The sequence below is a fragment of the uncultured Kocuria sp. genome (assembly GCF_947500125.1).
GTDB lineage: Bacteria > Actinomycetota > Actinomycetes > Actinomycetales > Micrococcaceae > Kocuria.
In genome coordinates this window covers 57,672-115,342 of the sequence record NZ_CANMRA010000013.1, presented here as the reverse complement: position 1 = coordinate 115,342, position 57,671 = coordinate 57,672, and the positions used below count along the sequence as shown (strand labels likewise).

Genomic DNA, 57,671 nt, shown 5'->3' with positions numbered 1-57,671 from the left:
GCTGCTGGGCGTGAACCTCGGCCACGTGGGCTTCCTCGCCGAGAGCGAGCGCTCCGACCTCAACGAGTCGGTGGAGGCCATCGTGGACGGGCGCTACACGGTGGAGCAGCGCATGACGATCGACGTGACCGTGTGGCAGGACGAGAAGAAGGTCCTGCACACCTGGGCGCTGAACGAGGCCTCGGTGGAGAAGGGCGACCGCGAGAAGATGGTCGAGGTGGTCATCGAGGTGGACCGCCGGCCGCTGAGCACCTTCGGGTGCGACGGCGTGGTCCTCGCCACCCCGACCGGCTCCACCGCCTACGCGTTCTCCGCGGGCGGGCCCGTGGTGTGGCCCGAGGTCGAGGCACTGCTCATGGTCCCCCTCAGCGCCCACGCCCTGTTCTCCCGGCCCCTGGTCATCTCCCCGAACTCCATGATGGCCGTCGAGGTCCTCACCCGCACCGACGCCCGCGGCGTGCTGTGGTGCGACGGGCGCCGGACCACCGAGCTGCCGCCCGGCTCCCGGATCGAGGTGGTGCGCTCCCCGAAGGCGGTCAACCTGGCGCGGATGCACCGCACCCCCTTCTCGGAGCGGCTGGTGAAGAAGTTCGAGCTGCCGACGAGCGGCTGGCGCGGACCGGTGCCCCCGCACGATGCGGCCGCGGCGCGGACCACGGCCCTGCCCACGGTCCGCAGGGACCAGACCGCCGGCGGGCGCGCGCAGGAGCCGCACAAGTCCACGGTGGGGCACGAGATGCCGCACGAACCGGACGCCCCGTCCCCCCGCACCCGGAACGAGACCGGGGAGGCCGGCTGAATGATCGAGGAGATCCACATCCACGACCTCGGCGTCATCACCGACGCCGTGCTGCCCCTGGGCCCGGGGCTGAGCATCCTCTCCGGTGAGACCGGCGCGGGCAAGACCATGGTGGTCACCGCCCTCGGGATGCTGCTGGGCAACCGCTCCGACGCCGGGGCCGTGCGCTCCGGGGCGCCCAGGGCCGTCGCCGAGGCCGTCGTCCGGGTCCCGGCCGGCCACCCCGCCGCGGCCCTCGTCGAGGACGCCGGCGGGGCGGTCGACGTCGAGACCGTCGGTGACGCCGAGGAGGCCCTCGTCACCGTCGCACGGACCGTGACCGCGGAGGGGCGCAGCCGCGCCCACGTCGGCGGCCGCTCCGCCCCCGTGGGAACGCTCTCCGCGGTGGGCCAGACCCTGGTGGCGGTGCACGGCCAGTCCGACCAGCTGCGGCTCAAGTCCCCGGCCGCCCAGCGCCACGCCCTGGACCAGTACGCGGGGGAGGAGCTGGCCGCGGAGCTGCACCGCTACCGGGAGCGGCTCGCCGAGTACCGCTCCGTGCAGCAGATCCTGCGCGAGGTCACCGAGCACGGCCGCGAACGGGCGCTGGAGGCGCAGAGCCTGCAGGGTGCCCTCGAGGAGATCGACGCCGTGGACCCCCAGCCCGGGGAGGACGAGCGCCTCGACCAGGAGAGCCAGAAGCTGACCAATCTCGAGCAGCTGCGCGCCGCCGCCCTCACGGCCCACGCCGCCCTCAGCGGCGGGGAGTTCGCCGACGGCGACACCCCGGACGCGACCACCCTGGTGGCGGCGGCGCACCGGGCCCTGGAGCAGGAGGCCGGCTCCGACCGCGATCTCGAGGAGCTCTCCGGGCGGGTCGCCGAGCTGGCCGTGCTCGTCAACGACATCGCCGCCGACCTCTCCGGCTACGCCTCGGGGCTCGACGACGAGGGCCCCGCCCGCCTCGCCGAGGTGGAGGCCCGGCGGGCCAAGCTCAAGGCACTGACCCGCAAGTACGGCGCCACCGTGGACGAGGTCCTCGACTGGGCCGGGCGCTCGCGGGCGCGCCTCGACGAGCTCACCGACGATCCCGCCCGGGAGCAGGAGCTCCGGGCCCGCCTCGAGCAGCTGCACGCGGAGCTCAGCGAGCTGGCCGCGCGGATGACCGATCGGCGCCGGGACGCGGCGCACCGGCTCTCCGACGCCGTGAGCTCGGAGCTGACGGCGCTGGCGATGCCCAACGCCTCCCTCGTCATCGAGGTGGAGCCCACGGAGGAGTTCTCCGGCCACGGACGGGACGAGATCTCCTTCCTCCTGAAGCCGCACGCCGCCGCCGCGCCGCGGCCCCTCGGCAAGGGCGCGTCCGGCGGTGAGCTGTCCCGTCTCATGCTCGCCATCGAGGTGGTCCTCGCCGCCGTGGACCCGGTGCCGACCTTCGTCTTCGACGAGGTGGACTCGGGCGTGGGCGGCAAGGCCGCCGTGGAGATCGGCCGCCGGCTGAAGATGCTCGCCCAGCACGTCCAGGTCCTCGTGGTGACGCACCTGCCGCAGGTCGCGGCCTTCGCCGATCAGCACATCCTCGTCACCAAGAGCTCGGACGCCACGGTCAGCGACGTGCGCGTGCTCGACGAGGAGGAGCGCGTGGTGGAGCTCGCCCGCATGCTCGCAGGTCATGAGGACTCCGCGGCGGCGCGCGAGCACGCCCGGGAGCTGGTCCGCGGCGCGGTGCTCTGAGCCGCCTCCGCACGGTGATCCCCAGCACGCAACCGACGTCCTGAGAGGACAAGAATGATAGGGTCGAATTCCGTGGTGAATGCAAACGAAGCCGCCCACGAGGCCGGCGCACAGCAGACCGAAAACCAGCGACCGGGCAAGGTGACCCGCCAGATCTTCGTGACGGGTGGCGTGGCCTCCTCCCTCGGCAAGGGCCTGACCGCCTCGTCCCTCGGGATGCTGCTGCGGGCACGCGGGCTCTCCGTGACGATGCAGAAGCTGGATCCGTACCTCAACGTCGATCCGGGCACCATGAACCCCTTCCAGCACGGCGAGGTCTTCGTGACCGACGACGGGGCGGAGACCGACCTCGACATCGGCCACTACGAGCGCTTCCTGGACGAGAACCTCGACGCCTCGGCGAACGTGACCACCGGCCAGGTGTACTCCACCGTCATCGCCAAGGAGCGGCGGGGCGAGTACCTCGGGGACACCGTCCAGGTCATTCCGCACATCACCGACGAGCTGAAGAACCGCATGCGCCGCCGCGCGCTGGACGAGGACCAGCCGGACATCATCATCACGGAGATCGGCGGCACCGTCGGTGACATCGAGTCCCAGCCGTTCCTCGAGGCCGCACGGCAGGTCCGCCAGGACGTCGGCCGCCGCAACGTGTTCTACCTGCACGTGTCCCTGATCCCGTACATCGGCCCCTCGGGCGAGCTGAAGACCAAGCCGACCCAGCACTCCGTGGCCGCCCTGCGCGGGCTCGGCATCCAGCCGGACGCGCTGGTGCTGCGCTCCGACCGGCAGGTCCCCGACACGATGCTGCGCAAGATCGGCAACGCCTGCGACGTCGACCACGACGCCGTGATCTCGTGCCCGGACGCCCCGAGCATCTACGACATCCCCAAGACCTTGCACTCCCAGGGACTGGACACCTACATCCTCGACTACCTGGGCCTGGACTACCGGGACGCCGACCTGGCGCAGTGGGAGCGCCTGCTCAAGGCCGTGCACGAGCCCGCCCACTTCGTCACGGTGGCCATGGTCGGCAAGTACATCGACCTGCCGGACGCCTACCTGTCGGTCTCCGAGGCCCTGCGCGCCGGCGGTTTCGCCAACGACGCCCGCGTGAAGATCAAGTGGGTGGCCTCGGACCTGTGCGAGACGCCGGAGGGCGCCCAGCGCGAGCTCGGCGACGTCGACGCCATCTGCGTCCCCGGCGGCTTCGGCATCCGCGGCATCGAGGGCAAGCTCGGCACCCTGCGCTTCGCCCGGGAGCACCGCATCCCGACCCTCGGCCTGTGCCTGGGCCTGCAGTGCATGGTCATCGAGTACGCCCGCACGGAGCTGGGGCTGGCCGGTGCCTCCTCGACCGAGTTCGAGCCGGAGACCGAGTACCCGGTCGTGGCGACCATGGACGAGCAGAAGCAGTTCGTCGAGGGCGCCGGTGACCTCGGCGGCACCATGCGGCTGGGCCTCTACGACGCCCAGCTGCGGCCCGGGTCGGTGGTGGCCGGCGCCTACGGCGCCACGGAGGTCAAGGAGCGCCACCGCCACCGCTACGAGGTCAACAACGAGTACCGCGAGCGTCTCGAGGAGGCGGGCCTGGTGGTCTCGGGGACCTCCCCGGGCGGCACCCTCGTGGAGTTCGTGGAGCTGCCCGTCGACGTGCACCCGTACTACGTGGGCACCCAGGCGCACCCCGAGCTCATGTCCCGCCCGACCCGCCCGCACCCGCTGTTCGACGGGCTCGTGAAGGCGGCCCTCGAGCGCCGTGAGGCCGAGGGCCGCTGAGCCCGCGCCCGTCGCCGCACGGGCCGCACGGTGCAGGCGCCGCGTCCTCCCGGGGACCGGCGCCTGCGCCGTCCCGCACCCCGCACCCGCCGTCTCCTCCGCACCTCGCTCGTCGCCTCTGCCGTGGCGCGACGGACGGACCGATCCGAGAAAGGTCTCCCATGGACATCCGCCACCTCGCAGCCGAGGAGCTCTCCGACCAGTACAGCGACCGCCGCACCGTGGCCTCCGAGACGGTCTACGAGGGCTTCATCTGGGACGTCCGGCGCGACGAGTTCGAGCTCGCCCGGGGGGAGGACCCCCTCCGGCGCGACTACATCACCCATCCCGGCGCCGTGTCCGTGCTCGTGCTCAACGACCAGGACGAGGTCTTCCTGATCAACCAGTACCGACGGCCGGTCGGGATGACCATGTGGGAGATCCCCGCGGGCCTGCTGGACGTCGAGGGCGAGGACCCCGCCGCGGCGGCGCAGCGGGAGCTCTTGGAGGAGGCCGATCTGCGCGCCGGGCGCTGGGACGTCCTCGTGGACTTCCACAACAGCCCCGGCTCCTCCTCCGAGGCCAACCGGGTCTTCCTGGCCCGGGACCTCAGCGACGTCCCCGACCACGAGCTCCACGAGCGCGACGGGGAGGAGGCGGAGATCCACGGGGCGTGGGTCCCGCTCGACGGCGCGGTGCGGGCGGTGCTGGAGGGCCGCCTGAACTCGCCCGCGGCGGTGATCGGGATCCTCGCCGCCCACGCCGCCCGGTCGGAGGGCTACCGGTCCCTGCGCCCGGCCGACGCCCCCTGGCCCGGCCACCCCGACCTCCGGTGACCGGACCCCCTGCCGGCGGGACCGCGGGGACCTCGGGGGCCGCGCCCGGGGAGGCACCCCGGGACGCCCTCGGGCGGGCCCTGGAGCGCTACCTGCAGCACCTGGCCGTCGAGCGGGGGCTGGCCGCCAACACGCTGACCGCGTACCGGCGGGACCTGCGCCGCTACGCCGAGCACCTGCGGGAGCGCACGGACCCGCCCGTGACCACCCCGGAGGGCATCACCACGGGACACGTGCGCGACTTCGTCCGGGACCTGTCCGCCGGGTCGGAGGACAGGGCGCCCCTGAGCACCCGCAGCGCCGCCCGCTGCGTCGTCGCCGTCCGGGGCGCCCACCGCTTCTGGGCCCTCGAGGGCCTCACGCGCACGGATCCCGCCGCCCCCGTCCAGCCGCCCACCCCCGGGATGCGCCTGCCCAAGGCCGTTCCGGTCGAGCAGGTCACCGCGCTGCTCGAGTCCACCGGCACCGAGACCCCCCAGCAGCTGCGCGACCGGGCGCTGCTCGAGCTCCTCTACTCGACCGGCGCCCGCATCTCGGAGGCGACCGGCCTCGACGTCGACGACCTCTCCCGGGCCGTGCGCCGCAGCGGTGAACCGGAGGCGGGCGTCGAGGGCATGCCCTTCGTCCGGCTGTTCGGCAAGGGCGGCAAGGAGCGGATGGTCCCGCTCGGCTCCTGGGCCGTGCGCGCCGTGGACGACTGGCTCGTGCGGGGCCGGCCCGCGCTCGCGGCCAAGGGACGAGGCACCCCCGCGCTGTTCCTCAACGCCCGGGGCGGGAGGATCAGCCGCCAGACGGCGTGGACCACGGTGAAGAGCGCGGCGGAGCGGGTGGGCCTGGGCGACCGGATCACCCCGCACACGCTGCGCCACTCCTTCGCGACCCACCTCCTGGAGGGCGGCGCCGATCTGCGGGTCGTCCAGGAGCTGCTCGGCCACGCGTCGGTCAGCACCACTCAGGTCTACACCCTGGTGACGGTCGACTCCCTGCGGGAGGTCTACGCCGCCGCCCACCCCCGCGCCCGGTAGCGGCCGCCCTTCCCGGCGGCTCGTCCCGAACGGGTCACACACCGGCCGGTGCTTTCGGGAAGGCCCGCCGGCGGCCTAGCCTGGACGCACGCCCGGGCGCTCCGCTCGGCGGACGGACGGGGACGTCATGCGCGAGAGCACGCGGGAGACCAAACGGGAGACCATGCGGGACAGCACCCGGGACACCACGCGGGAGACCACTCGGAGGACCGGACGGACGGGCCGGATGCTGCTCGTCCTGCTGTGCGCCCTGGGGCTGGTGCTCCCGGGCCTCGGCACCCCGGCGTTCGGCGCCACGGCGATCCAGGCGGAGCACCAGCGGCTCGGGGGAGCGGACGGCCGGCTCGGCAGGACCCTGGGCCCCGAGCGCTGCGGGCTCGTCCGGGACGGCTGCTACCAGAAGTTCGAGCGCGGGACCATCCACTGGTCCCCGCGGACCGGGGCGCGTCCCACGTGGGGCGCGATCCGTGCGGCGTGGGCCGCGCAGGACCACGAACGGGGGCGGCTGGGCTATCCGGTGGGCCGTGAGGTCTGCGGACTGCGCGACGCCGGCTGCTACCAGGCCTTCGAGGGCGGCGTCGTGCTGTGGTCGCGGCCGAGCGGGGCCCACCCCACCGTCGGCGGCATCCGGGCGGCCTGGCTGCGCCACGGCGCGGAGCACGGTGCCCTCGGCTACCCCGTCTCGGTGGAGTCCTGCGCGGGTAGCGGCTGCCGGCAGTCCTTCCAGCGCGGGTCCATCACCTGGGCACGCGGCGCCGGGACCCAGGTGGCCCGGGAGATCGACCGCGCCGCGTCGGTGTACGTCGTCGTCAACAAGCGCCGCCCCCTGGACCCCGCCGACCACGTGCCCCGCCCCCTCGAGGCCGTGGGCGGGCAGCTCCTGCGGGCGGACGCCGCCGCGGCGTTCCGGCGGATGCAGCGGGACGCCGCGGCGGACGGCGCGCCCCTGACGGCGGTCAGCGGCTACCGCTCCTACGCCACGCAGGACGGTCTCTACCGCCACTACGTGGCGCTCTACGGGCAGGCGCAGGCGGACCTCCTCTCCGCCCGTCCCGGGCACAGCGAGCACCAGACCGGCCTGGTCATGGACATCGGCGACCCGAGCGGGGAGTGCGGTCTGCAGAGCTGCTTCGAGGAGACCCCGGCCGGGGCATGGGCGCGCGAGCACGCCCACGAGCACGGCTTCATCGTGCGGTACCCCCGCGGCCGGACGGCGACCACCGGCTACGCCTACGAGCCGTGGCACCTGCGCTACGTCGGGGTGCACGTGGCCACCGGCATGGTGGACCAGGACATCCCCACGCTCGAGCACTACATGGGGCTGCCCGCGGCGCCCACCTACTGACGGTGGATTTCTCCCGGGCCGAGGCCACCGTGGCGGACCGTGGCGGGCCGGACGGGGCGGGCCCGGGTGCCCGGGCCCGCCCCGTCGGGCGCCGCGCTACAGGTGCCGCTCGTCGGGCCCGTTGTACTCGGACAGCGGGCGGATCAGGGAGTTGGAGGCGACCTGCTCCATGATGTGGGCGGTCCAGCCCGTGATCCGGGCGGCCACGAACAGCGGCGTGAACGTGGGGATGTCGAAGCCCATGAGCCAGTACGTCGGACCCGCCGGGTAGTCGAGGTTGGGCTTGATGCCCTTGGCCTGGTCCATGGACCTCTCGAGCCCGTTGTACAGGCCCAGCAGCTCGCCCCTGCCGTAGTGGTCGATCATCGTGTCCAGGGCCGCCTTCATGGTCGGCACCCGCGAGTCCCCGTGCTTGTACACGCGGTGGCCGAAGCCCATGACCTTCTTCTTCGCCGCCAGGGCCTCGTCCATCCAGGCCTTGGCGCGGGCCTCGGCCTCGGCCTCGGTCTCCTCCTTGCGGATGCCCAGCTCCACGAACGTCTCCATGACGGCCTCGTTGGCCCCGCCGTGCAGCGGGCCCTTGAGCGCGCCGATGGCGGCGGTGACCGCCGAGTGCAGATCCGACAGCGTCGAGGTCACCACCCGGGCCGTGAACGTCGAGGCGTTGAAGGAGTGCTCGGCGTAGAGGATCATCGACACGTTGAACGCCTCGACGACCTTGGGGTCGGCCTCCTCGCCGAAGGCCATCCACAGGAAGTTCGCGGAGTAGTCGAGGTCCTCGCGCGGGGGCACGACGTCCTCGCCGCGGCGGCGGCGCTGGTCGTAGCAGACGACGGCGGGCATGGCCGCGAACAGCTTCTGCGCCTTGGCGAGGTTCGCCTCCGGGGAGGAGTCCTCGGCCTGCGGGTCCTGCGCGCCCAGGACGGACGCCGCGGTGCGGCACACGTCCATGGGGTGGCAGGTGGTCGGCAGGGCGTCGATGATCGCCTTCAGCTCCGGCGTCAGCGCCCGGTGCTCCCGCTCCCGGGCCCGGAACTCCGCCAGCTCCTCGTCCGTGGGCAGCTCACCGTTCCACAGCAGCAGGGCGACCTGCTCGAAGGAGCAGGACGCGGCGAGCTCCTGCACGGGATACCCGCGGTACAGCAGGGAGTTCGTGTCCGGGTTGACCTTGGAAACGGCCGTGTAGTCGGCGACGACGCCGGCCAGCCCCTTGTGGACCTCGCTCTGGGTCTCGGTCATGGTGGTCTCCTTCACGTGGTCGGTGCGGTGGGTGCGGTCAGTGGTGCAGTCCGGGGACCTCGAAGTCGAAGACCCCGGAGTCGAACTGGTTGTACCCGTTGTAGTCCACCAGCTCGTAGAGCCGGGCGCGAGTGAGCATGTCCGGCACGGCCGCCTCCTGCGTGCCGTCGGTGCGGATGGTGTCCAGCACCCGCTCCATGGCGCCCAGGGCGGCGCGCATCAGGGTCACCGGGTAGATGATCATGTTCACCCCCACCTCCTGGAGCTGGTCGGCGGTGAACAGCTGCGACTTCCCGAACTCGGTCATGTTCGCCAGGATCGGCACGTCCACGGCCGCCCGCATCGCCTCGAACTCCGAGAGGTCGGCCATCGCCTCGGGGAAGATCGCGTCCGCGCCGGCGTCCACCAGGGCCCGGGCCCGGTCCGTCGCGGCGTCCAGGCCCTCGACGCCGCGGATGTCGGTGCGCGCCATGATCAGGAAGTTCGGGTCCCGGCGGGCCTCGGCGGCGGCCCGGATCCGCTTGACGGCGGTGGCCAGGTCCACGACGTTCTTGCCGTCCAGGTGGCCGCAGCGCTTGGGGTTGAACTGGTCCTCGATGTGGCACCCGGCCAGGCCGGCGTTCTCGAGCTCCTGCACGGTGCGGGCCACGTTCATGGGCTCCCCGAAGCCGGTGTCGGCGTCCACGAGGCAGGGCAGGTCCGTGACCCGGGCGATCTGCCCGGCCCGCTGCGCGACCTCGGGCAGGGCGGTGAGGCCGATGTCGGGGAAGCCGAGCTCGTTGGCGAGCACGGCCCCGGAGATGTAGACGCCGTCGAAGCCCTGCTCCTGGATCAGTGTCGTGGACAGCGGGGTGTAGGCGCCGGGGAAGCGGACGGTGGACGGGCCGGCCAGCATCTCGCGCAGGGCGATCCGCTTGGCCTCGGGGGTGGTGGTGGAGAACAGCATGCTCAGAAGATTCCCTTCGTGCCGGTGCGCAGTTCCACGGAGGCGGTGACGTTGAGGGCGTCCAGCTCGCCGGCGCCCAGGTCCGGGAGGTTCTCGGCCGCACTGATGAAGCGCTCCAGCTCGTCGTCGGCGACGATCCCGGCGGCCAGCGTCCGCAGCTTGGTGACGTACTGCTCGCGGGCGAACGGGCGGGCGCCCAGCGGGTGGGCGTCGGCGACCGCGATCTCGTCCCGGATCACGGTGCCGTCGGTGAGGGTGATCTCCACCGACCCGCCGAAGGCCTTCTCGCCGATGTCCAGGGAGTGGTAGCGGCGGGTCCACTCGGGGTCCTCGGCGGTGGTGACCTTCTGCCACAGCTCGACGGTGTCCGGGCGTCCGGCGCGCTCCGGGGCGTAGGAGTCCACGTGGTGCCAGGTGCCGTCCTGCAGGGCCACGGTGAAGATGTAGGGGATCGAGTGGTCCAGGGTCTCCCGCGATGCGGTGGGGTCGTACTTCTGCGGGTCGTTGGCCCCGGAGCCGATCACGTAGTGGGTGTGGTGGCTGGTGCGGATCACCACCGAGGTCACGTTGCCGGGGTCCTTCGCCTCGGGGTGCTCGCGGTGCAGCTTGCGGGCCAGGTCGATCCAGGCCTGCGCCTGGTACTCGGCGGAGTGCTCCTTGGTGTAGGTGTCCAGGATCGCGGCCTTGGCCTCGCCGGGGGCGGGCAGCGGCACCTCGTAGGCGGCGCCGGGGCCGTCCAGCAGCCAGGCGATGACCCCGTCCTCGCCCTCGTAGATGGGGGTGGGGGAGGTCTGCCCGCGCATCGCGCGGTCCACGGCCTCCACGGCCATCTTCCCGGCGAAGGCCGGGGCGTGGGCCTTCCAGGTGGAGATCTCGCCCTTGCGGGACTGGCGGGTCGCGGTGGTGGTGTGCAGGCCCTGGCCGATCGCGTGGAAGATCGCCTCCACGGGAAGACCCAGCAGGGTGCCGATCCCGGCGGCCGCGGACGGGCCCAGGTGGGCGACGTGGTCGATCTTGTGGGAGTGCAGGCAGATGGCCTTCACGAGGTCCACCTGCAGCTCGTAGCCGGTGGCGATGCCGCGCACCAGGTCGTGGCCGGTGGAGCCCACGTGCTGGGCGACGGCGAGGATCGGCGGGATGTTGTCCCCGGGGTGGGAGTACTCGGCGGCCAGGAACGTGTCGTGGTAGTCGAGCTCGCGCACTGCCACGCCGTTGGCCCAGGCCGCCCACTCCGGGGAGACCTTGTGCCGCTGCGCGGGGACCCCGTAGAGGGCGGACCCGGTCCCGTGGGGGCCCGGCGCGTGGGCGAGCGCCTGGTCCCGGGCCGAGACGATCGGGTCCCGGTTGAGCGAGGCGATCGCCACCGACGCGTTGTCCAGGACCCGGTTGACGACCATCTCGGTCACCTCCGGGGTGACCTCGACCGGGTCCGCGGCGACCTCGGCCATCTTCCAGGCCAGCTGCTCCTGCCGGGGCAGGTTGTCCTTGGACGGGTGGACGCGCACGTGGTGGAGAACGGTCATGGGATTTCCTCTCGTGGGGACGGACGGCCGCTGACGGCGGCCGAGGTGGTGCCCGCGCTCAGCCGGCGGCCTCGAGCGGGGGAGCGGGCTGGACCCACTCGCGGACAGGGGTGGTCAGGACGGCCTGCAGGGAGTTGGCCAGGTGCACGCGCGTGGCGGCCTCGGCGAGCTCCTCGGAGCCCTCCGCGATGGCGCGGGCGATCTGGGCGTGCTCGGCGGCCGCGCGGGCGAGCCGGTCGGGGTTGGTGCGGGAGAGCTTGCGCACCCGGGCCAGGTGCAGGCGCAGGGAGCGCTGGGCCGAGGTGAGGTACGGATTGGCCGTGGCCTCGTCGATGGCCCGGTCCATGCGCTCCACGAGGTCGTAGTACCCGGCCCGGTCCGTGCCCGGACCGTGGAGCTGGGCCACGACGGCCTCGAGCTCGGCCGCCAGCCCCTGGAACGCGACGGGGTCGCGGCGCCGAGCGGCGAGCCGGGCCGCTCGGCAGTCGAGGGCCTCCCGCAGCTCGAAGAGGGCGCGGACGTCCTCGAGGGAGACCTGGGAGACCACCACGCCGCGGCCCCGGTGCGCCTCCGCGAGACCGTCGGCGGTGAGCCGGCTCAGGGCCTCGCGGATCGGCGTGCGGGAGATGCCGAAGCGTTCCGACTGCTCGACCTCTCCCAGCACCTGGCCCGGGAGCAGCCGCCACTCGACGATGTCCTCCCGCAGAGCCTCGTAGGCGCGGTCGCTGGCTCGCACGGCTCCCTCCTCGCTCTCGCGGACCGCGCCGGGGGGAGTGCGACGCGGAGCCTGGGTGACAGGCATCACAATACACGAGCATTGTATACACAGTTCCGGGGGCATGGCGAGAGGTTCGGGACTGCCCGGGTAGATCCCGCATCAATGTATACAGAACTCTTGTCCCGTGTGACGTGCACCACTAGGGTGTCCGGCAGGACCGCAACCCCCGGGAGGGACCCATGAGCACCGAGCACAGCACACCGCCGCAGGCCGAGGGCTACGCGGAGGTCTACCACCGCAGCGTGCAGGACCCGGAGGGGTTCTGGCTCGACGCCGCCCGTGCCGTGGACTGGGTGCGCGAGCCCACCACGGCCCTCGACGACACCGCCGCCCCGCTCTACCGCTGGTTCCCGGACGGCGAGCTCAACACCTCCTACAACGCCCTCGACCGGCACGTCGAGGCCGGTCACGGCGAGCGCACCGCGCTGGTGTACGACTCCGCGGTGCTCGGGGTCCAGGAGCGCTTCAGCTACGCCCGGCTGCGGGACGAGGTCGCCCTGTTCGCCGGGGCGCTCGCGGCCCGGGGGGTGGGCAAGGGCGACCGGGTGCTCGTCTACCTCCCGATGATCCCGCAGGCGGCCGTGGCGATGCTCGCGTGCGCCCGGCTGGGTGCGGTGCACTCCGTGGTCTTCGGCGGGTTCGCCCCGAAGGAGCTCGCCTCCCGCATCGACGACTCCCGGCCGGTGGTGGTGGTGACCACGACCGGCGGGGTGGAGCCGAAACGGCGGATCGAGTACATCCCGGCGATCGAGGAGGCCCTGCGGATGGCCGAGCACGCGCCCGGGACGGTGCTGGTGCACGATCGCCCGGGGTTCGAGACCACGGTCGAGGACGCCCGGGGCCGGGCCGGGGTCGACGGGCAGCCCGCCGTCGAGTGGCTCGACTGGGCGGAGGCCGTCGAGGGCGCCGAGCCCGCGGCACCCGTCCCGGTCGCGGCCACCGATCCGCTCTACGTCCTGTACACGTCGGGGACCACCGGGACCCCCAAGGGCGTGGTCCGCGACAACGGCGGGCACGCCGTGGCGCTGACGTGGTCCATGCGCAACATCTACGACGTGGGACCCGGCGAGGTGATGTGGACCGCGTCCGACGTCGGCTGGGTGGTGGGCCACTCCTACATCGTCTACGGGCCCCTCCTGGCCGGGGCCACCACCGTGCTCTACGAGGGCAAGCCCGTGGGCACCCCGGACGCCGGCGCGTTCTGGCAGCGCGTCGAGGACCACGGCGTGAAGGTCCTGTTCACGGCCCCCACGGCCCTGCGCGCCATCCGCCGGGCGGACCCCGAGGGCGAGCTGGTGCGCCGGCACGACATCGGCGCCCTGCAGACCCTGTTCGTGGCGGGGGAGCGTCTCGACCCCGAGACGTACCACTGGGCCTCCCGGGTGCTGGGCGTCCCGGTCGTCGACCACTGGTGGCAGACGGAGACGGGGTGGGCCATCTGCGCCAATCCCTTCGGGATCGAGAGGCTGCCCCTCAAGGCCGGCTCGCCGTCCGTGCCGGTGCCGGGCTACCGGGTGGAGATCCTGGACCCCCTGGGCCGGCCGGTCGAGGTGGGCGAGGAGGGCAACATCGCCCTGCGCCTCCCGCTGCCGCCGGGCACGCTGACCACGCTGTGGGGCGACGACCGGCGGTTCGTGGACTCCTACCTCAGCGCGTTCCCCGGCTACTACGCCACGGGCGACTCCGGGCACGTGGACGAGGACGGCTACGTCTACGTCATGGGGCGCACCGACGACGTCATCAACGTCTCCGGGCACCGGCTCTCCACCGGGGCCATGGAACAGGTCCTGGCCTCCCACCCGGCGGTGGCCGAGTGCGCCGTGATCGGGGTGGGGGATCCGCTGAAGGGCCAGCGGCCGTCGGGCTACGTGGTACTCAAGACCGGCGCCGACGTGCCGGAGGACCAGCTCCGGGACGAGCTCGTGGCGCTGGTGCGCCGGCAGATCGGGGCGGTGGCCGACTTCAAGGACGTGGCCGTGGTGGAGGGGCTCCCCAAGACCCGCTCGGGGAAGATCCTGCGCAAGACCATGCGGCAGATGGCCGACGGCGAGGACTACGCCGTGCCCTCGACGATCGAGGACCCCTCCGTGCTGGAGGCCCTCGAGGGGGTGCTGCGCCCGTCGCGCGGACGGTGACGCTCCGGCGCAAGGCGGCGAACCCGCGACGCTCCGCCGGGGCGGCCGCCCCGGCCCCGCGCCGCCGGCCGAGCGGACGCAGTCTGGACCGCGCCGGAACCGGTCGTGCAGGACCGGGCGGTGCCCTCGCTCGGCATCGGCTCGCCGAGGGGGCGGTGATCGTGGCCGGGGACCACCTGCTCCGGCCGCCGACCACGCCGGGCGCCCGTGCTCAGCGACCGGGGGAGACGTCCTGCCCGGCCCACCCGTACTCGAGCTCGGGCCGTCCCGGCGTGCCGTAGCGCGAGCGGCGCTGCACGAGGCCGCGTGCGGCCAGGTGCTCGAGATAGCGCCGCGCGGTGACCCGGGACAGCGTGCTGCGCTCCGCCACCTCCCCGGCGGAGAGCCACCCCCCGCCACGCACCAGCGCGGTGACCGACTCCAGGGTCTGGGGGGACAGGCCCTTCGGGGCGTCCGGCCGGGCGGAGGTCCCCAGGGCCGCGAAGGCGCGGTCCACCTCGGCCTGCCCCATGGTCCCCGCCGCCCCCAGGGCGGAGCGGTAGCGCCGGTAGGCGGCCAGCTTCTCCTCGAACACGGCGTAGGTGAAGGGTTTGATGAGGTAGCCGACGACGCCGAGCGTGCCCGCCGCGCGGACGGTCGCCACGTCCCGGTGCGCCGTGATGACCAGCAGGTCCACGGACTCGCCGCGGGCGCGCAGGGTGCGGGCCACGTCGAGACCGGACATGTCCGGGAGGTTCACGTCCAGGAGCACCAGGTCCACGGGCCGCCCCGCCCGCCGGGCGGCCTGCACGGCCTGGACCGCCGTCCGCCCGGACACGGCGGTGGCGACCGTCTCGAAGCCCGGCGAGCGCTCGACGTACTGGGCGTGCGCGGCCGCGGTGAGCGACTCGTCGTCGACGACGAGCACGCGGACCGGCCCGCTCACGGGACCCGCCCCGCGGTGGTGTCGTGGGGGACCGGGACGGTCACGGTGAACACGGCTCCGCCGTCGTTGCCGTGCTCGATCCGCGCGCCCCACCGGTCCACGACCTCCCGCACCAGGTGCAGGCCGACTCCGCGTCCTTCCGGGCCGGCCGGTTTCGTGCTGACGCCGAGCTCGAAGACCTCGTGGGCGAGCTCCTCGGGGATCCCCATCCCGGTGTCGGCGACGGTGATCACGACCGTGTCCAGGGCCTGGTCGGCGGCGTCGGGCGCGCGCGTGATCTCGACCTCCACGACGGGAGGCACCCGCGCGGCGTTGGCCGCGGCCGCCTCGACGGCGTTGTCGACGAGGTTGCCGACGAGGGTGACGAGGTCCGCGGGGGAGACCGGGATGCGGGGCACCTCCGGGTCCACGACGACCTCCAGCTCCACGCCGCGCTCGTGCGCCGCGGCGGTCTTGCCGACCAGGAGGGCCGCGAGGAACGGGTCGTCGAGGTGGGCGAGGAGGTCCTCGGACAGGACCTGGGTGCGCACCATGTCGGCCGAGGCGAAGCCGAGGGCCTCCTCGTCGCGGCCGAGCTCCAGCAGGGAGACGACCGTGTGCATCCGGTTGGCGTGCTCGTGGGTCTGGGCCCGCAGAGCCCCGGCCAGCGTGGCGGTGGCGCGCAGCTGTCCCGAGAGCCGGGAGATCTCCGTGTGGTCGCGCAGGATCACGATCGTGCCGCGCCCGGCGAGCGCTCCGCGGGCGGGGAGGGTCGAGACGATGAGGGTGCGCTCGGTGACCACGAACCACTGCTCCTGCACGGACGCCCCCGAGAGCAGGACGGCCTCCAGTGCGGAGGGCAGGCCCAGGTCCGCGACCGGGAGGGGCCGGCGCCGAGCGGGTCCCGGCGCCGGCGCCCGGATCCCCAGCAGCTCCCGGGCCCGGGCGTTGAGCACGGGCACGGCTCCGGCCGTGTCCACGAGCAGGAGGCCCTCGGTGGCCTCGTTGAGCACGGCGTCGTGCAGCGAGTGGACCTGGGCGAGCTCCTCCGGGCCCCAGCCGTGGGTGACCCGCCCCAGGTACCGGGCCCCGAGCGCCGCGACCGTCGCGGACGCGGCCAGCAGCAGCAGTCCGACGAGGAGCACCGCCGGCAGCTGGGCGAGCGCCTGCTGCGAGACGGCCTCGAGCAGCACCCCGGTGGCCACGAGCGCCACGACCGTGCCGTCCTCGTCCCGGACCGGGGCGATCGTGCGCACGGAGGGGCCGAGGTTGCCGCGCTCCGTGCTGGTCCAGGTCTCGCCGGCGAGCGCGTGGGAACGGTCGCCGCGGTAGGCCTCGCCGACGGAGGAGGGCCAGGGATGCGTCCAGCGCGTCCCGTCCGGGGCCATGATCGTCACGAAGTCGAGCTCCGTGTCCGCGAGCAGCCGGTCCGTGAGCGGCTGCAGGGCGGAGTGCGGGTCCGGGTCCCCGGCGGCTGCGAGGACGTACGGGTCGTCCGCGAGCGCGGTGGCGAGGACGCGGGTCACGGCCTCGGCGCGCTCCACGACCGCCCCGCGCTCGTGGGCGAAGAGGACCAGGGAGACGGCGAGGGTCACCAGCGCGACGACGACCAGCTGCAGCACGAGGAAGCGCCTGGCCAGGGACATGCCCGCTCCTTCCGCTCCTGGTCGTCCCTCCCGCGGCTGTGGTGGGCGTCACGACCATTATGACCACAACACGACAGGGCCGCGGCCGCCGGTGAGACTCGTCACATCGGCCCGGTCCCGGGCCCCGCGCACCGCACATCCGCACCGCACATCCGCACCGGAGGAGAAGCATGGCCACCGTCGCCACGGACCCCGTCGACCCGCAACCGCCCGTCCAGAAGCCGAAGAAGGACAGGACGCACTACCTCTACGTCTTCGTGATCGTCGCCGTCGTCGCCGGCGCCGTCCTGGGCCTCGTGGCCCCCGAGTTCGCCCAGACCCTCAAGCCGATCGGCACCGCGTTCATCGCCCTCATCAAGATGATGATCGCCCCCATCATCTTCTGCACGATCGTGCTGGGCGTCGGCTCCATCGCCAAGGCGGCGACCGTCGGCAAGGTCGGCGGTCTGGCGCTGGCCTACTTCATGGCGATGTCCACCATGGCGCTGGCCATCGGCCTGCTGGTCGGCAACGTCATCCACCCTGGTGAGGGCCTGAACATCCAGGGTTCGGAGTACGAGGTCACGGACGCCGGCCACGGTGACGGCGAGGGCGGGACCATCGGCTTCCTGCTCGGTATCATCCCCACCACGCTCCTGTCCTCCCTGACCGAGGGCAACATCCTGCAGACCCTGTTCGTGGCCCTGATCGTGGGCTTCGCCCTGCAGCAGATGGGACCGGCCGGCAAGCCCGTGCTCCAGGCCGTCGGCTACGTCCAGGCCCTGGTCTTCCGGATCCTGATCATGGTCATGTGGGTCGCCCCGATCGGCGCGTTCGGCGCCATCGCCGGCGTGGTCGGGGAAACCGGTGTGCAGGCCATCGTCTCGATGGCCACCCTGATGATCGCCTTCTACCTCACCTGCGTCCTGTTCATCGTGGTGGTCCTGGGCGGTCTGCTCAAGGCGGTCACGGGGATCAACATCTTCCGGCTCATGAAGTACCTGGGCCGGGAGTACCTGCTGATCTTCTCGACCTCGTCCTCCGAGGCGGCCCTGCCCCGGCTCATCGCCAAGATGGAGCACGTGGGCGTGTCCAAGCCGGTGGTCGGCGTCACGGTCCCGACCGGCTACTCCTTCAACCTGGACGGCACGGCCATCTACCTGACCATGGCCGCCCTGTTCGTCGCCTCCGCGATGGGCAACCCCCTGGCCCTGGGCGAGCAGATCTCCCTGCTCGTGTTCATGATCATCGCCTCCAAGGGCGCCGCCGGCGTGACCGGCGCCGGCCTCGCGACCCTCGCCGGCGGGCTGCAGTCGCACCGGCCCGACCTGGTCGACGGCGTGGGCATCATCGTGGGCATCGACCGCTTCATGTCCGAGGCCCGCGCGCTGACGAACTTCACCGGCAACGCGGTCGCCACCCTGCTGATCGGCACGTGGACCCGGGAGATCGACCTCGTCCAGGTCGAGCGGGTGCTCTCCGGCCAGGACAGGTTCGACGAGTCCACCATGGCCGCCCACTCGCACGGCACCGCCGAGGACCGTCCCGTGGCCGGAGCCGCCGCCGGGGACCGCCTCGAGGAGTCCGTCGCCGAGAAGGTCGAGGTCGGGGCCGGCGTGCGCTGAGCCCGCCCGTGCCGCGCCCGCGCCCGCCGTGCCCACCCGGGCGCGGCGGGCGCGGGCCGTTCCCGTCCTCCGGCGCACCGCTCGCCGGAATTCGGGGCCGCACGGCGGCGGCGGTACCCTGGTAGCTGATCGAGTCCAGGAAAACCCCAGGTCGGCCCGTCCGGCCCGGGCCGCCCCGTGCCCGGGGCCGGTCCGCCCGAGCGCGACCACGAACGAAAGTGCGGTGCCACGAGTGAGCCAGCAGAGCGACGAGAGGAACCCCGGCACGGGCGAGGCCGGGACGGGAACCGTCGGCCTGACCGGCCGTCCCGCCCGCGACTTCCCCGAGCCGCCCGAGCTCTCCACCCACGGGCCCGCCCGGATCATCGCGATGGTCAACCAGAAGGGCGGAGTGGGCAAGACCACCTCGACCATCAACCTGGGCGCGGCGCTCGCCGAGCTGGGCCGCAAGGTACTGCTGGTCGACTTCGACCCGCAGGGGGCTCTCTCCGCCGGTCTCGGTGCCAACCCCCACGAGCTGGAGCTGACGGTCTACAACGTCATGATGGACCGCTCCGTGGACGTCTGGGACGTGGTGCAGGAGACCGACGTCGAGGGCGTCGACCTGCTCCCCGCCAACATCGACCTCTCCGCGGCCGAGGTGCAGCTCGTCACCGAGGTGGCCCGCGAACAGGTCCTGGCCAGTGCCCTGCGCAAGCTCGAGGAGCACTACGACGTCATCATCATCGACTGCCAGCCCTCGCTGGGGCTGCTGACGGTCAACGCGCTGACCGCGGCCCACGGCGTGGTCATCCCGCTCATCGCCGAGTTCTTCGCCCTGCGCGCCGTGGCGCTGCTCGTGGACTCCATCGAGAAGGTCCAGGACCGGCTCAACCCCCGCCTGCAGATCGACGGCGTGCTCGCCACGATGTTCGACTCCCGGACCCTGCACTCCCGCGAGGTCATGGCCCGGATCGTGGACGCCTTCGGGGACAAGGTCTTCGACACGGTCATCAAGCGCACCGTGAAGTTCCCCGACGCCACGGTGGCCGCCGAGCCCATCCTCTCCTTCGCCACGGCCCACCAGGGCGCCGAGTCCTACCGCCAGCTGGCGCGGGAGCTCATCTCGCGCGGCGGCGCGCCCTGATGCACCCCGAGGAGCCGCCGGGCCCCCCGGGGACCGGCGGCTTCGCGGTGCAGCTGGAGGACTTCGCGGGGCCCTTCGAGGTGCTGCTCTCCCTGATCGCCAAGCACGAGCTGGACATCACCCGGATCGCGCTGGCCACCGTCACGGACGAGTTCCTCCAGTACGTGCGCGCCCTGCACGAGATCGGTTCGACCCGCGCGCTCGACGAGGCCAGCGAGTTCCTCGTGGTCGCCGCGACCCTCCTGGACCTCAAGGCCGCCCGGCTGCTGCCGCGCGGCGAGGTCGAGGACGAGGAGGACGTGGCCCTGCTCGAGGCGCGGGACCTGCTCTTCGCCCGCCTGCTGCAGTACAAGGCGTTCAAGGAGGTGGCCGTCCTGCTCGACGAGCGGATGCGGGCCGAGTCGACCCGCCTGCCCCGATCGGTGCCCCTGGACCCGGAGGTGGCGGCCGTGCTGCCCGAGCTCGACTGGCGCACCACCCCCCAGCAGTTCGCCGAGATCGCCCGCTCCGTCTTCACACCCCGGCCCGGGGCGCCCGCGGAGGTCGGGGTGGACCACCTGCACGGGACCGCCGTGACGGTCCGGGACGAGGCCGAGATCCTCGCCGGGCTGCTCGAGGACGGCGCTCCGCGCTCCTTCCGCGTGCTCGTCGCGGACGCCGGGTCCACCCTCGCGGTGGTCGTGCGGTTCCTGGCGCTGCTCGAGATGTACCGTGACGCGGTGCTCGAGCTCGCCCAGGAGCAGCCGCTGGGGGAGCTGACGGTCCGCTGGACCGGTGCGGGCACCGGCTGGACCGCCGACCGGCTCTCAGAGGACGCCGGGGACGCCGGGGACGCCGCGGACGCCGCGGACCCCGCGGACGGAGGCCCGGCCCCGCACGCTCACCCGTCCCCCGACGCGGCCCGCCTCGTCTCGGGGGCGTCCGCGTGAGCCCCGCGGCCGAGGACGGACCGGACCTCGAGGCGCTGCCCGGCGGTGTGCGGGCCGCCGTCGAGGCGATCCTGATGGTCGCCGACGAGCCCGTCAGCGAGTACGAGATCGCCGCCGCCCTGGTGGTCCCGGTCGCCTCCGTGCAGCGGGTCCTCGACCGGCTCCGCGCGGAGTACGACGGCGTCGGCACGGATCCGGGGTATGATGGGACGTTGGCGCCGCGCGGGTTCGAGCTGCGCAGCACCGGTGCCGGCTGGCGGATCCACTCGCGCAGCGAGTTCGCCCCGGTCGTCTCCGCGTTCGTCGCGGAGGGCCAGACCGCCCGGTTGTCGCAGGCGGCCCTGGAGACCCTGGCCGTCGTGGCCTACCGCCAACCCGTGAGCCGGGGGCGCATCTCCGCGATCCGCGGGGTCAACGTCGACGGCGTCGTCCGCACGCTCGTGCAGCGCGGCCTGATCCGCGAGCTCGAGCGGGACGGCGAGTCCGGCGCCGTGCTCTACGGCACCACCACGTTCTTCCTGGAGAAGATGGGCATCGGCTCGCTCGACGAGCTCCCCGACATCGCCCCTCATCTGCCGGGCATCGACCAGATCGACCACTACGAGGACTGAGACACCACCATGGCCACTTCACGTTCATCATCCGGCCGCCCCGGGCCCGGCGGGCGCCGCGCCCCCGGTTCCCAGGGCGGCCAGAAGCCCCGCACCGGCCAGGGCGGCACATCGTTCCAGGGCAAGAAGGGCGCCCCTGGCCGCGGCCCCGCGAAGGGCGGCGCTCCCCAGGGCGGCCCCGCCAAGGGCGGCACCAAGGGTGGCGCCAAGGGAGGTGCTGCCAAGGGCGGCGCTGCCAAGGGCGGCGCGAAGGGCGGGTCCTCGACGGGCGCCGGCCAGGACCGCGGGCCCCGCCCGTTCGCGTCCTCCGAGAAGAGCTCCCGGCGGATGCCCTCCACCCCGTACCGCCCGCCGCACCGGAAGCGGCGGCCCAAGAACCCGCCCGTGGACCGGCTCGACCAGCACGACCCGGACGGGGTGCGGCTGCAGAAGCTCATGGCCCAGGCCGGCGTGGCCTCGCGGCGCGTGTGCGAGGAGATGATCGAGGCCGGCCGCGTGCAGGTCAACGGGGAGACCGTCACCGAGCTCGGCATCCGGGTGGACCCGGACACCGTCGAGATCCACGTCGACGGCGTCCGCGTGCAGCTCGACGAGAACCTCGTCTACTACGCGTTCAACAAGCCCGAGGGCGTGCTCTCCACCATGGACGACCCCGAGGGCCGGCCGTGCGTGTCCGACTACCTGAACCAGCAGCGCAACGAGCGCGTCTTCCACGTGGGCCGCCTCGACGTGGAGACCGAGGGCCTGCTGCTGCTGACCAACGACGGCGAGCTGACCAACCGGCTCACCCACCCGTCCTACGAGGTGCCCAAGACCTACCTCGTGCAGGTCCGCGGCCCCATGGAGAAGGGCATCGGCGCGGCCATGAAGGCCGGCATCGAGCTCGAGGACGGCATCGCCTCCGTCGACTCCTTCCGGCTCGTGGACTCCACCCCCGGGCACCTGCTCGTGGAGGTCGTCCTGCACTCCGGGCGCAACCGCATCGTGCGCCGGCTCTTCGACGCGGTGGGACACCCCGTCGAGAAGCTCGTGCGCACCGAGGTCGGTCCCATCCGGATCGGGGACCAGCGCCAGGGCACGATCCGCCGGCTCTCCAAGACCGAGGTCGGGCACCTCCTCGCCTCGGTCGGCATGTAAGGAGCACCCGTGACGCAGACCCCCTCCGCGCCGCCGGCCCCCGCGGCGACCACCGGGCCCGTGCTCGTGGTCGGCGCCGGCCTGCTCGGCGCCAGCATCGGGCTGGGCCTGCGCCACCTCGGCGTGGACGTCTGGCTGCAGGACTCCTCACCCACCGCCGAGGCCGTGGCCCAGGACATCGGCGCCGGCCGCTCCTGCCGCGCGGCGGGGGAGGACCGGGTGCCGGAGCCGGCCCTCGTCGTCGTCGCCACCCCGCCCGACGTCACGGCGCAGACCGTGGTCGAGGCGCTGGGACGCCACCCGGACGCCGTGGTCCTCGACATCGCCTCCGTCAAGGAGGCCGTGCTGGAGGACGTGCGTGCCCTGGGCGGGGACCTGACCCGCTACGTGGGCACCCACCCCATGGCCGGTCGCGAGAAGTCCGGGCCCGTGGCAGCCCGCGGCGAGCTGTTCACGTCCATGCCCTGGGTCGTGTGCGACTCGGGCCGCTCCGCGCCCGCGGCGCTCGCCGCGGCGAAGAACCTCGCCGTGGACCTGGGGGCGACCGTCACGTTCATGGACGCCCGCGAGCACGACGCGACCGTGGCGCTGATCTCCCACCTGCCGCAGGTGATGTCCTCCCTGCTGGCCTCCCGCCTGCAGGACACGCCGCTGCACCACCTGTCCCTCGCCGGGCAGGGGCTGCGGGACACCACGCGCATCGCCGCCTCCGACCCCGGCCTGTGGGTGCAGATCCTCTCCGCGAACGCCGGGCCGGTCGTTGCGTCCCTGCACGGCGTGCGCGAGGACCTCGAGCGGCTCATCGCCACCCTCGAGGAGCCGAGAGCCCCCGGCGCGCGGCTGGACATCGCCCAGCTCGTGGCCGAGGGCAACGCCGGCCAGGCCCGCATCCCGGGCAAGCACGGCGGGGCCCCCCGGGCGTTCGCCACCCTCACCGTCCTCGTGGGCGACGTGCCCGGGCAGATCGCCCGCCTGCTCACGGAGATCGGGGAGATCGGGGTCAACCTCGAGGACCTGCGCCTCGAGCACTCCCCGGGCCAGCCCGTGGGCCTCGTCGAGGTCTCGGTGCTGCCCAACCGCCGCAAGGAACTCGTCGAGGCGCTCCAGGAGCGCGGATGGAAGGTCGTGCAGTGAACACCGGAACCAACACCGCCCGCAGCGCAGCGCCCGAGGCCGGCGCCCCGGCCTCGGCAGAACAGCAGCTCGTCGTCGCCATCGACGGGCCCTCCGGCTCCGGCAAGTCCAGCGTGTCCAAGGAGGTGGCCCGCCGCTTCGGCCTCGCCTACCTGGACACGGGCGCGATGTACCGCGCCCTGACGTGGTGGTGCCTCGACCGGGGCGTGGATCTCGCCGACGGCGACGCCGTGGTCGAGGCCGCCCGCGCCTTCCCGCTCGCCCAGGGCACCGATCCCGACCGGGAGCTGGTGTTCGTGGGCGGGACCGACGTGGGCGTCGAGATCCGGGGCGCCCGGGTGACGGACGCCGTCAGCGCCGTGGCCACCAACCCGGCGGCGCGGGCGGTGCTGGTGTCCCGCCAGCAGGAGATCATCGCGGACAGCGGCCGGCGGATCGTGGCCGAGGGCCGGGACATCACCACCGTGGTGGCCCCGGACGCCGACGCCCGGATCCTGCTCACCGCCGACGAGCGGGCCCGGATGGCCCGCCGCGGCCTGCAGATCGGCGGCGTCGAGGACGCCGAGCGGCTGCGGGCCCAGGTCGTGGGCCGGGACGCGAAGGACTCCACGGTCGTGAACTTCACCGAGGCCGCCGACGGCGTCGTGACGATCGACTCCTCCGAGCTCACCGTGGAGCAGACGGTCCAGGCCGTCATCGACGCGGTCGTCCGGGCCGCGGGCCGCTCCGCCTGAATCGTCCCGCCTGAAGCGTCCAGCCTCCCTCCCCTCACCTTTCCGCACCCCGACCGGCCGCACCCGGCCCAGCGAAGGACAGCCATGACCGGCAACCCCGAGAACCCCGCGCACGACACCGCCCACGACCCCTATGAGGCCGAGCTCCTCGGCGGCACCACGGACGACGTCGCCCAGCGGCTCGCGGCCATCGACGACGACGAGGCCGACCAGCGCGCGCAGGCGCTGCGGGCCGGGCTCGAGGACTACGAGCTCGACGAGGAGGACGCCGCGCTGCTCGCCGAGTGGGCGGAGGACGGCGACCAGGCCCCGGTGCGCCGGCCCGCCCCGGTGCTCGCCATCGTGGGCCGGCCCAACGTCGGGAAGTCGACCCTCGTCAACCGCATCCTCGGCCGGCGCGAGGCCGTCGTGGAGGACACCCCGGGCGTGACCCGGGACCGCGTCTCCTATCGGGCCACGTGGAACGGGCGCAACTTCACGCTCGTGGACACCGGCGGCTGGGAGTACGACGCCAAGGGCATCAACGCCCGGGTGGCCGAGCAGGCCGAGATGGCCGTGGAGTTCGCCGACGCCGTGCTGCTGGTGCTCGACGCCACCGTGGGTGTGACCGCCGCGGACGAGGCCATCGTGAAGATGCTGCGCAAGGTCCGGAAGCCGGTGATCCTGGTCGCCAACAAGGTGGACTCCCCGCAGCTCGAGGTCGAGGCCACCTACCTGTGGTCCCTCGGCATGGGGGAGCCGCACCCGGTGTCCGCCCTGCACGGGCGCGGCGCCGCCGACGTCCTCGACGCGGTCATGGACGTGCTCCCCGAGTTCTCCGCCGTCGCCGAGACCGAGCTGACCGGAGGCCCCCGCCGGGTGGCGCTCATCGGGCGCCCGAACGTGGGCAAGTCCTCGCTGCTCAACAAGCTGGCCGGGTCCGAGCGCGTCGTCGTGGACCCCCTGGCCGGGACCACCCGCGACCCGGTGGACGAGCTCATCGAGCTGGGCGGCAAGCCGTGGCGCTTCATCGACACCGCGGGCATCCGCCGCCGCGTGCACATGGCCCAGGGCGCGGACTTCTACGCGTCCCTGCGCACCCAGGCGGCCCTCGAGCGCGCCGAGGTGGCCGTGGTGCTGCTGGCCTCGGACGAGGTGCTCTCCGAGCAGGACGTCCGCATCCTGCAGCTGGCCGTGGACTCCGGGCGCGCCCTCGTGCTCGCCTTCAACAAGTGGGACCTCATGGACGAGGACCGCCGCTACTACCTGGAGCGGGAGATCGACCGCGACCTCGCCCACGTGGCGTGGGCGCCGCGGGTGAACGTCTCGGCCAAGACCGGCTGGCACAAGGACAAGCTGGTCCCCGCCCTGGAAACGGCGCTGGCCTCGTGGGACACCCGCGTCCCCACCGGGCGGCTCAACGCGTTCCTCGGCGAGATCGTGGCCGCCCACCCGCACCCCGTGCGCGGCGGCAAGCAGCCCCGCATCCTCTTCGGCACCCAGGCCTCCTCCCGCCCGCCGCGCTTCGTGCTGTTCACCACGGGCTTCCTGGACCCGGGGTACCGGCGGTTCATCACCCGCCGCCTGCGCGAGACCTTCGGCTTCGAGGGCACTCCCATCGAGGTCTCCATGCGCGTGCGCGAGAAGCGGAGCCGGAAGCGCTGAGGCCCCCGCCGAGATGAATTCCGCCGGAGGTTGCTGTAATGTGATGCGAGTGCTCAGGGCGGCGACGTACTGAGCACTTCGGGCTGTGGCGCAGCTTGGTAGCGCACTTGACTGGGGGTCAAGGGGTCGCAGGTTCAAATCCTGTCAGCCCGACGATTCGAGGCCGGTGGACCGCGGGAACGCGGACCACCGGCCTTCTCTCGTTCTCGGGGGCGGCGCGTCCGGCCCCCGCGCGGTCTACCGCCGGGCCCGAGCGGCCGACTCGCGCAGCCGGTCGAGGTCGAGGTCCGGCCGACCGCCGGCCGTGCCGACCACCTCGGCCGCGGCCGCCGCGGCCCACCAGGCGGCGGACTCCGGGCTCTCCCCGCGCAGCAGCGCGACGGTGAGCGCGGCGACGAACGAGTCGCCCGCCCCGGTGGGGTCCACGCGGTCCTCGCCCAGGTGCGGCAGGACGACGTGCCCGCCCGGCCAGGCGACCACGTCGCCCTCCCCGGTCGCCAGGGCGACGACGCGCGGCCCCTCCGCCAGCAGCGACTGCGCAGCCCGCACCGTACCCGGCACGTCCTGCGGCGCCCAGCCCACCAGCGCCTCGGCCTCGGCGGTGTCGGCGCGCACCACGGCCGCGGTGGCCAGCACCCGCCGGCGCGCCGCTCCGTCCGCCGGGGCGCCGTCGGCCACCACGAGCGCACCCCCCGCCGCGGCCGCCTCGAGGGCCTCCGTCACGGCGGGCGCGGGCTGCTGCAGCTGGACCAGCACGGCGTCCGCGGAGCGCAGCAGGTCCCGGCTCGCGCGCACGTCCTCGGCGTCCAGCAGCATCCGGGCGTCCACGTCCTCCAGCAGCCGGCGGACCCCGCGGGGTCCCACGAGGTCGACGAGCAGCGCGGTCGGGGCGCCGGAGCGGCGCACCACCGCCCCGACGTCGATCCCGTCCTCCGCGGCCTGCGCGAGCACGTCCGCACCGGCGGAATCGGTGCCCACGACCCCCACGAGGTGGACCTCGGCGCCGAGCTGACGACACGCCACCGCCTGGTTCGCGCCCTTGCCGCCGAGCAGCTCCTGCCGATCGAGCACGTCGGCCGCACCGCCCTCCGCCGGGAGCTCCTCGACGCTCAGCACGAGATCCCGTCCCACCTGACCGACCACCACGACACCGGACATCCGGCACTCCTCTCTCCGAGCGGCTCTCCCCGCGAGCATAGGACAGCGTCCCGGCCGCCGGGGCCGACGGGATCCGTGCGGGAGGCGGTGCCGGGTGCGCCGCGGCGCCCTGCATAGACTGCACGGGACGCGCCCGCCCGGGTGCGCGGCCGGAGCGCGAAGGAGCACCGCAGTTGAAGGACCTGTACACCCTGCCCAAGGCGGAGCTGCACCTGCACATCGAGGGCACCCTCGAGCCCGAGCTCGCCTTCGAGCTCGCCGCCAAGAACGGGGTGGAGCTGCCCTACGACTCGGTCGAGGAGCTCCGGCGGCACTACGACTTCGAGGACCTCTCCTCGTTCCTCGGGCTCTACTACGCCACGATGGCCGTGCTGCGCGACGCCTCCGACTTCGAGGCCCTGACCCGGGCCTACCTCGAGCGTGCCGCCGCCCAGGGCCTGCGGCACGTCGACGTCTTCTTCGACCCCCAGGCGCACCTCGTCCGGGGAGTGCCGCTCGAGACGGTGGTCGACGGCATCCGCGCCGCCCTCGACGCCGCCCGCGCCGAGCGCGGCATCACCAGCACGCTGCTGCTGTGCTTCCTGCGGGACCGGCCCGCGGCCGAGGCGGGACAGCTCTTCGACTCCCTCGGGGAGCAGCTGCCGCGCATCGACGGGATCGGCCTCGACTCGGCCGAGGTCGGCCATCCGCCGGCCCTCTTCGAGGCGGTCTACGCGCGGGCGCGGGCGGCCGGACTGCACGTCGTCGCCCACGCGGGGGAGGAAGCCGGTCCCGAGTACGTCCGGGAGGCCCTGGACGTGCTGCGCGTGGAGCGCGTGGACCATGGGATCCAGTGCCTGCGCGACCCCGGGCTCGTGGACCGGCTCGTCGCGGAGCGGGTGCCGCTCACCGTGTGCCCACTGTCCAACGTCCGGCTGCGGGTGGTCGACACGCTCGCCGACCACCCCGTGCTGGACATGCTCGAGCGGGGACTGCTGGTCACGGTCAACTCGGACGACCCGGCCTACTTCGGCGGCTACGTGGGGGACGTCTTCCAGGGTCTGCGCGACACGCTGGGCCTCACCGACGAGCAGGCGGCCGCCCTGGCCCGCAACTCCGTGGACGCGTCCTTCGCCGGCGCGGAGCGCAAGCGGTCGATCCGCGCCGAGATCGCGGCGTGGGAGCGCCCTTGAGCACCCGACACCCGAGGGTCTCCGCACGCCCGGGCCCGGGGTGGGGTCTGTGCCATAATCGAGCCGACCGCACCCGCCGGACCAGGAGTGACCCCATGAGCAACATTCCCGCCGACCTGTCCTACACGGCCGAGCACGAGTGGATCGCGGCCCCCGACGCCGACGGCGCGGTGCGCATCGGGATCACCGACCACGCGCAGAACGAGCTGGGCGACGTGGTGTTCGTCCAGCTGCCCGAGGTGGGGGAGAACGTCGAGGCGGGCGCGGCCGTGGGCGAGATCGAGTCCACGAAGTCGGTGAGCGACATCTTCGCCCCCGTCTCCGGCGAGGTCACCGCGGTCAACGAGGTCCTCGAGGACGAGCCCGGGACCGTGAACTCCGCCCCGTACGCCGAGGGGTGGCTGTTCGAGGTCCGGCCGGCCGGCGACGACTACCGCTCCGGGCTGCTCGACGCCGAGGGATACGCCGCCCAGCTGGACTGAACCGCGCAGGGACGCCGATCGCGCCCGAGCCGGGACGTGTCCCGGCCGCCCATGCGTGTCTCCACCACCCGGTACACTGAACAGCAACCGGGTGGCTCCGGCCGGTCGCCCGGAAACCGCCGGGACAGGAGGTCGCGGGGTCGGGGTCCCACAGGATCCGTCCACCATCACGTCACCAGTCGAGGGAAGAGATGTCCAGAACCCAGAACGGCTCGAACGCACCCCAGGGGGAGCCGGAGACCACGTCGATCCAGATCGTGGCCGAGGTCCTCTCGCACGCAGCGTCCCACAAGCTCTCACCCGAGGAGAGCTCCGCGGTCTCCGCGCTCCCGCCGCGCAGCGCCCTGCTCGTCGCCCACGACAGCGCGGGCACCGGATCACGCTTCCTCCTGGACCGCGACGAGGTCCCCGCCGGCCGCCACCCGTCCTCCGAGATCTTCCTGGACGACGTCACCGTCTCCCGCCGGCACGCCCGGTTCGTCCGGCGCGGCGACACCTTCGAGATCATCGACTCGGGGTCCCTCAACGGCACCTACGTCAACGGCGACCGCGTGGACAGCGTGCAGCTCGACAACGGCGACGAGGTCCAGATCGGCAAGTTCCGGTTCACGTTCTACCGTTCGCTGCGCTCGCAGTCGGACCAGTAGAAGGGAGCCATGACCGACCCCGCGGAGACCGATCCCCACCGGGACGACGTCCAGCACGAGCCCCGGGTGGGCATCAGCGCCGTGCTCAAGGAGCTCGGCGAGGACCACCCCGGCATCACCGCCTCGAAGCTGCGCTTCCTGGAGGACAAGGGCCTGGTCCACCCGGCGCGCACCGCGTCGGGCTACCGCAAGTTCTCGCGTGCCGACGTGGACCGGCTGCGCCGGATCCTGGAGCTCCAGCGGGACCGCTACCTCCCGCTGAAGGTGATCCGGGAGCGGCTGGACGCCGACGAGGACGCACGGCGCACCGCGGAGGCGGCCGACCCCGTCACCGCGCCCCTGCCGGTCGTCAGCGCGCCGCGCACCTACAACCTGCGGGAGCTCGCCGCGCGCACCGGCGCCGGCATCCCGCTGGTCCGCGAACTCGTGAGCTACGGGCTGATCCGGGAGCAGAACGGGGTCTTCGACGACCACGCCCTCGCCATCACCCGCGCGGCCCACGCCCTGACGGCCCACGGCCTGGAACCGCGCCACCTGCGTCCCTTCAAGGCGGCCGCGGACCGCGAGCTGGGCCTCGTGGAACGCGCCGTGGCGCCCCTGACCTCCCGCCGTGACGCCGCCTCGAGGGCCCGCGCCGTCGAGCGCGCCCAGGAGATCTCCGGACTGTGCCTCACCATCCACACCTCGCTCGTGCGCTCGGAGATCGCCGCGCTCCAGGAGCGGGCCGCGGTGGAGGGCTGACATGGCCGTGCACCAGGTCCTCATGGAGATCGCCGGCGTCCGCATGGACGTGCCGTCGGCGCAGCCCGTCGTCGTGCTCCGCGAGGTCGAGGGCGGACGGCACCTGCCGATCTGGATCGGCACCAACGAGGCGACGTCCATCGTCTTCGCGGTCCAGGGGATCGAACCGCCCCGGCCCCTCACGCACGACCTCGTGCTGTCCGTGGCCACCGCCTTCGGACGCACCCTGTCCCGCGTGCGGATCCACACGGTGGAGGAGGGCGTCTTCCACGCCGCGCTCGAGTTCTCGGACGGAACGGTGGTCGACTCCCGCGCCTCGGACGCGATCGCCCTGGCCGCCCGCACCGACTGCCCCATCCTGTGCACCGAGACCGTCCTCGACGAGGCCGGTCTCGTGATGAGCGGGGACGGCGAGCTGAGGGAGCCCTCCCCGCGCCCGGGGGAGGAGGAGCAGCAGCTGCCCCCGGAGACACAGGTCGAGCAGTTCCGCGACTTCCTCGACAACGTCGACCCCGAGGACTTCTGACCCGGGCCCGCACGCCCGTCCGTCCGACACGGGACCCGGCCTGCTGATGTCTTTGACCCGGCCCCCGGGGAGGTCTACCGTCGGAGCTGTACTCGAGGTGTTCCCGGGGGGATCCGGACGTCTCTGCGAGACCATCCACTCCCGGTGCCGCGAGGACCGGGTCCACGAGCGAGGAGACGGCGTGAGCGACCGCGAGCAGCCCGGCGGCACGGCGGGGACCGGCAGCCCTCCGGCGCACGGCACCCAGGGAGTCCTCTTCGACGACTCCGTGGTCCGTGACGAGTCCGTGGGCTACCGGGGTCCCACCGCGTGCAAGGCCGCGGGCATCACTTACCGGCAGCTCGACTACTGGGCGCGGACGGGGCTCGTGGAGCCCACCGTGCGCGGCGCCTCCGGTTCCGGCACGCAGCGCCTCTACAGCTTCCGGGACATCCTGGTCCTCAAGATCGTCAAGCGGCTTCTGGACACCGGCGTCTCCCTGCAGCAGATCCGCACCGCCGTGAGCGCGCTGCGCGCCCAGGGCGTCGAGGACCTGGCCCAGCTGACGATGATGAGCGACGGCGCGAGCGTGTACGCGTGCACGTCACCGCACGAGGTCATCGACCTGGTGCAGGGCGGGCAGGGCGTCTTCGGGATCGCCGTGGGCCGGGTGTGGCGCGAGGTCGAGGGAACCCTGGCGGCGCTGCCCGGGGAGCACACCGGGCAGGACCGCGCCCCCGCGCAGGACCCCCTGCCCGACGACGAGCTCTCCGCCCGCCGGGCCCGCCGGCAGAACGCCGGCTGATCGGGCGGCTCAGGACGAGCCGTCGAGCAGGCCCTGCAGGATCGCCGTGTACCGCCCGGAGATGTCCTGGGCCTCCGCCCCCGGCCAGCGGTGGATCGGCCAGGCCGCGCCCTGCGCCTGCTGCCAGACGGGCAGGTCCGGGATCACCGGACTGACCAGCAGCGGCCCGAACAGCTCCTGCAGCTCCGCCAGGCGGTGACGGTGCTCCACCGACGAGTGCTGGACCTTGTTGACCACCACGCCGGCCGCCGGCACGGCCCACGTGCGGCTCTGCTCGAACTGGGCAATGGCCGTCATGGTGCGCTTGGTCCCCGCCACCGAGAACAGCGAGGGCTCCGCCACGGAGAGCACCTTGTCGCTGGCGGCCCACGCGGTGCGGGTCAGGGCGCTCAGGGTGGGCGGGCAGTCGACCAGCACCAGGTCGTAGCCCTTGGCCTCGGAGAGCGCCCGCTCCAGCCGGCCGAGGTCCTTGTCCCGGTAGTCCGAGCGGTCGAGGTGGGACGACCTGGCCGACCCCGGGGCGACGTCGAGGGCCTTGGTGTCCAGACCGTCCCGCACCGCCCAGGACGAGGCCACGACCACCCGCTCGAGCGACCCGCGACGGGGTCTGCGCAGCACCTCGCCGATGTCGTGACCGCGCTCCGGGTGCACGCCCAGCCCGGTCGTGGCGTCGGCGTGCGGGTCGAGGTCCACCACCAGCGTGGGCACTCCTGCCTGCAGGGCTGCGGAGGCGATCCCCAGGGTCACGGAGGACTTTCCGACACCGCCCTTGAGGCTGCTGACGCTGACGATCTGCACGGAGGGGACACCCTTCGCTCGCGGGGACACAGGGGAATCGACTCCTCGGGTCCGGGATCGGGGGCCGCGGTGAGGAGCCGGCTGCGCCCATCGTAGCCGGGTGCGTGCCGTGGGCCCCGGTGCGGCGCGGGGCCGCCCGCCTCGCGGCCTGCCGTTCGGCACCGCACCGGTGTACGCTGACCACGGCGCCGTTCTGTGACCGAAGTCACAGTATGCCCCGGGGCGGCGTGGTTCACTGGTGAGGACCGCCCGCGGGTGGCCATGCTGACCGTGTGCGCGACGTTGCACGACCTTCGAAGAATCAGTGCCCGGGTGTCCGCCGGACGGCCCCGGGTGCGGAACGGGTGTTGATGTTCTCCAAGATCCTGGTGGCCAATCGCGGTGAGATCGCGATCCGCGCCTTCCGTGCCGCGTACGAGCTCGGGGCGAGGACGGTGGCGGTGTTCCCCTACGAGGACCGCAACTCGATCCACCGGCAGAAGGCCGACGAGGCGTACCGGATCGGGGAGGAGGGCCACCCGGTGCGGGCGTACCTGGATGTGGAGGAGATCGTGCGGGTGGCCAAGGAGTCCGGGGCGGACGCGATCTATCCCGGCTACGGGTTCCTGTCGGAGAACCCGGACCTGGCCCGGGCCGCGGCCCGGGAGGGGATCACCTTCGTGGGCCCGCGGGCGGAGATCCTGGAGCTGGCCGGGAACAAGGTCGCCGCGCTCAAGGCCGCCAAGCGCGCCGGGATCCCCACCCTGGCCTCCACGGAGCCCTCGGCGGATCCCGAGGAGCTGCTGGAGCAGGCGGCGGGGATCGGGTTCCCCATCTTCGTGAAGGCGGTGGCCGGTGGCGGGGGCCGCGGCATGCGCCGGGTGGAGACTCCCGAGGCGCTGCCCGAGGCGCTGGCGGCGGCGATGCGCGAGGCCGACACCGCGTTCGGGGACCCCACGGTCTTCCTGGAGCAGGCCGTGCTGCGGCCCCGCCACATCGAGGTGCAGATCCTCGCCGACAACGAAGGCGGGATGGTGCACCTGTTCGAGCGCGACTGCTCGCTGCAGCGCCGGCACCAGAAGGTCGTGGAGATCGCCCCGGCCCCGAACCTCGACGAGGGCATCCGCCAGGCCCTGCACCGGGACGCGGTGAAGTTCGCCAAGGAGCTCGGCTACGTCAACGCGGGCACCGTGGAGTTCCTGGTGGACACCGCCGGGGAGCGGGCGGGTCAGCACGTGTTCATCGAGATGAACCCGCGCATCCAGGTGGAGCACACGGTCACCGAGGAGATCACCGACGTGGACCTCGTCCAGTCGCAGCTGCGGATCGCGGCCGGGGAGACCCTGGCCGATCTGGGCATCGCCCAGGACGAGCTGGCCGTGCGCGGGGCCGCGCTGCAGTGCCGGATCACCACGGAGGACCCGGCCAACGGGTTCCGCCCCGACGTGGGGAAGATCTCCGCCTACCGCTCCGCCGGCGGTGCCGGGGTGCGCCTGGACGGGGGCACGGTCTACGCCGGGGCGGAGATCTCCCCGCACTTCGACTCCATGCTGGTGAAGCTCACCTGCCGCGGCCGGGACTACGCCACGGCGGTGCATCGGTCCCAGCGGGCGCTGGCCGAGTTCCGGATCCGCGGGGTGGCCACCAACATCCAGTTCCTCCAGGCCGTGCTCGCCGACCCGGAGTTCCTCGCCGGCAACGTGGCCACCGACTTCATCGAGCGCCGCCCCGAGCTCCTCGAGGCCCGCACCTCCGGGGACCGGGCGACGAAGGCGCTGACCTGGCTGGCCGAGGTCACCGTGAACACCCCGAACGGGGAGCGGGTGGAGGGCATCGACCCGCGCACCAAGCTGCCCCACTACCCGGGCGACAAGCAGGACGAGCCGTTCCGCTCGCCCTTCGACGGGCCCTCCGAGCACACCCCGCCGGCGGGCTGGCGGCAGAAGTTGCAGGACCTGGGCCCGGAGGGCTTCGCGAGGGCGCTGCGGGAGCAGCAGGCGGTGGCGGTGACGTCGACGACGTTCCGTGATGCCCACCAGTCGTTGCTGGCCACGAGGGTGCGGACCCGGGATCTGCTGGCGGCGGCCCCGGCGTATGCGCACACGCTGCCGCAGCTGCTGTCGGTGGAGGCCTGGGGCGGGGCGACCTATGACGTGGCGCTGCGGTTCCTGGGGGAGGACCCATGGGAGCGGCTGCGGCTGCTGCGCGAGGCGATGCCGAACATCCCGATCCAGATGCTGCTGCGCGGGCGCAACACGGTGGGGTACACCCCGTACCCCACCGAGGTCACGGACGCGTTCGTGGCCGAGGCCGCGGCGACCGGGGTGGACATCTTCCGGATCTTCGACGCCCTCAACGACGTGGAGCAGATGGCCCCGGCCATCGAGGCCGTGCGCAAGACGGGCACCGCGGTCGCCGAGGTCGCCCTGTGCTACACCGGGGACCTGCTGGACCCGGCCGAGGACCTCTACACCCTGGACTACTACCTCGAGCTCGCCCAGCAGTGCGTCGACGCCGGGGCCCACGTGCTCGCGATCAAGGACATGGCCGGGCTGCTCCGGCCCGTGGCGGCGGCGAAGCTGGTGACCGCCCTGCGCGAGCGCTTCGCCCTGCCCATCCACCTGCACACCCACGACACCGCCGGCGGGCAGCTCGCCACGCTGATGGCCGCGATCGACGCGGGGGTCGACGCCGTGGACGTGGCCGAGGCCTCGATGGCCGGCACCACCTCCCAGGTGCCCGCCTCGGCCCTGATCGCAGCCCTGGCCCACACCGACCGGGACACCGGGATCCCCCTGGAGGCCGCGACCGCTCTGGAGCCCTACTGGGAGGTCATCCGGCGGATGTACGCCCCGTTCGAGTCCGGGCTCACCGCCCCGACCGGGCGGGTGTACCGGCACGAGATCCCCGGCGGGCAGCTGTCGAACCTGCGGCAGCAGGCCATCGCCCTGGGGCTGGGCGAGCGGTTCGAGGCGATCGAGGACATGTACACCGCCGCCAACGCGATGCTGGGCCGGCTGGTGAAGGTCACCCCGTCCTCCAAGGTCGTGGGCGACCTCGCCCTGCAGCTCGTGGGGATGGGCGTGGACCCGGCGGAGTTCGAGGCGAATCCGCAGAAGTTCGACATCCCGGACTCGGTGATCAGCTTCCTCGCCGGGGAACTGGGCACCCCTCCGGGCGGGTGGCCCGAACCGTTCCGGTCCAAGGCGTTGGAGGGCCGGAGCGTGAAGGTCGGGGTCACGGAGCTGGCCCCGGAGGACGCGACGGCCCTGGCGGGGGACTCGGCGACCCGGCGGGCGACCCTGAACCGGCTGCTGTTCGCCGGTCCCACCCGCGACTACGAGGCCAGCCGGGCGAAGTACGGGGAGCTGGCGCTGCTGCACACCCGAGATTTCCTCTACGGGCTGACCTCCGACCGTGAGCACGTGATCTCCCTGGGCAAGGGGGTGCGGCTGCTGGTGACCCTGCAGGCCATCTCGGAGCCGGACGACAAGGGCATGCGCACCGTGATGGTCACCCTCAACGGCCAGCCCCGGATGATCGAGGTCCGCGACACCTCGATCACCTCTTCGGTGCCCGAGACCGAGAAGGCCGACCCGTCCGACCCCGGCCACGTGGCCGCCCCCTTCGCCGGCGCCGTGACCGTGACGGTGGCCGAGGGTGACACCGTGGAGGCCGGGGGACAGGTCGCCACCATCGAGGCCATGAAGATGGAGGCCTCCATCACCGCCCCCACGGGCGGGACCGTCCGGCGGGTGGCCCTCAAGGGCGTCACCCAGGTCTCCGGCGGCGACCTCCTCCTGGCGCTCGGCACCGCGGGCTGACCCGGCACGGCCTCCGCCGGCACCGCGGCATCGGGAGGCCCGCGGTGCCGGCGGGGGCGGCCCGGGGGCCGTCGCCGCCGCGCATAGGATGGGCGCCATGCGGACATTCGACCTCATCATCATCGGCTCCGGCTCGGGCAACTCCATCCTCACCGAGGACTACGAGGGGCTGGACGTCGCCATCGTCGACGGCGGGACCTTCGGCGGCACGTGCCTCAACGTGGGCTGCATCCCCACGAAGATGTACGCGTACCCCGCGAGTGTGGCCCGTCGTGCCCATGAGGCGGATCGGCTCGGCCTCGACGCCGCGGTGAACGGTGTGCGCTGGGGGGAGATGCGGGACCGGATCTTCGGGCGGATCGACGCGATCTCCCACGGCGGTCTCGAGTACCGCCGGACCCTGCCGCACGTGACGGTCTACGAGGAGCACGTGCGCTTCACCGGCCCGCGGACCCTGCGCACCGCGTCCGGGGAGGACATCACGGCCGCGCAGATCGTGGTGGCCTCCGGCTCGCGCCCGGTGCGGCCGGAGGTCCCCGGGATCGACCTGCCCCAGGTGCACACCTCGGACACCGTGATGCGCATCGACGAGCTGCCCCGCCGGGTGGTGGTGGTCGGCGGCGGCTACATCGGCGCCGAGTTCGCCCACGTGTTCTCGAGCCTCGGCTCCCGGGTGACCCAGGTCAACCGCTCCCACCGCATCCTGCGCTACCACGACCCGGAGATCGCGGAGCGCTTCGCGCGCGAGGCCTCCCGGCAGTGGAAGCTCGAGACGGGGTGGACGCTGAGCGAGGTCGAGGAATGGGACGGCGACGAGTGCGCCGTGATGGTCACCTTCCGCGACCCGCAGGACCCGGAGCTCGTCATGCGCCTGCCGGCGGACGTGGTGCTGGTGGCCACGGGCCGGCAGCCGAACACCGACGTCCTCGACGCCCGGGCGGGCGGTCTGGACGTGCGGGAGGACGGTCTGCTGGCCGTCGACGAGTACCAGCGCGCCCTCTCCGGAGGCCGCCCGGTCGAGGGGGTGTGGGCGCTCGGCGACATCAGCTCGCCCTACCAGCTCAAGCACGTGGCCAACGCCGAGGCCCGCACGGTGCAGCACAACCTCCTGCACCCCGGCGACCTCCGGGCCACCGACCACCGGTTCGTGCCCTCCGCCGTGTTCACCAGCCCGCAGATCGCGTCCGTCGGCATGACCCAGGAGGAGGCCGAACAGTGGGCGGTCGAGCAGGGCGGCGAGATCACCGTCAAGGTGCAGGACTACGGGGCCACGGCCTACGGGTGGGCCATGGAGGACCGCACGGGTCTGTGCAAGCTGATCGCGGAGAAGGGCACCGGACGCCTGCTGGGCGCGCACCTGATCGGCGAGGAGGCCTCCCTGCTCCTCCAGCCGCTGGTCCAGGCCATGTCCTTCGGCCTCGACGCCCACACGATGGCCCGCGGCCAGTACTGGATCCACCCCGCCCTGAGCGAGGTCGTCGAGAACGCCCTGCTGGGCCTCGACGTCCCCGAGCACTCGCCGCTGGCCCCGGAAGCACTCGTCGGCGGCCGGTGATCCCACCGGCCGCCGACCGGCTCGGCGCTACCCGCGGCCCGGCAGGTGCGCCTGGGAGAGCTTCTCCTTGATCCGCTCCGCCGGGGTGGCGGGGGCGGGGGCCGGCTCGGGGGCGGGACGCGAGTAGATCTCCTCGATCCGGTCCGCGAAGTCCTGGGCGATCCTGGCCCGCTTGATCTTCATGGACGGGGTCAGGTGCCCGGAGGCCTCCGTCCAGTCGACGCCGAGGATCTCGAAGGCCCGGATGCTCTCGGCGCGGGAGACCGCTTGGTTGGCGTGGTCGACGATGTCCTGGATGTGCTCGACGACCTTCGGGTGGCGCGCCGCCTCCGCGACGGGCATCTCGGGGTCCAGCCCCATCAGCTCCAAGCGCGCGGGGAGCACGTCCTGGTCGAGGGTGACGAGGGCGGCCACGAACGGCCGGTCGTCCCCGACCACCATGACCTGGGAGACCAGGGCCGAGGCGCGGATGGGGTCCTCCAGAACGTTGGGGACCACGTTCTTGCCGCCGGCGGTGACGATGATCTCCTTCTTCCGCCCGGTGAGGGTGAGGGCCCCGTCCTCGTCGAGCGAGCCGAGGTCGCCCGTGCGGAACCAGCCGTCCTCGAACGCCGCGGCGGTGAGGTCCTCGCGCCCGTGGTAGCCGCGCATGACGTGGGCGCCCCGGACGAGGACCTCCCCGTCCTCGTCGATCCGCACCTCGTTGCCCGGCAGCGGGAGTCCCACGGTGCCGATCTTGCCGATCTCCGGGGTGTTGACGGCGATCGGGGCGGTGGTCTCCGTGAGCCCGTAGCCCTCGACGACGTACACGCCGATCCCGTTGAAGAAGTGGCCCAGCCGGGTGCCGAGGGCGGCGCCGCCCGAGACGGCGTGCGTGACCTCCCCGCCCATCGCGGCCCGCAGCTTCGAGTACACGAGCCGGTCGTAGAGGGCGTGGCGTGCCCGCAGCACCCGCGGCACCCGGCCGGCCTGCCCGGCCCTCGAGTAGGCCACGGCCGAGGCCACGGCGCGCTCGAAGATCAGGGACTTCGCCTTCCCGGCCTTCTCGGCCTTGAGCCGGGCGCTCTGGTAGATCTTCTCGAACACGCGCGGGACGGCCAGGATGAACGTGGGCCGGAAAGCCCCGAGGTCGGCCATGAGGTTCTTCACGTCCGGGGTGTGGGCCAGCACGGTCCCGGAGTAGAGGGCGATCACCTCGACGAAGCGGGCGAACACGTGGGCGAGCGGCAGGAACAGCAGGGTGCGCGCGCCCGGGTGGATGATGTCCGCGACGACCAGGGCCGTGTTCTCGCACAGGCGCACGAAGTTCCCGTGCGTGAGCTCGCACCCCTTGGGCGGGCCGGTGGTCCCCGAGGTGTAGATGATCGTGGCGACGTCCTCGAGCGCGCGGGACGTGCGGCGGGCCTCGAGCTCCTCGTCCGGGACGTCCGCGCCGGCACGCGCGAGCTCGTCGAGGCCGGTGCCCGTGCCGTCCAGGCGCCAGATGTTCTCCGCGGCGCGGAACGGCGTCTCCCGCGAGGCCGTGAGCACGGACTCCTCGAGGGCCTGGGTCTCGACGAAGACGGCCTTGGCGTCGGAGTCGCCCATGATCCAGGCGATCTGCTGGGCCGAGGACGAGTCGTAGACGGGGACGGGGACCGCACCGGCGTACCAGATCGCGAAGTCCGCGAGGGTCCACTCGTAGCGGGTCCGGCTGAGGATGCCCACCCGGTCCCCGGGCTCGATCCCCGCGGCCACGAGACCCTTGGCCACCCCCTGCACGGAGGCCAGGAACTCCCGGGCGCGCACCTCGCGGGAAGCCCCCTCCGCCGCCAGGACGGTGTACAGGTGCGGATCCTCGGCCCGGTCCGCCTGCATCAGCAGGAAGTCGGTGATGCGGCTGTGGGCCGGCGGGTCCACGAGGGCGTCGGTCGCGACGTGGCGCATGGGGTTCTCCTCGGATCGGGGTCGGTGTGCCGTCCGGGCCAGTCTAGTGAATTGGCTCACGCAAATGACGTCAGACGCGGGCGCCGTCGTCCAGGTCGTCGCGGTCGTCGGGAAGGGACCTCAGCAGGTGGCCGATGGCCCCGATCACGGCGACCAGGCCCGCCACGATGGCCCACCACGGCAGGGAGCCGGGCAGCAGGGAGAGCACCACCAGCAGGACGGGCACGCCGACCAGGACGGTCCACGACAGCACCGCGCCGCCGCTGAGCCCCTGCGTGACCGGGCCGGGGTCGGGGGAGTACGGCGCGTCGTCGTCCTCGGGCTCCTCCGGGTCCTGGGCGTCCTGCGCCCCGGCGGGGGGCTCGCCGAAGACGGCGTCCTCGGGCGACCAGTCCCGGGGCCCGGAGAGGTGCCGGTCGCCGGCCCGGCGCACGTCGTCGAGATCCGACACGATCCGGCTCCACTCGTCCTCGGGCCCGTGGCCGCCGCCGGGGGTCCCCGGGCCGGCGCTCATCGTCCGTCCCCCCGCGCCGGGCGCACCGGTCTCGCGGTGACCGGGCTGCGCCCGGCCAGCAGGTCGTCGAGGAAGCGCACGGACCGTGCCGAGACCACGTCCGCCTCCCGGTCCAGGGTGGCCACGTGGAAGCTCTCCGCCAGCCGGACCAGCTCCACGTCCCCGCCCGCGCGGCGCAGCACGTGGAGGTGCGAGGCGTCGGAGACCACGTGGTCGTGCCGCGAGCGCAGGACCAGGACCGGCGCGGTGACCGCCGGCAGCATCCTCCGGGTCCGGGCCATGAACCGGCCCAGCTCGGCGACGCCCGCCACCGGTGTGCGCGGGTAGGCGTGCTCGGTGACTCCGGGGAGGCTGATGTCGTCCCCCACGCCCGGCACGGACGGCACCGCGCGGTGCAGGGCCGGGGCGAGGCGGGCCGTGCGGCTGACGAGGGACAGCGCCGGGTTCAGGGCCACGACCCCGTCCACGGGCAGGATCGCGGCGAGGTGCAGGGCGAGCGCCCCGCCCATGGACAGTCCGCACACCACCACCACGTCGTGCCGAGCCTGCAGCTCCCGCACCTGCTCGGCGGCGTGGTCGCGCCACTGCTCCCAGCGGACGCCGGCGAGGTCCTCCCAGCGGGTGCCGTGGCCGGGCAGCACGGGCCCCACGACCTCGGCCCCCGCCTCGTGCAGAGCGCGGCCCCACGGGCGGACGCTGAACGGGACACCGGTGAAGCCGTGCAGCACGAGGACGCCCGCGGGGCCGTCGGCCGGGAACCGGAAGGGGGCGCCCGGAGCCTCCTCGGCGGCGGGCCTCCCGGCCGCGGAGGGGGTGGGCAGGTGCTGGTGCTCGACGGGTGGCGTCATGCGTCCATGATGTCAGGACGGAGCCGCGGAGCGGGCGCACCGGCGGCAGGGCCCGCGCGGACGTGAGAGAATACCGGAGGCCGGACCCGGTCCGAGCGGCACGGACCCTCGCGACATCCCGATCAGCACGAAGGAGTCCTCTCCCACATGGTCTACATGTTTTTGAAGCGCTACGTCGTCGGCCCCCTGATCAACGTCGCCTTCCGTCCCGAGGTCCGCGGCCTGGAGCACGTGCCCGGCGAGGGCCCGGCCATCCTGGCGAGCAACCACCTCTCCGTCTCCGACTCGGTGTTCATGCCCGTGGCCGTGCCCCGGCAGGTGTACTTCCTCGCGAAGTCCGACTACTTCAACAGCCCCGGGGTCAAGGGGAAGGCGATGGCCGCGTTCTTCCGCGCCATCAACCAGATCCCCATGGACCGGTCCGGCGGCCGGGCCAGCGCGAAGTCCCTGAGCAACGGCGGGCGCAAGCTGCTGGAGGGCGAGCTGCTCGGGATCTATCCGGAGGGCACCCGCTCCCCGGACGGCCGCCTGTACAAGGGCAAGATCGGGGTGGCCCGGCTCGCGCTCGAGACGGGGGCCCCCGTCGTGCCGATCGCCATGGTCGGCACCGACAAGGTCCAGCCGATCGGGACCAGGCTGCCGCTGCCCCGCCGCAGCGCCCGGGTCGCCACCATCTTCGGCGAGCCGCTCGACTTCTCCCGCTACCGGGGCCGGCAGGGCGAGCACGCGCTGCTGCGCGAGGTCACCGACGAGATCATGCACGCGATCCAGGCCCTCTCCGGTCAGGTCTACGTGGACGTCTACGCCTCGGAGCACAAGAAGCGGCTCGCGGAGCAGAAGCGCCAGGAGACCAAGCAGGCCGCCGCGGAGATCGTCGGCAGCGCCAAGGACAAGGCGCGCAGCGCCGCCCAGACCGCCCGCCGGACCGCGGACTCCATCGCCCACCGCGACCGTCCCGGGTCCGCGGACGACGACGCCCCGCGCCCCACCGCCCCCTGATCCCCCGCCCGGTCCCGCCCCGGACGAGACATAGGAAGACATGATGCTCGACTTCACCGTTCCCGACAGCCTCCGCAACCTGGCCTCCCCGGTGCCCTCAGCGGCCGACTACCCGGGGTTGGACGACTGGCGCGGTCTGGCCGCCGACCAGCAGCCGACGTGGGGCGACCACCCCGACTTCGCCGCCTCGATCGCCGAGCTCAACGCGGTTCCGCCCCTCGTCTTCGCGGGGGAGGTGGACAAGCTGCGCGACCGCCTGGCCGAGGTCGCCAACGGCCGGGCCTTCTTCCTGCAGGGCGGGGACTGCGCCGAGACCTTCGAGGGCGCCACCGCCGACCGGATCAGCGCCCGGGTCAAGACGCTCCTGCAGATGGCCGTGGTGCTCACCTACGGCGCGTCCATGCCCGTCGTGAAGATGGGCCGCATGGCAGGGCAGTTCTCGAAGCCCCGCTCGTCCAACGACGAGACCCGCGACGGCACGACCCTGCCGACGTTCCGCGGGGAGATGGTCAACGGCTTCGAGTTCACCGAGGAGTCCCGGGTCCACGACCCGCGGCGGATGGTGCGCGGCTACCACACGTCCGCCTCCACCCTGAACCTCATCCGCGCCTTCACCACGGGCGGGTTCGCCGACCTGCGCCTCGTGCACGCCTGGAACATGGGCTTCACCACGAACCCGGCCCACGCCCGGTACGAGTCGCTGGCCCGCGAGATCGACCGTGCCGTGAAGTTCATGGGCGCGTGCGGCGCCGACTTCGACGCCCTGCGGACCACGGAGTTCTACGCCGGCCACGAGGCCCTGCTGCTGGACTACGAGCGGGCCCTGAGCCGCATCGACTCCCGCACCCACCTCCCGTACGGGACGTCCGGGCACTTCCTGTGGATCGGCGAGCGCACCCGGGAGCTCGACGGCGCCCACGTGGACCTGCTGTCCAAGCTGCGCAACCCGATCGGGGTCAAGCTCGGCCCGAAGACCACCGGCGACGACGCGCTCGCGCTCATCGACAAGCTCGACCCGCAGCGCGAGCCCGGTCGGCTCACCTTCATCACCCGGATGGGCGCGAAGAACATCCGGGAGAAGCTGCCGCCGCTCGTCGAGGCCGTGGAGCGCTCCGGCGCCAAGGTCGTGTGGGTCACGGACCCCATGCACGGCAACACCGTGTCCCTGCCGTCCGGCTACAAGACCCGCAACTTCGACGACGTCGTGGACGAGGTCCGCGGCTTCTTCGAGGTGCACGAGGCGATCGGCTCCTTCCCCGGCGGCATCCACGTGGAGATGACGGGCGACGACGTCGCGGAGTGCCTCGGCGGCGCCGATCCCGTCGACGAGTCCTCCTTCCAGGACCGCTACGAGTCGCTGTGCGACCCGCGCCTGAACCACATGCAGTCCCTGGAGATCGCCTTCCTCGTGGCGGGCTACCTCTCCCGCCGCTGAGCGCAGGACCGGGCCGACGGGGCCGGGGCCGGACCGGCCGTCCGCTACAGGACGGTCAGGACGACCTCGGCCCCGTCCGTCGTCTGGGCCACCACGTAGCCGAAGGGCGCACCGAGGCTCTCCTCGATCCGCGCCGTGTAGCCCGCCTCCGCGAGGACCTGCACCGCCTCGTCCACGGGCCGTCCCAGCACCCCGGGAGCGGTGTCGGCGCGGGGCCCGCGGGAGACCGCGAGATCCACCGCCGTGCCCGCGGCCACCGCCGTGCCCGCCTCGGGGTGCTGGCCCACGACGGTCCCGGGGGCGGCGTCGTCGGGCACCGCGGTCCCGGTGCCGGCCGTCAGCCCGGCGTCCTCCAGGCGCGCCCGGGCGTCCTCCTCCGTCATCCCGGTGACGTCCGGCGCGGTCGTCCGCTCGGGGCCGGTCGAGACCAGCAGGACGACCTGCTCCGCGGCCCGCACGGTGGCGCCGGCCTGCGGGTCGGTCCCGAGCACGGTGCCGGCGGGGGCCACCGGGTCCGCGGTCTCGTGCACGGCGACGTTGTCGAGACCGGCACCGGCCAGGTACTGCTCCGCGAGCTCGGGACCCGCTCCCCGCACGTCCGGCACGCTCACGGTCCCGCCCGGGCCGGAGCCCAGGAGCCAGCCCAGGAACGCCGCCGCGGCCACCGCGAGCGCGACCAGGGCCAGCGTCCCCGCTGCGTGCAGGGGACGGGAGGGGCGCAGCTCGATCGCGGGACGCCAGGGGTCGGAGGAGCCCCTCGGGAGCGGGGCGGGCGGGGGCAGGCCGGACCCCGCCGGGGCGCCGGCCCCGGCGGGGGCGCCCGGGGGCCGGGGCACCCCGGTCCGGGTGACGGCGGGGCCGAGGGCCTCGGTGGGGGCGGCCGCCGGGCCCAGGGCCTCGGTGGGCGCGACGGCGGGGTCCAGCGCCGTCGTGGTCCTGGCATCCGGGTCCAGCGCCGTCGTGGGACCGCTGTCCCGTGCGGCGGGCGGTCCGGGCGGGGCGCCGTGCACGGCGCGGGGTGCCGGGAGGCGGTCGAGCTCGGCCGGGCGCAGTCCCGCCCGGACCGTCCGCAGCTCCTCGAGGAACCTGCCGGCGTCCGGTGGGCGCAGCTCCGGGTCCCGTGCCGTGGCGTGGGCGACGAGCCGCGCCACGCCGGCCGGGACGCCGGGGTCGAGGGTGCGCAGGTCCGGGACGGCGCCCTCCGCGTGGGCGCGGGCCACGGCCACGGGGCCGCCCTCGAAGGGGCGACGGCCGGTCAGCAGCTCGAAGAGCACGATGCCGGCCGAGTACACGTCCGCCCGGGTGTCCACCCGCCGCCCGGTCACGAGCTCCGGCGAGGCGTAGCCCACCGTGCCCAGCACCGTCCCGGTCGCCGTGTGCTGGTCGACGGCGCGGGTGAGACCGAAGTCCGCGACGGTCACCCGGCCGGTGCCGGCGATCAGCACGTTCTCCGGCTTCACGTCACGGTGCACCAGCCCTGCCCGGTGGGCCGCCGCGAGCCCGTCGAGGACCGGCTCCAGCAGGGCCAGCGCCTCGCCCGGGGGGAGGGCGCCGCGCCGGCGCAGGAGGTCGCGCAGCGTCGAACCCTCGACGTGCTCCATGACCAGGTAGGGCACCCCGTCCGGGGCGTGGCCCTGGTCGAGCACGGAGACGACGTGGGGGTGGGACAGCCGCGCCGCCGCCCGGGCCTCCCGCACGAACCGGTCCGCGGCGGCCGGGTCCTCCGCCAGGTGGCCGTGCATGAGCTTGACCGCCACGACCCGCTCCAGGCGCGTGTCCACCGCCCGGTACACGGTGGCGGTGCCGCCGCGGGCGATGCGCGGACCCAGTTCGTAGCGGCCCTCGAGGAGGGTCCCGGTCAGGTGGTCGGGGAGCGCGTGCTGCACGGGCTCAGCCTAGGGCGGGGCGCTGTGCGCTCGCTGGGTCGGAGGTCACGGACCGAACCGCTTGCGGTGGGACTTGACGTTCTTGACGTACTGCTTGGTGTCGTCGTACATCCCGTACTTCTTCACCCCGTGCAGGCCCTGGTAGTAGGCGGCGATGGCCACGTCGGTGCTCGGCGCCGCGCGGCCCAGCTGCCGGATGATGGCCACGCCGGCGGTGACGTTGTCCTGCGGGTCGAGCAGGTCGAGCTCCCGGCCCACGAGGCCCGAGGCCCAGTCCCCGGCGTCCGGGATGACCTGCATGGTGCCCACGGCGTCCGCGGGGGAGACGGCCCGGTGGTCGAAGCCCGACTCCTGGTAGGCGTGCGCCAGGGCGAGCGCCGGGTCCACGCCCATCCGCACGGCGGTCTCGTGGACCAGCCTGCGCATCTCCTCCCGGGACGGTGCCGGTCGGGAGCTGAGCTGTTCGTGGTGGCGGTTGGCGGAGACCACCACGCCGTCCTCGTAGGTGCGGCCCAGGAAGGTGTCGCCGACGGCGCGCTCCTGCTCCGGCCGGGGCTCCGGCGTCGTGGCGGTCCGCACCGCGGCGGGCGCCGGCGCGGCGACCGACAGCCGCTGTCCCGGGCGCAGCAGGGAGTTGACCGTGAGGTCGTTGTCGTCGAGGAGCGCCTGGACCGGCACCCCGTGCTTCTGCGAGATGCTCCACAGCGAGTCGCCGGAGCGCACGACGTGGTCGGTGCGGGGCGGGTCCTCGGCCGGCGGGGCGGCCTTCTCCGAGGATTCGGCCGCCGGGGCGGCTCCGCCGGAGAGGCGCAGCTTCTGCCCGGGCATCAGCAGCGCCGCGCCCGAGAGGTCGTTCCACCGCATGAGTTCGTCCACGGCGACGCCGTGGCGCTGGGCGAGCGCCCACAGGGAGTCCCCGGGGGACACGGTGTGCACCGGGGTCTTCGCCGTCGTCTGGCCGGCGAGCAGAGGCGCCGCGCTCACCTGGGCCGTCTGCGCGGGGGCGGCGTGGGCCACGGTGCCCCCGCCCAGTGCGGCCAGGGCGGCGACGGCGGTGACCGCCGAGCCGGTGCGGGCGCGGCGGGCCCAGCCGGGGGAGCGGTCGTCCGGCACCGGGGAGGACCCGGTGGCGGAGCGGCGGGGTGCGTCGTTCGGGTCGGTCGTGTCGCTGTCGGGGGGATACGGCATGAAGGGGCTCTCTGACGCTGATCGGGGAAGGTGCGGAGGTCTCAGCCGGCTCCGCGGGTCGAGCATACCGTGGCAGGCCCGCGTGGCACGGGCACCGGCGGACGTGGCACTCTGGGGGCGTGAAGAACACATCCGGAATTAGCACCGAGGAGTTCGACCGCCTGGACGGTCTCGTCCAGGAGTGGTTGCCCCTGCCCGACGTCGCCGAGCAGCTCGGCCTCGTGGTCACCCGCGTCCACGGTCTCGTCGACGACGGGACGCTCCTCGCCGTCCGCAACCCGCACGACAGCATCCGCCGGGTGCCCGCCGCGTTCCTGCTGGACGGTGCCGTGGTCGACTCCCTGAAGGGCACGGTGGCGGTCCTGCGAGACTCCGGTTTCACCGACGTCGAGGCGATCACGTGGCTGTTCACCGAGGACGAGTCCCTGCCGGGCCGTCCCGTCGACGCCCTGCGGGACGGGCGCAAGACGGAGATCCGCCGCCGGGCGCAGGCCCTGGCCTGGTGACCCGCTGCTGACCGGCGCGCCGTCCCCGCCGGCGGGGCCGGCGCGCCGGGCTCAGGACGAGCGCCGGACCGCGGCCGTCGCGAGACCGCGCAGCGCGGCCATGGGCACGGCGTCGGCCCCGAGCCGGTCCAGCGCCGCGAACGCCTCCCTGCTGAGCCCGTCGATGAGCGCCTCCGTGGAGCCCAGGGCGCCGCACGCCGTGATGAGCGCGCGCAGCTCCTCGACGTCCTCCTCCGTCAGGTCCGGCCGGCCCAGGGCCGCCTCGAGCCGCGCGATCTGCGCCTCGCTGCCGCGCGTGCGGACAAAGCCCACGAGCACCGTCCGCTTCCCCTCGCGCAGGTCGTCGCCGGCGGGCTTGCCCGTGGCGGCCGGGTCGCCGAACACGCCCAGGACGTCGTCGCGCAGCTGGAACGCCTCGCCCAGGGGCAGCGCGAACGCGGAGCAGCGCTCCAGGACCGGCTCCGCCGCCCCGGCCAGGGCGGCGCCGAGCACCACGGGGTGCTCCACCGAGTACTTCGCCGACTTGTACCGGATGACGTCCAGGGCCCGCTGCACGGCGCCGTCCCGGTCCTGGCCCCCGCCGGCGACCTCGCCCTGCACGTCGAGGTACTGCCCGGCCATCACCTCCGAGCGCATGAGGTCGAAGACCGCCCGGGCCCGGTGGCCGCCGCTCGCCGTGCTGGCGGCCGCGGCGAACAGCTGCTCGCTCCAGGACAGGCACAGGTCTCCCGAGAGGATCGCGGCGGCGACGCCGAAGGCGGCACCGTCCAGCGCCCAGCCGCGGTCCGCGTGCGCGGTCTCGAACCGGCGGTGCACGCTGGGGGCGCCCCGGCGGGTGTCCGAGCGGTCGATGACGTCGTCGTGGATGAGCGCGGCGGACTGGAAGAGCTCGAGCGCGGCGCCGGCCCGCACCACGGCCGGGTCCTCCGGATCGCCGCCCGCCGCCCGCCAGCCCCAGTAGCACAGCCGCGCGCGCAGCCGTTTGCCGCCGGCGGAGAGCCCGGCCACCGCGTCCAGCAGCGGGAGGGCGTCCGCCGAGATCCCGCCCAGCACCGTCCGCTGCCGCCCGAAGAACTCCTCCAGCTCCTCGTGCAGCCGGGCCACGAACCGCTCGTCCTCGGCGCGGAAGGCGTCCTCGGGGCGGGCCTGCGGCGCGGTGCCGGAGGGCGCGTCGGGGCGGTGCGGGAGCGGCGGGCACGTCATGGGTGGCTCGACCTCGGTCTCGGGGCGGTGGCGGACGGCCGCCGGCGGCCGTCCGAGATGTCCGGCCCAGCCTATCGAAGGCCCGGCGGAGGGGCCGTGGGCGCGGCGCCCGGACCGGTGCCCGCACGGCGGCCGGGATGTCCGCGCCGAGGGCTATGCTGTGCCGGACCCGGGAGGAGGACACGGTGAACGAGACGCCGAAGGACCGGCTGGACCGCTGGCGGGCGTGCGCCGTGCTGCACGTCGACATGGACATGTTCTACGTCGGCGTGGAGCTGCTCGCGGCCCCGCGGCTGCGGGGACGGCCCGTCATCGTGGCGGGGGCGGGCAACCGCTCCGTCGTCCTGTCCGCCTCCTACGAGGCCCGGGAGTTCGGCGTGCGCTCCGGCATGCCCCTGGCGCGGGCCCGGGCGATGTGCCCCCGGGCCGTGCTGCTCGAGCCCCACCGGGACGCCTACGAGTCCTACTCCCGCCGGGTCATGGCGATGTTCTGGGAGATCACCGACCGGGTGGAGCAGATCAGCGTGGACGAGGCCTTCCTCGACGTCGCCGGCGCGGTCCGGCGGCTCGGCCCCCCGGTGGGCATCGCCCGCGGCCTGCGCGCCCGGGTGCAGGCCGAGCTGGGGCTCACCGCCTCCGTGGGGATCGGCGCCAACAAGACGGTCGCGAAGATCGCCTCGACCCGCTCCAAGCCGGACGGTCTGCTGCTCGTCCAGCCCGAGGACACCGTCGCGTTCCTCGCGGAGCTGCCGGTCTCGGCGCTGTGGGGCGTCGGCGGGCGCACGGCCGAGGCGCTCACCGGGGCGGGTCTCCGGAGCGTCGGGGACCTCGCGGCGGCCCCGGTGCCGATGCTGACCCGCCTGGTCGGCCGGGCCGCCGGACACCACCTGCACGAGCTCGCCAACGGGCGCGACCCCCGTCCGGTCGAGCCGGTCCGGGAGGAGAAGAGCGTGGGCGCGGAGGAGACCTTCCCCCGGGACGTCGCGGACGACCGGGTGCTGCACGAGGCCCTGCTGCGGCTGAGCCACCGGACCGCCTCAAGGCTGCGCCGCCAGGGGCTGCGCGCCCGCCGGGTGGGGCTCAAGGTGCGCTACGCGGACTTCACGACCATCACCCGCTCGCGGACGCTGCAGCACCCCTTCACCTCGGCCCACGACCTCCTCGAGCACGGCGTGGGCCTGCTCGAGGAGCTCGGGAGCCGGCCCCAGCCGGTCCGGCTCATCGGGGTCCGGGCCGAGCGGCTGGAGCCCGCCACGGACGCCCTGCAGCTGAGCCTGGACGGCCGCGAGGAGGAGTGGGGGGCCGCCGAGCAGGCCATGGACCGGGTGCACGCCCGCTTCGGCGCCGAACGCCTCGGACCCGCCCGCCTGCTGCCGCCCGCACCACGGAATCCGGAAGGCAACTCGGAGGCTGTTGACAGCCGTGTGCGCGGTGCCAAATCCGCACCCGACGGTCTATCCTGGTAGCAGGCGGCGCCGGAACAGCCGGGGAATCCGCACCCGAAGGATGAGGAGGCATACCGTGCCACTGTCCGAGCACGAGCAACAGCTCCTAGCCCAGCTGGAGAAGCAGCTCCACGCGGACGACCCGAGGTTCGTGACGAGCATGGGCTCCCGTGCCGTCAGGGGTGCTTCCACCCGCAACATCGTCCTCGGGATCGTGATCGCCGTCGTCGGTCTGCTCGTCCTCCTGGGCGGGGTGGTCATCGACTCCATCCTGGTGGGGGTCCTGGGCTTCGTCGTGATGGGCGCAGGTGTCTACGTCGCCACGATGCGCTCCGGCAAGCCGCGCCCCGGCGGCGAGAGCGGCAAGGGCGGCCCGCCCCGCCGCTCCTCTCCCTTCCTGCAGAACCTCGAGGAGCGCTGGGACCAGCGCAACTCCGGAGGCCCGTCCACCTGACCGGCCCCGCCGGCGCGCGGAGCCGCACGGAGGGCACGGCCCCCAGGGCACCGCACTCGCGGACCATCCCCGCGGACCGCTCCGCCAGGTCCCTCCACCTCCCACCACCGTGCCGCCGCTCGGCCCGCGGCGTCCGACCAGCTCCCCGGTGCACCGCCGGGGAGCTTTTTGGTGCCCGGCGCGCGACTCGTGCGCCATCCCTCCACCGTCCTCCCCGCCGTCCTCCACCGCGTCCGCCACTGTGTCCTCCACAGCGCTCCACCCCGCCCGGCCCGCTGCCCTCCGCCGGGTCCTCCACTGTCCTCCCCGCGGTCCACCACCGGGTCCTCCACGGTGCTCCGCCCTGCCCCGCGCGCCGTCCGTCACGGCGCCCCGCGCGGTCGCCCGCCACCGCGTCCGCCACGACGCCCCACGCCGAGCGCCACGACGCCCCACCGGTGGGCTGCCGGCGCGCGGCCGCGCCCACCTGGGGCGACGCCGGACGAGGGGCCCGTGCGCCGCGCCACGCCGCGGCGCACGGGCCCCTCGTTCGTTGACCGGGGAGTGAAGTGGAGTAAAGTGGGGCGAAGAGATGGATCTGGGAGAACTCTCGGGCTGGAGAGGCGGTGAGCATGTTTCTCGGAACGTACTCACCCCGTCTCGACGAGAAGGGCCGCCTGATCCTGCCGGCGAAGTACCGGGAGGAGCTGGCGGAGGGACTCGTCCTGACCCGTGGTCAGGAACGGTGCCTCTACGTGTTCAGCGTCCGTGAGTTCGAACGGGTCCACGAGCAGCTGAGGGCGGCACCGCTGTCCTCGAAGCAGGCCAGGGACTACATCCGGGTCTTTCTCTCGGGCGCCTCGGACGAGGTCCCGGACAAGCAGGGCCGAGTCACCATACCGCCGCCGTTGCGGGACTACGCCGGGCTGGGCCGGGAGCTCGCCGTCATCGGGGCGGGCAGCCGGGCCGAGATCTGGGACGCCCAGGCCTGGAACGACTACCTGAACGAGAAGGAGGCCGTCTTCTCCGAGACCGAGGAGGAAGTGGTGCCCGGGCTCTTCTGAGCACAGGGCCGCCGAGACCACCGCGGAGCACGCGAGGCCGTTTCCCGGATGAGATCTCCAGCCGCACAGCCGTCACCGTCCTGACTCACCTTCCCCTGAGCCAGGCCGGATTCGAGGGACGGCCAGCGGATGGGGTTCTGATCCTGGAAGGCCCGCCGCCGCACCACGGCGTCGACCCGGCGCCGGCCACCGAAGACCGATCCACCGTCGACCGCCGAAGAGAGGGCCCATGGCGCAACGCCCAGCCGAGCAGCTCCACGTCCCCGTGCTGCTCGAGCGGTGCCTCGACCTGATGGCTCCCGCGCTCGGCGAGGACGGCGCCGTGGCGGTGGACGCGACGATGGGCATGGGCGGTCACTCCGAGGCGCTGCTGCGCCGCTTCCCCGGTCTGCAGCTGGTGGCCATCGACCGGGACCCCCAGGCGCACGCACTGGCCGGCGCGCGGCTGGCCCCGTTCGGGGACCGGTTCCACCCCGTGCACACCACCTACGACCGGATCCCGGAGGCGCTCGCCCAGCACGGGTTCGACCACGCGGACGCGGTGCTCTTCGACCTCGGGGTCTCGTCCCTGCAGCTCGACGAGCGCGAGCGCGGCTTCGCGTACTCCTACGACGCCCCCCTGGACATGCGCATGGACGCCACGGCGCCCGTCACGGCCCAGGACGTGGTCAACGACTACAGCGAGGCGGACCTGCGCCGGATCCTGCGGGACTGGGGCGAGGAACGCTTCGCCGGGCGCATCGCCCGCGCGATCGTGGAGCAGCGGGCGAGGACCCCGCTGCGGACCACGGGCGAGCTCGTCGAGGTCGTCCGCGGGGCCGTGCCCCAGGCGGCCCAGCACCGGAAGGGGCACCCGGCGAAACAGACGTTCCAGGCGCTGCGGATCGAGGTCAACGAGGAGCTCGACGTCCTGCGCCGGGCGATCCCGGCGGCCCTCGACGCCGTGCCCGTCGGCGGCCGCGTCGTGGCCATGAGCTACCACTCCCTGGAGGACCGGATCGTCAAGCAGGCCTTCGCCCGGGGCGCCACCTCCACGGCGCCGAAGGGCTTCCCCGTGGAGCTCGACCAGCACAAGCCCACCCTGCGGGTGCTGACCCGGGGGACGGAGACCCCCACCCTCCGCGAGATCGACGAGAACCCCCGGGCTGCCTCCGCGCGACTGCGCGCGGTAGAGCGCATCAGAGAGCACACTCCCCCCACAGCACAGAACGCGCAGAGGTACACGGCATGAGCGGAACCGGACTCCAGCGACGCCCCGCACGGACGGCCGCCTCGCGCACGGGCATCGGCGCCTGGGCCGGGCGGCGCGGGCAGCGCCCCCCGGTGGAGGGCACGTCCGCCCGCCAGCTGAGCAGCCCCGCCCCGCACACCGAGGAGCCGACCGGGTCCACCCGGGCACCGCTGTCCGTGGTCCCGGGCCGGGCGCGACGGCAGCGGGTGTCCACCGTGGTGCTCAGCCTCGTGGCCCTCGTGGTGGCGCTGGCCTCCATCCTGGTCCTGAACATCCAGATCTCCGGCGGCCAGTACCGGCTCGTGGAGCTGCGCGCCCAGGAGCAGGCCCTCAGCCAGCAGAACGAGGCGCTCACCCAGGACCTCGAGTTCTACAACGCCCCGCAGAACCTCGCGGTGATGGCGACGGACCTCGGCATGGTCCCCGCACGGGACTCGGGCACGGTCGACCTCACGAACGGGACCGTCGAGGGCGATCCGCTCCCCGCGCAGCCCCAGGAGAACCACGAGATCCTGGTCGAGCACGCCAACCAGACCGGCTCGGAGGCCGCGGACCGCGCCGCGCAGCGCGCCGAGGTCCGCGAGCGGGAGAAGGCGGAGCAGGAGCGCGTGGACGCCGAGCGCCGGGCCGGCGAGGACGCCGCGCCGGCCGGCGGCGCGGAGGCCGGCGGCGGGTCCCTCCCGGCCCCGCCGCAGCGCACGCCCGGGGAGTGAACCGGGCACCGGCCCCCGCACCCGCCGGCAGCAGCCCCCGGACATCCCCCCAGTCGCAACCAGGAACGAGGCATTCACGTGGCACGCGCACGCTCGACGTCCACCGGTGACGCCCCCGGCGCCCGAGGCATCGGCCGCAGCCACATCGGCGTCGTCCTCGTGCTCGGCCTGCTGGTGGTCCTCGGTCTCCGCCTCGTGTGGGTGCAGGGCTTCGACGCCGCCGGCCGGGCCGAGGCCGCCGCGGGGGAGCGGTCCCGCACCGAGGTCGTCCCCGCGCTGCGCGGGGAGATCCGGGACACCCACGGCAACGTCCTCGCCCGCACGCTGCAGCGCTACGACGTCACGGTCGACCAGTCCCTGGTGCGCGAGTTCGCACGCCCCCTGGCCGACGGCACGACGGAGACCGTGACCCCCACGCAGGCGGTGTACCAGCTCGCCGACGCCCTCGAGCTCGAGGACACCGAGGTCAAGGACGCCCTCGACGGCGACAAGCAGTTCGAGTACGTGGCCCGCGGGGTCACGCCCGAGCAGTGGAACACCGTGCGCGAGCTCGGCCTGCCCTACGTGTACGGGCAGACGTCCTCCGACCGCATCTACCCCAACGGTCCGGTGGGCGGCAGCGTGGTCGGCTTCATGGGTGGGGACGACGAGGCGCTCGGCGGGATCGAGCAGACCCAGGACGAGCTGCTGCGCGGCACGGACGGGAGCCGGACCTTCGAGATCAGCGCCGACGGCGTGCGGATCCCGGTGGCGCCGCAGGAGGAGAGCCCGGTGGAGGACGGCTCCTCGGTGCAGCTGTCCATCGACAGCGACGTCCAGTTCTTCGCCCAGCAGGCCGTCATGGAGCGCGCCGAGGAGCTCGACGCCGAGTGGGGCACGGCCGTGGTGATGCGGATCGAGGACGGCGCGGTGCTCGCGCTCGCCGACTCCTCGACGGTAGACCCCAACGACATCGGCTCGGCGGACCCCGAGGACCTCGGCGTGCGCTCCGTGCAGAACGCCGTGGAGCCCGGCTCCACCCAGAAGATCCTCACGGCGGCGGCCGCCGTGGAGGAGGGCGTGGTCACGCCGCGCACGGAGATCACCGTGCCCCCGTTCCTGGAGATCGAGGGGCAGAAGATCACCGACGCCTTCGACCACGGCGAGCAGCAGCGCACGTTCGCCGGGATCATCGCCGACTCGATGAACACGGGCACCGTCCTGGTCGGGGGCAAGCTCTCCCCGGAGCAGCGCCACGAGTGGATGCAGCGCTTCGGCGTCGGGGAGACCACGGGGATCGAGCTGCCGGGGGAGTCTCCCGGCATCCTCACGAGCGCGGACCAGTGGGACGTGCGCCAGCAGTACACCGTGCTCTTCGGTCAGGGCGTCGCCCAGACCCCGCTGCGCACCGCCACGATCTTCCAGGCCATCGGCAACGGAGGGGTCCAGGTGGAGCCGCGGGTCGTCGAGTCCGTGATCGGGCCCGACGGCACCAGCACCCCGGTCGAGCGGCCCGAGGGCGAGCGGGTCGTCTCCGAGGAGACGGCGCAGCAGGTGCTCGACATGATGGAGGTCACCGTCACCCAGGGCGGCGCCAAGGAGGCCGCCGTGGAGGGCTACCGCGTGGGCGGCAAGACCGGCACCGCCGAGGCGCCCAGCCCCGAGGGCGGCTACGACGGCTACACCACCTCCTTCGTGGGCGTCGCCCCCGTCGAGGACCCCCAGTACCTCGTGGCGGTCACCCTCCAGCGGCCCCAGGGCGACGTCCGCGCGATCGGCACCACCCCCACCTTCAGCAGGATCATGGGTCAGGTGCTGCGCCACTACGACGTCCCTCCCTCCACGACCGAGCCGGTGAAGATCCCGCTGCGCACGGACGACCCCGAGGAGGAGGACGAGGCCGAGGGGACGGCGCCGGTGGACACCCCGCCGGGCGTCGAGGCACCGGAGGACACCGACGTCGCGTCCGACGCCGAGGCCGGGCCCGGGGCCCCCGCGGCCGGCGCTCCCGCCCCGGCCGCGTCCCGGCGGGACGACGAGGGCGACTAGACTTCCATATCGCCGTGCCCGGCCACCCCCGGGTCCGCACCCCCCGCTCCCGGCGGACCACCCCCCCCGCCGACCAGACCACGAAGGACGTTGATGGACGCGACAGCCCAACAGGGACACGACGCGCAGACGATGCGCCCCGCCCGGCCCCGGCCGCTGAGCCTCGCGGAGACCGCCCGGCTCGCGGGCGGGACCGCGCCGTCCCGCGCCATGGACGTCACCGGCATCTCCCTGGACTCCCGGCAGCTGCGGCCCGGCGACCTCTACGCGGCCCTGCCCGGAGCCCGCACCCACGGCGCCCGGTTCGCCGCGGCCGCCGAGCGCTCGGGCGCCGCCGCGGTGCTCACCGACGCCGAAGGGGCCGGGATCCTCCGGGAGGCCGGCATCCGGCTGCCCGTGGTCGAGGCCCCGGACCCCCGCCGGTCCGTGGGCGCGATCGCCGCGCGCGTCTACGGCTCCCGGCCGGAGGACGGGACCGCCCCGGCACTGTTCGCGGTGACGGGCACCAACGGCAAGACGACCACGACCTACTTCACCAACTCGGTGCTCCGCGCCCTCGGCCACCGCACGGGGCTGATCGGGACGATCGAGATCCTCGCCGGCGAGGAGTCGATCCCCTCCCGGCTGACCACCCCGGAGGCCCCGCACGTGCACGCGCTGCTCGCGCTCATGCGCGAGCGCGGGATCACGGCGGCGTCCATGGAGGTCTCCTCCCACGCCCTGCAGTTCCACCGGGTGGACGGGGTCCGCTTCGACGTCGCCGGGTTCACCAACCTGACCCAGGACCATCTCGACCTGCACGGGTCGATGGACGAGTACTTCGCGGTCAAGGCCCAGCTGTTCACCCCGGAGCGGACCCGCCGGGCCGTCGTGGTGGTCCAGGACGAGGACGACGCCTGGGGCCTGCGGATGGCCGAGCACGCCCGGGAGCAGCTCGGCACGGACCTGGTGGACACGATCGCGCTGCGCGGCGGCGTGCCGGGGGACCGGGACGCCGGACCGGGCCGGCACGGCGCGGACTGGACCCTGACCTCCCTGACCCGGCGCGGGATCGGCCACTCCTTCGCCCTGCGGCACCGGGACGGCCGGACGCTGCGCGTGTCCACGGCCCTGCCGGGCGACTTCAACGTGGCCAACGCCGCGCTGGCCGTGGTCATGGTCGTGGCCTCCGGGGTCGACGCCGCCGAGGTGCAGCGCGTGCTCGACGAGGCGGACCCCCTCACCACGGACGTGCCCGGGCGGATGCAGCTCATCGGCACCCAGCCGACCGCCGTCGTCGACTTCGCGCACAACCCGGACGCCCTGCGCCGCGCGCTCACCGCGGTCGAGCCGCCCGACGGGGACGGCCGCGTCATCGTGGTCTTCGGCGCCACGGGCGAGCGGGACCGGTCCAAGCGCCCGATCATGGGCGAGATCGCCGCCCGGCACGCCGACGTCGTGATCGTCACCGACGACGACCCGCACGACGAGGACCCCGGCGGGATCCGGGCCGAGGTCGCCGCCGGGGCCTTCGCGGCCCGCGACGCCGGAGCCAGGGCCCAGGAGGTGCTCGTGCTCGAGCCCCGGGCCGTGGCGATCCGCGCCGCGGTGGCCATGGCGGGGCGCGCCGACTCCGTGCTCGTGGCCGGCCGCGGGCACGAGACGGTCCAGGAGATCCGGGGCGTGGACCACCCGCTGGACGACAGGGAAGAGCTGCGGGCCGCGCTGGCCGACGGGCAGCAGGACCGTTGGGAGAATCGATGATCGCACTCACCGCCGCACAGCTCGCGCAGGTCACGGGCGGGCGCACCGTCGGGACCGCCGACGGGACGACCGTCGTCCACCACGTCGCCACCGACTCCCGCGAGGCGCGTCCCGGGACCCTGTTCGTCGCCAAGCCCGGCGAGGTCACCGACGGCCACGAGTACGTGGGCGCCGCCTTCGCCGCCGGCGCCGTGCTCGCCCTCGTCGAGCGCGAGGTCACCGACGCTGCGGGCGTCACCTACCCGGGCGTGCTGGTCCCCGACGTCGTCGAGGCGATGGGCCGGCTCGCGGCCTGGGTCGTGGCCCAGCTGCGCGCCGACCACGAGGTGAAGGTCATCGCCGTCACCGGCTCCGTCGGCAAGACCACCACCAAGGACCTCCTGCGGGGCATCTTCGCCGCCGAGGGCCCCACGGTCGCGCCCCGCCGCTCCTACAACGGGGAGGTCGGCGTGCCGCTGACCGTCTTCGAGGCCGATGCGGACACCCGGTTCCTCATCATCGAGATGGGCGCCACCAAGATCGGCAACATCGACTACCTGTGCCGGATGGTCCGCCCCGACGTCGGGGTGGTGCTGTGCGTCGGCTCGGCCCACGCCGGCGAGTTCGGCGGCGTCGCCAACATCGCCCGCGCCAAGGGCGAGCTCGTCGAGTCGCTGCGGGCCGACGGCGTGGCGGTCCTCAACGACGACGACGTCCTGGTCCGCCAGATGCACCGCCGCACCGCCGCGCCCGTGCTGTTCTTCGGGGAGTCCCCGGCGAACGCGCTGCCCGACGTCCCGGCCGCCCGGGTGCACGCCTCCGGGATCCGGCTCGGGCCCGGCGGCAACCCGGAGTTCCGCCTGCACTTCCCCGACGGCTCCGAGCACGGGATCGTCTCCCGGCTCATCGGGGAGCACCACGTGTCCAACCTGCTCGCGGCGGCCTCCGCCGCCTTCGTGGCCGGGGTCGCCCCCGAGCGGATCGCGGCCTCGCTCAACGCCCAGGGCGCCGCGAGCCGGTGGCGGATGGAGCGCACCGAACGGGCCGACGGGGTCACGGTGATCAACGACGCCTACAACGCCAACCCCCAGTCGATGCGCGCCGCGCTGCAGACCCTGGCCCAGCTGGGCCGCGGCTCCGGGGGCTCCGCGCCCCGCCGCACCTGGGCGGTGCTCGGCGGCATGCTCGAGCTCGGCGACAGCACGGTGGAGGAGCACGACACCCTGGGCCGCATGGTCGTGCGGCTGAACATCTCGAAGCTCGTCGCGGTCGGCGACCTGGCCCGGCCGGTGTACGAC

Annotated in this window: 48 protein-coding genes and 1 tRNA gene (2 of these 49 cut by a window edge); 35 read left to right on the top strand and 14 right to left on the bottom strand. The window is 73.7% G+C overall.

Going from position 1 to position 57,671, the window contains the following annotated elements; genetic code table 11:
• From Q0817_RS10635 to Q0817_RS10610, 6 genes are all read left to right on the top strand, one after another.
• On the top strand, positions 1–799 hold the 3' portion of the coding sequence (locus tag Q0817_RS10635; protein WP_298586973.1) for an NAD kinase. It extends 272 nt beyond the left edge of the window; the window shows 799 of its 1,071 coding nt (coding positions 273–1,071); the start codon falls outside the window, past its left edge; its stop codon occupies positions 797–799.
• Positions 800–2,512, top strand: a complete 1,713-nt coding sequence (recN, locus tag Q0817_RS10630; RefSeq protein WP_298586970.1) for a DNA repair protein RecN — start codon at positions 800–802, stop codon at positions 2,510–2,512.
• Positions 2,513–2,566: 54 nt separating this feature from the next.
• Positions 2,567–4,291 (top strand): CTP synthase, encoded by a 1,725-nt coding sequence (locus Q0817_RS10625; protein ID WP_298586968.1) that lies wholly within the window; start codon positions 2,567–2,569, stop codon positions 4,289–4,291.
• Between the two features lie 161 nt (positions 4,292–4,452).
• On the top strand, positions 4,453–5,106 hold the full coding sequence (locus Q0817_RS10620) for an NUDIX hydrolase (RefSeq protein ID WP_298586965.1): 654 nt from the start codon (positions 4,453–4,455) through the stop codon (positions 5,104–5,106).
• Positions 5,103–6,131 (top strand): site-specific tyrosine recombinase XerD, encoded by a 1,029-nt coding sequence (locus Q0817_RS10615; protein ID WP_298586962.1) that lies wholly within the window; start codon positions 5,103–5,105, stop codon positions 6,129–6,131. Before Q0817_RS10620 ends, Q0817_RS10615 begins: the two co-directional genes overlap by 4 nt.
• A gap of 127 nt (positions 6,132–6,258) precedes the next feature.
• Entirely contained in the window at positions 6,259–7,476 is a 1,218-nt protein-coding gene (locus tag Q0817_RS10610; protein ID WP_298586959.1) for a D-alanyl-D-alanine carboxypeptidase family protein, read from the top strand.
• Positions 7,477–7,572: 96 nt separating this feature from the next.
• On the opposite strand, the gene Q0817_RS10605 is transcribed toward Q0817_RS10610, so the two are convergent.
• The 4 genes from Q0817_RS10605 to Q0817_RS10590 are packed head-to-tail and all read right to left on the bottom strand — an operon-like array spanning position 7,573 to position 11,920.
• On the bottom strand, positions 7,573–8,715 hold the full coding sequence (locus tag Q0817_RS10605) for a bifunctional 2-methylcitrate synthase/citrate synthase (protein ID WP_298586957.1): 1,143 nt from the start codon (positions 8,713–8,715) through the stop codon (positions 7,573–7,575).
• Between the two features lie 37 nt (positions 8,716–8,752).
• Positions 8,753–9,661, bottom strand: a complete 909-nt coding sequence (prpB, locus tag Q0817_RS10600; RefSeq protein WP_298586954.1) for a methylisocitrate lyase — start codon at positions 9,659–9,661, stop codon at positions 8,753–8,755.
• A 2-nt stretch (positions 9,662–9,663) separates the two neighbouring features.
• The gene (locus Q0817_RS10595) at positions 9,664–11,184 is read right to left on the bottom strand and encodes an MmgE/PrpD family protein (RefSeq protein WP_298586952.1); all 1,521 of its coding nucleotides are present in this window, start codon (positions 11,182–11,184) and stop codon (positions 9,664–9,666) included.
• A gap of 58 nt (positions 11,185–11,242) precedes the next feature.
• Complete coding sequence (locus Q0817_RS10590) at positions 11,243–11,920, bottom strand: GntR family transcriptional regulator (protein ID WP_298586949.1); 678 nt, start codon at positions 11,918–11,920, stop codon at positions 11,243–11,245.
• Positions 11,921–12,141: 221 nt separating this feature from the next.
• Here Q0817_RS10590 and Q0817_RS10585 point away from each other — a divergent pair, with 221 nt between their 5' ends.
• The gene (locus Q0817_RS10585) at positions 12,142–14,097 is read left to right on the top strand and encodes an AMP-binding protein (protein WP_298586946.1); all 1,956 of its coding nucleotides are present in this window, start codon (positions 12,142–12,144) and stop codon (positions 14,095–14,097) included.
• Between the two features lie 211 nt (positions 14,098–14,308).
• On the opposite strand, the gene Q0817_RS10580 is transcribed toward Q0817_RS10585, so the two are convergent.
• Together Q0817_RS10580 and Q0817_RS10575 are read right to left on the bottom strand one after the other, a co-directional pair.
• A complete protein-coding gene (locus tag Q0817_RS10580; protein ID WP_298586943.1) occupies positions 14,309–15,022 on the bottom strand; it encodes a response regulator in 714 nt (237 codons plus the stop codon).
• On the bottom strand, positions 15,019–16,647 hold the full coding sequence (locus tag Q0817_RS10575) for an ATP-binding protein (RefSeq protein ID WP_298586940.1): 1,629 nt from the start codon (positions 16,645–16,647) through the stop codon (positions 15,019–15,021). Before Q0817_RS10575 ends, Q0817_RS10580 begins: the two co-directional genes overlap by 4 nt.
• Before the next feature lie 170 nt (positions 16,648–16,817).
• On the opposite strand from Q0817_RS10575, the gene Q0817_RS10570 reads away from it, so the two are divergent.
• From Q0817_RS10570 to Q0817_RS10530, 9 genes are all read left to right on the top strand, one after another.
• Positions 16,818–18,251 (top strand): cation:dicarboxylate symporter family transporter, encoded by a 1,434-nt coding sequence (locus Q0817_RS10570; protein WP_298586937.1) that lies wholly within the window; start codon positions 16,818–16,820, stop codon positions 18,249–18,251.
• 232 nt (positions 18,252–18,483) lie between these two features.
• Positions 18,484–19,377: a ParA family protein gene (locus Q0817_RS10565; protein WP_017833723.1), complete on the top strand. Its 894-nt coding sequence runs from the start codon at positions 18,484–18,486 to the stop codon at positions 19,375–19,377.
• Positions 19,377–20,306: a ScpA family protein gene (locus tag Q0817_RS10560; RefSeq protein ID WP_298586929.1), complete on the top strand. Its 930-nt coding sequence runs from the start codon at positions 19,377–19,379 to the stop codon at positions 20,304–20,306. The genes Q0817_RS10565 and Q0817_RS10560 overlap by 1 nt, the downstream gene beginning before the upstream one ends.
• Complete coding sequence (gene scpB, locus Q0817_RS10555; protein WP_298586926.1) at positions 20,303–20,917, top strand: SMC-Scp complex subunit ScpB; 615 nt, start codon at positions 20,303–20,305, stop codon at positions 20,915–20,917. Before Q0817_RS10560 ends, scpB begins: the two co-directional genes overlap by 4 nt.
• 9 nt (positions 20,918–20,926) lie before the next feature.
• Positions 20,927–22,054 (top strand): pseudouridine synthase, encoded by a 1,128-nt coding sequence (locus Q0817_RS10550; RefSeq protein ID WP_298586924.1) that lies wholly within the window; start codon positions 20,927–20,929, stop codon positions 22,052–22,054.
• 9 nt (positions 22,055–22,063) lie between these two features.
• Positions 22,064–23,188 carry a prephenate dehydrogenase gene (locus Q0817_RS10545; protein WP_298586920.1) on the top strand — a complete coding sequence of 375 codons (1,125 nt, stop codon included), beginning with the start codon at positions 22,064–22,066 and terminating at the stop codon, positions 23,186–23,188.
• The gene (gene cmk, locus Q0817_RS10540; RefSeq protein WP_298586917.1) at positions 23,185–23,922 is read left to right on the top strand and encodes a (d)CMP kinase; all 738 of its coding nucleotides are present in this window, start codon (positions 23,185–23,187) and stop codon (positions 23,920–23,922) included. Before Q0817_RS10545 ends, cmk begins: the two co-directional genes overlap by 4 nt.
• 84 nt (positions 23,923–24,006) lie before the next feature.
• The gene (gene der / locus Q0817_RS10535; RefSeq protein WP_298586912.1) at positions 24,007–25,566 is read left to right on the top strand and encodes a ribosome biogenesis GTPase Der; all 1,560 of its coding nucleotides are present in this window, start codon (positions 24,007–24,009) and stop codon (positions 25,564–25,566) included.
• A gap of 79 nt (positions 25,567–25,645) precedes the next feature.
• Positions 25,646–25,719: transfer RNA gene (locus Q0817_RS10530), tRNA-Pro, on the top strand.
• 84 nt (positions 25,720–25,803) lie between these two features.
• Here Q0817_RS10530 and Q0817_RS10525 read toward each other — a convergent pair.
• Positions 25,804–26,724 carry a PfkB family carbohydrate kinase gene (locus Q0817_RS10525; RefSeq protein WP_298586909.1) on the bottom strand — a complete coding sequence of 307 codons (921 nt, stop codon included), beginning with the start codon at positions 26,722–26,724 and terminating at the stop codon, positions 25,804–25,806.
• A gap of 173 nt (positions 26,725–26,897) precedes the next feature.
• On the opposite strand from Q0817_RS10525, the gene Q0817_RS10520 reads away from it, so the two are divergent.
• The 6 genes from Q0817_RS10520 to Q0817_RS10495 all read left to right on the top strand — a co-directional run bounded on the left by Q0817_RS10520 (position 26,898) and on the right by Q0817_RS10495 (position 31,076).
• A complete protein-coding gene (locus Q0817_RS10520) occupies positions 26,898–27,896 on the top strand; it encodes an adenosine deaminase (protein ID WP_298586906.1) in 999 nt (332 codons plus the stop codon).
• 95 nt (positions 27,897–27,991) lie between these two features.
• Complete coding sequence (gene gcvH, locus Q0817_RS10515) at positions 27,992–28,378, top strand: glycine cleavage system protein GcvH (protein WP_298586903.1); 387 nt, start codon at positions 27,992–27,994, stop codon at positions 28,376–28,378.
• A gap of 191 nt (positions 28,379–28,569) precedes the next feature.
• Positions 28,570–29,025, top strand: coding sequence for an FHA domain-containing protein (locus Q0817_RS10510; RefSeq protein ID WP_298586900.1), 456 nt, complete (start codon positions 28,570–28,572; stop codon positions 29,023–29,025).
• Positions 29,026–29,034: 9 nt separating this feature from the next.
• Positions 29,035–29,766, top strand: a complete 732-nt coding sequence (locus tag Q0817_RS10505) for a MerR family transcriptional regulator (protein WP_298586897.1) — start codon at positions 29,035–29,037, stop codon at positions 29,764–29,766.
• Position 29,767: 1 nt separating this feature from the next.
• Complete coding sequence (locus tag Q0817_RS10500) at positions 29,768–30,292, top strand: bifunctional nuclease family protein (RefSeq protein WP_298586895.1); 525 nt, start codon at positions 29,768–29,770, stop codon at positions 30,290–30,292.
• Between the two features lie 181 nt (positions 30,293–30,473).
• Positions 30,474–31,076: a MerR family transcriptional regulator gene (locus tag Q0817_RS10495; protein WP_298586892.1), complete on the top strand. Its 603-nt coding sequence runs from the start codon at positions 30,474–30,476 to the stop codon at positions 31,074–31,076.
• Between the two features lie 9 nt (positions 31,077–31,085).
• Here Q0817_RS10495 and Q0817_RS10490 read toward each other — a convergent pair whose 3' ends face one another.
• Complete coding sequence (locus Q0817_RS10490; RefSeq protein WP_298586889.1) at positions 31,086–31,874, bottom strand: ParA family protein; 789 nt, start codon at positions 31,872–31,874, stop codon at positions 31,086–31,088.
• A 350-nt stretch (positions 31,875–32,224) separates the two neighbouring features.
• Between Q0817_RS10490 and Q0817_RS10485 the strand changes: the two genes are divergently transcribed.
• Together Q0817_RS10485 and Q0817_RS10480 are read left to right on the top strand one after the other, a co-directional pair.
• Positions 32,225–35,677 (top strand): pyruvate carboxylase, encoded by a 3,453-nt coding sequence (locus Q0817_RS10485; RefSeq protein WP_298586886.1) that lies wholly within the window; start codon positions 32,225–32,227, stop codon positions 35,675–35,677.
• A gap of 97 nt (positions 35,678–35,774) precedes the next feature.
• The gene (locus Q0817_RS10480) at positions 35,775–37,232 is read left to right on the top strand and encodes a mycothione reductase (protein WP_298586883.1); all 1,458 of its coding nucleotides are present in this window, start codon (positions 35,775–35,777) and stop codon (positions 37,230–37,232) included.
• A gap of 27 nt (positions 37,233–37,259) precedes the next feature.
• Here Q0817_RS10480 and Q0817_RS10475 read toward each other — a convergent pair whose 3' ends face one another.
• The 3 genes from Q0817_RS10475 to Q0817_RS10465 all read right to left on the bottom strand — a co-directional run bounded on the left by Q0817_RS10475 (position 37,260) and on the right by Q0817_RS10465 (position 40,520).
• Positions 37,260–39,158: a long-chain fatty acid--CoA ligase gene (locus tag Q0817_RS10475; protein ID WP_298586879.1), complete on the bottom strand. Its 1,899-nt coding sequence runs from the start codon at positions 39,156–39,158 to the stop codon at positions 37,260–37,262.
• Positions 39,159–39,228: 70 nt separating this feature from the next.
• The gene (locus Q0817_RS10470) at positions 39,229–39,672 is read right to left on the bottom strand and encodes a hypothetical protein (protein WP_298586876.1); all 444 of its coding nucleotides are present in this window, start codon (positions 39,670–39,672) and stop codon (positions 39,229–39,231) included.
• On the bottom strand, positions 39,669–40,520 hold the full coding sequence (locus tag Q0817_RS10465) for a carboxylesterase (protein WP_298586873.1): 852 nt from the start codon (positions 40,518–40,520) through the stop codon (positions 39,669–39,671). Before Q0817_RS10465 ends, Q0817_RS10470 begins: the two co-directional genes overlap by 4 nt.
• 147 nt (positions 40,521–40,667) lie before the next feature.
• On the opposite strand from Q0817_RS10465, the gene Q0817_RS10460 reads away from it, so the two are divergent.
• A complete protein-coding gene (locus Q0817_RS10460; protein WP_298586870.1) occupies positions 40,668–41,519 on the top strand; it encodes a 1-acyl-sn-glycerol-3-phosphate acyltransferase in 852 nt (283 codons plus the stop codon).
• Positions 41,520–41,562: 43 nt separating this feature from the next.
• Positions 41,563–42,954 carry a class II 3-deoxy-7-phosphoheptulonate synthase gene (locus tag Q0817_RS10455; protein ID WP_298586996.1) on the top strand — a complete coding sequence of 464 codons (1,392 nt, stop codon included), beginning with the start codon at positions 41,563–41,565 and terminating at the stop codon, positions 42,952–42,954.
• A 44-nt stretch (positions 42,955–42,998) separates the two neighbouring features.
• Here the strand turns inward: Q0817_RS10455 and pknB are convergent, their stop codons facing one another.
• Positions 42,999–44,840, bottom strand: a complete 1,842-nt coding sequence (gene pknB / locus Q0817_RS10450) for a Stk1 family PASTA domain-containing Ser/Thr kinase (RefSeq protein WP_298586867.1) — start codon at positions 44,838–44,840, stop codon at positions 42,999–43,001.
• 45 nt (positions 44,841–44,885) lie between these two features.
• On the bottom strand, positions 44,886–46,028 hold the full coding sequence (locus tag Q0817_RS10445) for a LysM peptidoglycan-binding domain-containing protein (protein ID WP_298586864.1): 1,143 nt from the start codon (positions 46,026–46,028) through the stop codon (positions 44,886–44,888).
• Positions 46,029–46,147: 119 nt separating this feature from the next.
• Between Q0817_RS10445 and Q0817_RS10440 the strand changes: the two genes are divergently transcribed.
• Positions 46,148–46,534, top strand: a complete 387-nt coding sequence (locus tag Q0817_RS10440) for an Rv2175c family DNA-binding protein (RefSeq protein WP_017833699.1) — start codon at positions 46,148–46,150, stop codon at positions 46,532–46,534.
• Positions 46,535–46,585: 51 nt separating this feature from the next.
• On the opposite strand, the gene Q0817_RS10435 is transcribed toward Q0817_RS10440, so the two are convergent.
• On the bottom strand, positions 46,586–47,737 hold the full coding sequence (locus Q0817_RS10435; RefSeq protein WP_298586856.1) for a polyprenyl synthetase family protein: 1,152 nt from the start codon (positions 47,735–47,737) through the stop codon (positions 46,586–46,588).
• A gap of 185 nt (positions 47,738–47,922) precedes the next feature.
• Between Q0817_RS10435 and dinB the strand changes: the two genes are divergently transcribed.
• The 8 genes from dinB to murF all read left to right on the top strand — a co-directional run.
• Positions 47,923–49,203, top strand: coding sequence for a DNA polymerase IV (gene dinB, locus Q0817_RS10430; RefSeq protein WP_298586853.1), 1,281 nt, complete (start codon positions 47,923–47,925; stop codon positions 49,201–49,203).
• Positions 49,204–49,258: 55 nt separating this feature from the next.
• Positions 49,259–49,636 carry a DUF3040 domain-containing protein gene (locus tag Q0817_RS10425; RefSeq protein ID WP_298586850.1) on the top strand — a complete coding sequence of 126 codons (378 nt, stop codon included), beginning with the start codon at positions 49,259–49,261 and terminating at the stop codon, positions 49,634–49,636.
• Between the two features lie 611 nt (positions 49,637–50,247).
• Positions 50,248–50,679 (top strand): division/cell wall cluster transcriptional repressor MraZ, encoded by a 432-nt coding sequence (mraZ, locus tag Q0817_RS10420; RefSeq protein ID WP_298586994.1) that lies wholly within the window; start codon positions 50,248–50,250, stop codon positions 50,677–50,679.
• A gap of 229 nt (positions 50,680–50,908) precedes the next feature.
• Positions 50,909–51,910, top strand: a complete 1,002-nt coding sequence (gene rsmH, locus Q0817_RS10415) for a 16S rRNA (cytosine(1402)-N(4))-methyltransferase RsmH (RefSeq protein WP_298586846.1) — start codon at positions 50,909–50,911, stop codon at positions 51,908–51,910.
• Positions 51,907–52,623: a hypothetical protein gene (locus tag Q0817_RS10410; protein ID WP_298586843.1), complete on the top strand. Its 717-nt coding sequence runs from the start codon at positions 51,907–51,909 to the stop codon at positions 52,621–52,623. The genes rsmH and Q0817_RS10410 overlap by 4 nt, the downstream gene beginning before the upstream one ends.
• Before the next feature lie 78 nt (positions 52,624–52,701).
• A complete protein-coding gene (locus Q0817_RS10405; RefSeq protein WP_298586840.1) occupies positions 52,702–54,651 on the top strand; it encodes a penicillin-binding protein 2 in 1,950 nt (649 codons plus the stop codon).
• 93 nt (positions 54,652–54,744) lie between these two features.
• Positions 54,745–56,394, top strand: a complete 1,650-nt coding sequence (locus Q0817_RS10400) for a UDP-N-acetylmuramoyl-L-alanyl-D-glutamate--2,6-diaminopimelate ligase (protein ID WP_298586837.1) — start codon at positions 54,745–54,747, stop codon at positions 56,392–56,394.
• A protein-coding gene (murF, locus tag Q0817_RS10395) for a UDP-N-acetylmuramoyl-tripeptide--D-alanyl-D-alanine ligase (protein ID WP_298586834.1) crosses the window boundary here: on the top strand, positions 56,391–57,671 show its 5' portion. Its footprint extends 321 nt past the window's final position; only the first 1,281 of its 1,602 coding nucleotides appear in the window; its start codon is at positions 56,391–56,393; its stop codon lies off the right edge, out of view. The genes Q0817_RS10400 and murF overlap by 4 nt, the downstream gene beginning before the upstream one ends.

Excerpts from the sequence above, each read along its gene's own strand:
- recN (WP_298586970.1), top strand. The coding sequence starts at position 800 with ATGATCGAGGAGATCCACATCCACGACCTCGGCGTCATCACCGACGCC.
- Q0817_RS10625 (WP_298586968.1), top strand. The coding sequence starts at position 2,567 with ATGATAGGGTCGAATTCCGTGGTGAATGCAAACGAAGCCGCCCACGAG.
- Q0817_RS10620 (WP_298586965.1), top strand. The coding sequence starts at position 4,453 with ATGGACATCCGCCACCTCGCAGCCGAGGAGCTCTCCGACCAGTACAGC.
- Q0817_RS10610 (WP_298586959.1), top strand. The coding sequence starts at position 6,259 with ATGCGCGAGAGCACGCGGGAGACCAAACGGGAGACCATGCGGGACAGC.
- Q0817_RS10605 (WP_298586957.1), bottom strand. The coding sequence starts at position 8,715 with ATGACCGAGACCCAGAGCGAGGTCCACAAGGGGCTGGCCGGCGTCGTC.
- prpB (WP_298586954.1), bottom strand. The coding sequence starts at position 9,661 with ATGCTGTTCTCCACCACCACCCCCGAGGCCAAGCGGATCGCCCTGCGC.
- Q0817_RS10595 (WP_298586952.1), bottom strand. The coding sequence starts at position 11,184 with ATGACCGTTCTCCACCACGTGCGCGTCCACCCGTCCAAGGACAACCTG.
- Q0817_RS10585 (WP_298586946.1), top strand. The coding sequence starts at position 12,142 with ATGAGCACCGAGCACAGCACACCGCCGCAGGCCGAGGGCTACGCGGAG.
- Q0817_RS10575 (WP_298586940.1), bottom strand. The coding sequence starts at position 16,647 with ATGTCCCTGGCCAGGCGCTTCCTCGTGCTGCAGCTGGTCGTCGTCGCG.
- Q0817_RS10570 (WP_298586937.1), top strand. The coding sequence starts at position 16,818 with ATGGCCACCGTCGCCACGGACCCCGTCGACCCGCAACCGCCCGTCCAG.
- Q0817_RS10560 (WP_298586929.1), top strand. The coding sequence starts at position 19,377 with ATGCACCCCGAGGAGCCGCCGGGCCCCCCGGGGACCGGCGGCTTCGCG.
- Q0817_RS10550 (WP_298586924.1), top strand. The coding sequence starts at position 20,927 with ATGGCCACTTCACGTTCATCATCCGGCCGCCCCGGGCCCGGCGGGCGC.
- der (WP_298586912.1), top strand. The coding sequence starts at position 24,007 with ATGACCGGCAACCCCGAGAACCCCGCGCACGACACCGCCCACGACCCC.
- Q0817_RS10525 (WP_298586909.1), bottom strand. The coding sequence starts at position 26,724 with ATGTCCGGTGTCGTGGTGGTCGGTCAGGTGGGACGGGATCTCGTGCTG.
- gcvH (WP_298586903.1), top strand. The coding sequence starts at position 27,992 with ATGAGCAACATTCCCGCCGACCTGTCCTACACGGCCGAGCACGAGTGG.
- Q0817_RS10510 (WP_298586900.1), top strand. The coding sequence starts at position 28,570 with ATGTCCAGAACCCAGAACGGCTCGAACGCACCCCAGGGGGAGCCGGAG.
- Q0817_RS10505 (WP_298586897.1), top strand. The coding sequence starts at position 29,035 with ATGACCGACCCCGCGGAGACCGATCCCCACCGGGACGACGTCCAGCAC.
- Q0817_RS10500 (WP_298586895.1), top strand. The coding sequence starts at position 29,768 with ATGGCCGTGCACCAGGTCCTCATGGAGATCGCCGGCGTCCGCATGGAC.
- Q0817_RS10485 (WP_298586886.1), top strand. The coding sequence starts at position 32,225 with ATGTTCTCCAAGATCCTGGTGGCCAATCGCGGTGAGATCGCGATCCGC.
- Q0817_RS10480 (WP_298586883.1), top strand. The coding sequence starts at position 35,775 with ATGCGGACATTCGACCTCATCATCATCGGCTCCGGCTCGGGCAACTCC.
- Q0817_RS10475 (WP_298586879.1), bottom strand. The coding sequence starts at position 39,158 with ATGCGCCACGTCGCGACCGACGCCCTCGTGGACCCGCCGGCCCACAGC.
- Q0817_RS10470 (WP_298586876.1), bottom strand. The coding sequence starts at position 39,672 with ATGAGCGCCGGCCCGGGGACCCCCGGCGGCGGCCACGGGCCCGAGGAC.
- Q0817_RS10465 (WP_298586873.1), bottom strand. The coding sequence starts at position 40,520 with ATGACGCCACCCGTCGAGCACCAGCACCTGCCCACCCCCTCCGCGGCC.
- Q0817_RS10460 (WP_298586870.1), top strand. The coding sequence starts at position 40,668 with ATGGTCTACATGTTTTTGAAGCGCTACGTCGTCGGCCCCCTGATCAAC.
- Q0817_RS10455 (WP_298586996.1), top strand. The coding sequence starts at position 41,563 with ATGCTCGACTTCACCGTTCCCGACAGCCTCCGCAACCTGGCCTCCCCG.
- Q0817_RS10445 (WP_298586864.1), bottom strand. The coding sequence starts at position 46,028 with ATGCCGTATCCCCCCGACAGCGACACGACCGACCCGAACGACGCACCC.
- Q0817_RS10435 (WP_298586856.1), bottom strand. The coding sequence starts at position 47,737 with ATGACGTGCCCGCCGCTCCCGCACCGCCCCGACGCGCCCTCCGGCACC.
- mraZ (WP_298586994.1), top strand. The coding sequence starts at position 50,248 with ATGTTTCTCGGAACGTACTCACCCCGTCTCGACGAGAAGGGCCGCCTG.
- rsmH (WP_298586846.1), top strand. The coding sequence starts at position 50,909 with ATGGCGCAACGCCCAGCCGAGCAGCTCCACGTCCCCGTGCTGCTCGAG.
- Q0817_RS10410 (WP_298586843.1), top strand. The coding sequence starts at position 51,907 with ATGAGCGGAACCGGACTCCAGCGACGCCCCGCACGGACGGCCGCCTCG.
- Q0817_RS10400 (WP_298586837.1), top strand. The coding sequence starts at position 54,745 with ATGGACGCGACAGCCCAACAGGGACACGACGCGCAGACGATGCGCCCC.